Origin of the sequence: Sulfitobacter sp. HI0027 (assembly GCF_001634775.1) — a bacterium.
Lineage (GTDB): Bacteria > Pseudomonadota > Alphaproteobacteria > Rhodobacterales > Rhodobacteraceae > Sulfitobacter.
The window spans coordinates 1-52,811 of the sequence record NZ_LWER01000068.1; the positions used below are offsets into that span (position 1 = coordinate 1).

47 protein-coding genes and 2 pseudogenes are annotated in these 52,811 nt (G+C 61.1%); 16 read left to right on the top strand and 33 right to left on the bottom strand.

Annotation, left to right across the window (positions count from 1 at the left end; all coding sequences use genetic code 11):
- The 6 genes and pseudogenes from A3722_RS04030 to A3722_RS04055 form a co-directional block, all read right to left on the bottom strand.
- Nucleotides 1–216: pseudogene (locus tag A3722_RS04030) on the bottom strand (keto-deoxy-phosphogluconate aldolase); the annotation flags it as partial.
- A 3-nt stretch (nucleotides 217–219) separates the two neighbouring features.
- Nucleotides 220–2,028: a phosphogluconate dehydratase gene (gene edd, locus A3722_RS04035; RefSeq protein WP_067915926.1), complete on the bottom strand. Its 1,809-nt coding sequence runs from the start codon at nucleotides 2,026–2,028 to the stop codon at nucleotides 220–222.
- Nucleotides 2,025–3,488, bottom strand: coding sequence for a glucose-6-phosphate dehydrogenase (gene zwf, locus A3722_RS04040; RefSeq protein WP_067627024.1), 1,464 nt, complete (start codon nucleotides 3,486–3,488; stop codon nucleotides 2,025–2,027). The genes edd and zwf overlap by 4 nt, the downstream gene beginning before the upstream one ends.
- A 149-nt stretch (nucleotides 3,489–3,637) precedes the next feature.
- Complete coding sequence (locus A3722_RS04045) at nucleotides 3,638–4,564, bottom strand: carbohydrate kinase family protein (RefSeq protein WP_067627022.1); 927 nt, start codon at nucleotides 4,562–4,564, stop codon at nucleotides 3,638–3,640.
- A gap of 3 nt (nucleotides 4,565–4,567) precedes the next feature.
- Nucleotides 4,568–5,695, bottom strand: a complete 1,128-nt coding sequence (locus tag A3722_RS04050) for an ROK family transcriptional regulator (RefSeq protein ID WP_082849349.1) — start codon at nucleotides 5,693–5,695, stop codon at nucleotides 4,568–4,570.
- Nucleotides 5,696–5,893: 198 nt separating this feature from the next.
- Nucleotides 5,894–6,964 (bottom strand): alcohol dehydrogenase family protein, encoded by a 1,071-nt coding sequence (locus A3722_RS04055; RefSeq protein WP_067625078.1) that lies wholly within the window; start codon nucleotides 6,962–6,964, stop codon nucleotides 5,894–5,896.
- A gap of 73 nt (nucleotides 6,965–7,037) precedes the next feature.
- Here A3722_RS04055 and A3722_RS04060 point away from each other — a divergent pair, with 73 nt between their 5' ends.
- The gene (locus A3722_RS04060; RefSeq protein ID WP_067625081.1) at nucleotides 7,038–7,574 is read left to right on the top strand and encodes a TetR/AcrR family transcriptional regulator; all 537 of its coding nucleotides are present in this window, start codon (nucleotides 7,038–7,040) and stop codon (nucleotides 7,572–7,574) included.
- Nucleotides 7,571–8,506, top strand: a complete 936-nt coding sequence (locus tag A3722_RS04065; RefSeq protein ID WP_067625084.1) for a DMT family transporter — start codon at nucleotides 7,571–7,573, stop codon at nucleotides 8,504–8,506. The genes A3722_RS04060 and A3722_RS04065 overlap by 4 nt, the downstream gene beginning before the upstream one ends.
- Nucleotides 8,507–8,514: 8 nt before the next feature.
- On the opposite strand, the gene A3722_RS04070 is transcribed toward A3722_RS04065, so the two are convergent.
- From A3722_RS04070 to A3722_RS04095, 7 genes are all read right to left on the bottom strand, one after another.
- Nucleotides 8,515–9,474, bottom strand: coding sequence for a 2-hydroxyacid dehydrogenase (locus A3722_RS04070; protein ID WP_067625087.1), 960 nt, complete (start codon nucleotides 9,472–9,474; stop codon nucleotides 8,515–8,517).
- A 3-nt stretch (nucleotides 9,475–9,477) separates the two neighbouring features.
- Complete coding sequence (locus tag A3722_RS24500; protein WP_162931793.1) at nucleotides 9,478–9,639, bottom strand: hypothetical protein; 162 nt, start codon at nucleotides 9,637–9,639, stop codon at nucleotides 9,478–9,480.
- Nucleotides 9,640–9,649: 10 nt separating this feature from the next.
- The gene (locus A3722_RS04075) at nucleotides 9,650–11,005 is read right to left on the bottom strand and encodes an amidase (RefSeq protein WP_236627340.1); all 1,356 of its coding nucleotides are present in this window, start codon (nucleotides 11,003–11,005) and stop codon (nucleotides 9,650–9,652) included.
- A complete protein-coding gene (locus tag A3722_RS04080; RefSeq protein WP_067625090.1) occupies nucleotides 10,995–12,413 on the bottom strand; it encodes a TRAP transporter large permease in 1,419 nt (472 codons plus the stop codon). The genes A3722_RS04075 and A3722_RS04080 overlap by 11 nt, the downstream gene beginning before the upstream one ends.
- On the bottom strand, nucleotides 12,410–12,994 hold the full coding sequence (locus A3722_RS04085; RefSeq protein WP_067625093.1) for a TRAP transporter small permease subunit: 585 nt from the start codon (nucleotides 12,992–12,994) through the stop codon (nucleotides 12,410–12,412). The genes A3722_RS04080 and A3722_RS04085 overlap by 4 nt, the downstream gene beginning before the upstream one ends.
- A 74-nt stretch (nucleotides 12,995–13,068) precedes the next feature.
- Nucleotides 13,069–14,199 carry a TRAP transporter substrate-binding protein gene (locus tag A3722_RS04090; protein WP_067625096.1) on the bottom strand — a complete coding sequence of 377 codons (1,131 nt, stop codon included), beginning with the start codon at nucleotides 14,197–14,199 and terminating at the stop codon, nucleotides 13,069–13,071.
- A 231-nt stretch (nucleotides 14,200–14,430) separates the two neighbouring features.
- On the bottom strand, nucleotides 14,431–15,378 hold the full coding sequence (locus tag A3722_RS04095) for an SDR family oxidoreductase (protein WP_067625098.1): 948 nt from the start codon (nucleotides 15,376–15,378) through the stop codon (nucleotides 14,431–14,433).
- 154 nt (nucleotides 15,379–15,532) lie between these two features.
- On the opposite strand from A3722_RS04095, the gene A3722_RS04100 reads away from it, so the two are divergent.
- A complete protein-coding gene (locus tag A3722_RS04100; RefSeq protein WP_067625101.1) occupies nucleotides 15,533–16,426 on the top strand; it encodes an AraC family transcriptional regulator in 894 nt (297 codons plus the stop codon).
- Between the two features lie 39 nt (nucleotides 16,427–16,465).
- Here A3722_RS04100 and A3722_RS04105 read toward each other — a convergent pair whose 3' ends face one another.
- From A3722_RS04105 to A3722_RS04135, 7 genes are all read right to left on the bottom strand, one after another.
- Nucleotides 16,466–17,605, bottom strand: a complete 1,140-nt coding sequence (locus A3722_RS04105; RefSeq protein WP_067625104.1) for a M20/M25/M40 family metallo-hydrolase — start codon at nucleotides 17,603–17,605, stop codon at nucleotides 16,466–16,468.
- Nucleotides 17,606–17,676: 71 nt separating this feature from the next.
- Nucleotides 17,677–18,849 carry a M20 aminoacylase family protein gene (locus tag A3722_RS04110; RefSeq protein ID WP_067625107.1) on the bottom strand — a complete coding sequence of 391 codons (1,173 nt, stop codon included), beginning with the start codon at nucleotides 18,847–18,849 and terminating at the stop codon, nucleotides 17,677–17,679.
- Nucleotides 18,846–20,531 (bottom strand): ABC transporter ATP-binding protein, encoded by a 1,686-nt coding sequence (locus tag A3722_RS04115; RefSeq protein WP_067625110.1) that lies wholly within the window; start codon nucleotides 20,529–20,531, stop codon nucleotides 18,846–18,848. Before A3722_RS04115 ends, A3722_RS04110 begins: the two co-directional genes overlap by 4 nt.
- A gap of 3 nt (nucleotides 20,532–20,534) precedes the next feature.
- Nucleotides 20,535–21,422 carry an ABC transporter permease gene (locus A3722_RS04120; protein WP_067625113.1) on the bottom strand — a complete coding sequence of 296 codons (888 nt, stop codon included), beginning with the start codon at nucleotides 21,420–21,422 and terminating at the stop codon, nucleotides 20,535–20,537.
- A 1-nt stretch (nucleotide 21,423) separates the two neighbouring features.
- On the bottom strand, nucleotides 21,424–22,365 hold the full coding sequence (locus tag A3722_RS04125) for an ABC transporter permease (protein ID WP_067625115.1): 942 nt from the start codon (nucleotides 22,363–22,365) through the stop codon (nucleotides 21,424–21,426).
- 109 nt (nucleotides 22,366–22,474) lie between these two features.
- Complete coding sequence (locus A3722_RS04130; protein ID WP_067625118.1) at nucleotides 22,475–24,085, bottom strand: ABC transporter substrate-binding protein; 1,611 nt, start codon at nucleotides 24,083–24,085, stop codon at nucleotides 22,475–22,477.
- Between the two features lie 34 nt (nucleotides 24,086–24,119).
- The gene (locus tag A3722_RS04135; RefSeq protein ID WP_067625120.1) at nucleotides 24,120–25,676 is read right to left on the bottom strand and encodes a M81 family metallopeptidase; all 1,557 of its coding nucleotides are present in this window, start codon (nucleotides 25,674–25,676) and stop codon (nucleotides 24,120–24,122) included.
- A 148-nt stretch (nucleotides 25,677–25,824) separates the two neighbouring features.
- Between A3722_RS04135 and A3722_RS04140 the strand changes: the two genes are divergently transcribed.
- Together A3722_RS04140 and A3722_RS04145 are read left to right on the top strand one after the other, a co-directional pair.
- Complete coding sequence (locus A3722_RS04140; RefSeq protein WP_067628406.1) at nucleotides 25,825–26,631, top strand: IclR family transcriptional regulator; 807 nt, start codon at nucleotides 25,825–25,827, stop codon at nucleotides 26,629–26,631.
- Between the two features lie 210 nt (nucleotides 26,632–26,841).
- Nucleotides 26,842–28,260: an amidase gene (locus A3722_RS04145; RefSeq protein WP_067915930.1), complete on the top strand. Its 1,419-nt coding sequence runs from the start codon at nucleotides 26,842–26,844 to the stop codon at nucleotides 28,258–28,260.
- Between the two features lie 1,117 nt (nucleotides 28,261–29,377).
- On the opposite strand, the gene A3722_RS04150 is transcribed toward A3722_RS04145, so the two are convergent.
- The 5 genes from A3722_RS04150 to A3722_RS04170 are packed head-to-tail and all read right to left on the bottom strand — an operon-like array spanning nucleotide 29,378 to nucleotide 36,332.
- Nucleotides 29,378–29,917 carry a ricin-type beta-trefoil lectin domain protein gene (locus A3722_RS04150; RefSeq protein ID WP_067626972.1) on the bottom strand — a complete coding sequence of 180 codons (540 nt, stop codon included), beginning with the start codon at nucleotides 29,915–29,917 and terminating at the stop codon, nucleotides 29,378–29,380.
- Nucleotides 29,918–29,920: 3 nt separating this feature from the next.
- Complete coding sequence (locus A3722_RS04155) at nucleotides 29,921–30,649, bottom strand: DUF1499 domain-containing protein (protein WP_067626973.1); 729 nt, start codon at nucleotides 30,647–30,649, stop codon at nucleotides 29,921–29,923.
- A gap of 35 nt (nucleotides 30,650–30,684) precedes the next feature.
- Nucleotides 30,685–32,043 (bottom strand): efflux transporter outer membrane subunit, encoded by a 1,359-nt coding sequence (locus tag A3722_RS04160; RefSeq protein WP_067915933.1) that lies wholly within the window; start codon nucleotides 32,041–32,043, stop codon nucleotides 30,685–30,687.
- A complete protein-coding gene (locus A3722_RS04165) occupies nucleotides 32,040–35,147 on the bottom strand; it encodes an efflux RND transporter permease subunit (RefSeq protein WP_067623644.1) in 3,108 nt (1,035 codons plus the stop codon). Before A3722_RS04165 ends, A3722_RS04160 begins: the two co-directional genes overlap by 4 nt.
- Nucleotides 35,148–35,150: 3 nt before the next feature.
- Nucleotides 35,151–36,332 carry an efflux RND transporter periplasmic adaptor subunit gene (locus A3722_RS04170; RefSeq protein WP_067623641.1) on the bottom strand — a complete coding sequence of 394 codons (1,182 nt, stop codon included), beginning with the start codon at nucleotides 36,330–36,332 and terminating at the stop codon, nucleotides 35,151–35,153.
- Nucleotides 36,333–36,410: 78 nt separating this feature from the next.
- Between A3722_RS04170 and A3722_RS04175 the strand changes: the two genes are divergently transcribed.
- The gene (locus tag A3722_RS04175; RefSeq protein WP_067623638.1) at nucleotides 36,411–36,995 is read left to right on the top strand and encodes a TetR/AcrR family transcriptional regulator; all 585 of its coding nucleotides are present in this window, start codon (nucleotides 36,411–36,413) and stop codon (nucleotides 36,993–36,995) included.
- 83 nt (nucleotides 36,996–37,078) lie between these two features.
- Here A3722_RS04175 and A3722_RS04180 read toward each other — a convergent pair whose 3' ends face one another.
- Nucleotides 37,079–37,651, bottom strand: a complete 573-nt coding sequence (locus A3722_RS04180) for a TetR/AcrR family transcriptional regulator (protein WP_067623635.1) — start codon at nucleotides 37,649–37,651, stop codon at nucleotides 37,079–37,081.
- Between the two features lie 104 nt (nucleotides 37,652–37,755).
- Between A3722_RS04180 and A3722_RS04185 the strand changes: the two genes are divergently transcribed.
- The gene (locus A3722_RS04185) at nucleotides 37,756–38,973 is read left to right on the top strand and encodes a multidrug effflux MFS transporter (protein WP_067623632.1); all 1,218 of its coding nucleotides are present in this window, start codon (nucleotides 37,756–37,758) and stop codon (nucleotides 38,971–38,973) included.
- A gap of 361 nt (nucleotides 38,974–39,334) precedes the next feature.
- Here A3722_RS04185 and A3722_RS04190 read toward each other — a convergent pair whose 3' ends face one another.
- Both A3722_RS04190 and A3722_RS04195 read right to left on the bottom strand, forming a co-directional pair.
- Nucleotides 39,335–39,736: a VOC family protein gene (locus A3722_RS04190; RefSeq protein WP_067623629.1), complete on the bottom strand. Its 402-nt coding sequence runs from the start codon at nucleotides 39,734–39,736 to the stop codon at nucleotides 39,335–39,337.
- A gap of 222 nt (nucleotides 39,737–39,958) precedes the next feature.
- The gene (locus A3722_RS04195) at nucleotides 39,959–40,873 is read right to left on the bottom strand and encodes a LysR family transcriptional regulator (RefSeq protein ID WP_067623627.1); all 915 of its coding nucleotides are present in this window, start codon (nucleotides 40,871–40,873) and stop codon (nucleotides 39,959–39,961) included.
- Between the two features lie 108 nt (nucleotides 40,874–40,981).
- Here A3722_RS04195 and A3722_RS04200 point away from each other — a divergent pair, with 108 nt between their 5' ends.
- Nucleotides 40,982–41,761 carry a HalD/BesD family halogenase gene (locus A3722_RS04200; protein ID WP_067623624.1) on the top strand — a complete coding sequence of 260 codons (780 nt, stop codon included), beginning with the start codon at nucleotides 40,982–40,984 and terminating at the stop codon, nucleotides 41,759–41,761.
- Nucleotides 41,762–42,209: 448 nt separating this feature from the next.
- Here A3722_RS04200 and A3722_RS04205 read toward each other — a convergent pair whose 3' ends face one another.
- Nucleotides 42,210–43,571, bottom strand: a complete 1,362-nt coding sequence (locus tag A3722_RS04205; protein ID WP_067623614.1) for an ATP-binding protein — start codon at nucleotides 43,569–43,571, stop codon at nucleotides 42,210–42,212.
- Nucleotides 43,568–44,233 carry a response regulator transcription factor gene (locus tag A3722_RS04210; protein WP_067623611.1) on the bottom strand — a complete coding sequence of 222 codons (666 nt, stop codon included), beginning with the start codon at nucleotides 44,231–44,233 and terminating at the stop codon, nucleotides 43,568–43,570. Before A3722_RS04210 ends, A3722_RS04205 begins: the two co-directional genes overlap by 4 nt.
- A gap of 79 nt (nucleotides 44,234–44,312) precedes the next feature.
- Here A3722_RS04210 and dsbD point away from each other — a divergent pair, with 79 nt between their 5' ends.
- Genes dsbD through A3722_RS04235 form a run of 5 tightly spaced genes read left to right on the top strand, consistent with a single transcriptional unit; the run spans nucleotide 44,313 to nucleotide 48,872 of the window.
- Complete coding sequence (gene dsbD / locus A3722_RS04215) at nucleotides 44,313–46,118, top strand: protein-disulfide reductase DsbD (protein ID WP_067623608.1); 1,806 nt, start codon at nucleotides 44,313–44,315, stop codon at nucleotides 46,116–46,118.
- Nucleotides 46,115–46,930, top strand: a complete 816-nt coding sequence (locus A3722_RS04220; protein ID WP_067623605.1) for a TlpA family protein disulfide reductase — start codon at nucleotides 46,115–46,117, stop codon at nucleotides 46,928–46,930. Before dsbD ends, A3722_RS04220 begins: the two co-directional genes overlap by 4 nt.
- Nucleotides 46,927–47,652, top strand: coding sequence for a L,D-transpeptidase (locus A3722_RS04225; RefSeq protein ID WP_067623602.1), 726 nt, complete (start codon nucleotides 46,927–46,929; stop codon nucleotides 47,650–47,652). Before A3722_RS04220 ends, A3722_RS04225 begins: the two co-directional genes overlap by 4 nt.
- 9 nt (nucleotides 47,653–47,661) lie before the next feature.
- Nucleotides 47,662–48,288, top strand: a complete 627-nt coding sequence (locus A3722_RS04230; protein WP_067623598.1) for a DsbA family protein — start codon at nucleotides 47,662–47,664, stop codon at nucleotides 48,286–48,288.
- 32 nt (nucleotides 48,289–48,320) lie between these two features.
- Nucleotides 48,321–48,872, top strand: a complete 552-nt coding sequence (locus A3722_RS04235) for a L,D-transpeptidase (protein WP_067623595.1) — start codon at nucleotides 48,321–48,323, stop codon at nucleotides 48,870–48,872.
- A gap of 87 nt (nucleotides 48,873–48,959) precedes the next feature.
- On the opposite strand, the gene A3722_RS04240 is transcribed toward A3722_RS04235, so the two are convergent.
- Both A3722_RS04240 and A3722_RS04245 read right to left on the bottom strand, forming a co-directional pair.
- The gene (locus A3722_RS04240) at nucleotides 48,960–50,282 is read right to left on the bottom strand and encodes an MFS transporter (protein ID WP_067623592.1); all 1,323 of its coding nucleotides are present in this window, start codon (nucleotides 50,280–50,282) and stop codon (nucleotides 48,960–48,962) included.
- Nucleotides 50,283–50,292: 10 nt separating this feature from the next.
- Nucleotides 50,293–50,553 (bottom strand): metal-sensing transcriptional repressor, encoded by a 261-nt coding sequence (locus tag A3722_RS04245; protein WP_067623590.1) that lies wholly within the window; start codon nucleotides 50,551–50,553, stop codon nucleotides 50,293–50,295.
- Nucleotides 50,554–50,686: 133 nt separating this feature from the next.
- Between A3722_RS04245 and A3722_RS24250 the strand changes: the two genes are divergently transcribed.
- The 3 genes from A3722_RS24250 to A3722_RS04260 are packed head-to-tail and all read left to right on the top strand — an operon-like array spanning nucleotide 50,687 to nucleotide 52,412.
- The gene (locus tag A3722_RS24250) at nucleotides 50,687–50,965 is read left to right on the top strand and encodes a hypothetical protein (protein ID WP_161487422.1); all 279 of its coding nucleotides are present in this window, start codon (nucleotides 50,687–50,689) and stop codon (nucleotides 50,963–50,965) included.
- A 57-nt stretch (nucleotides 50,966–51,022) separates the two neighbouring features.
- Entirely contained in the window at nucleotides 51,023–51,751 is a 729-nt protein-coding gene (locus A3722_RS04255; RefSeq protein WP_150119990.1) for a HupE/UreJ family protein, read from the top strand.
- A gap of 19 nt (nucleotides 51,752–51,770) precedes the next feature.
- On the top strand, nucleotides 51,771–52,412 hold the full coding sequence (locus A3722_RS04260) for a transmembrane anchor protein (protein ID WP_067623584.1): 642 nt from the start codon (nucleotides 51,771–51,773) through the stop codon (nucleotides 52,410–52,412).
- Between the two features lie 280 nt (nucleotides 52,413–52,692).
- Here A3722_RS04260 and A3722_RS23835 read toward each other — a convergent pair.
- Nucleotides 52,693–52,811 (bottom strand): annotated as a pseudogene (locus A3722_RS23835) (IS110 family transposase); the annotation flags it as partial.

Consider the following 52,811-nt stretch of genomic DNA (forward strand, 5'->3'; position numbering starts at 1 on the left):
CACATGCCCGCCCGTGACTTCGGCCATGGCCGCAATCGCGTCGAGTGCGGCAGGCGTGCGCAGGGTCACTTCCAACGCGGGCAGCCCCCCGGCGACCAGCGCCTCAGCCAATGGCCGGGCCTGTGCGACGTCTTCGATCACCAGAACAGGCACGATTGGGGCGAGCGCGCAGATGTCGCGGGTGCGACGGCTGGCGTCTTTTGCAGTAAGGGTCATGGATCAGCCTCCAAAAATGGTTGCGCCGGTGGTAGCAGAACCGACTGTGTCGCGGAACATAGCGAACAACTCGCGCCCCGTCCCGGCATGGTAAGCAGAAAGATCAGCGGTGACGTTGGGACGGGCATCGAACCCTTCGGCCAGCACGTCAAGCGTCCCTGCAACTGCGTCAACCCGCAGCATATCGCCATCCTGCACCCGCGCAATGGGGCCGCCATCGACCGCTTCGGGGCTGACGTGGATCGCTGCGGGCACCTTGCCCGATGCCCCCGACATGCGCCCATCAGTAACCAAAGCCACTTTCTGCCCGCGCCCTTGAAGGATCGACAGAAGCGGCGTCAGGCTGTGCAACTCAGGCATGCCATTGGCCTTTGGCCCTTGGAAACGGACGACAACGATCACATCGTCGGTCAACTCGCCCGCTTTAAACGCTGCCTTCACCTCATTCTGATCCGCAAAGACCCGCGCGGGGGCTTCGATGATGTGGTGTTCGGGCGCGACGGCAGAGACTTTCATGCAAGCGGTGCCAAGCGATCCGGCCATGCGGCGCAGCCCGCCGGTGGGCTGGAAGGGATCGCTGGCGGGGCGAAGGATCTTCTCGTTCAGGCTTTCGCCCGCGCCCTTTTCCCAAACCAAACCATCGGCCTTTAGCTTTGGCTCGGAGGTGTAATGCTCCAACCCCTGCCCGGCGACGGTATGGGTGTCGGGGTGCAGATGACCGGACTTCAGCAATTCACCGATCATATAGCCAAGACCACCCGCCGCGTGGAAATGGTTCACATCGGCCAGACCGTTGGGATAGACCCGCGCCAGCAGCGGCGTGATGTCGGAGATGTCCGAGAAATCCTCCCAATCCAAAATGATCCCCCCGGCCCGCGCCATGGCGATAAGGTGGATCAGCAGATTGGTCGACCCGCCCGTGGCATTGAGCCCGACGATCCCATTCACGAACGCTTTTTCATCAAGGATCGAAGCCACGGGCGTGTAGTCATTGCCCAGAGCGCTCAGCGCCAGTGCCCGTTTCGCCCCCTCTTGGGTCAGCGCATCACGCAGCATTCCGTTCGGCGGCACGAAACTCGCCCCCGGCAGGTGCAGCCCCATGAACTCCATCAGCATCTGGTTGGTGTTGGCGGTGCCATAGAAGGTGCAGGTGCCCGGCCCGTGATAGGCGGCCATCTCGGCAGCCATAAGCGCATCGCGCCCCACCTCTCCAGCCGCAAACTGCTGGCGCACCTTGGCTTTTTCGTCATTCGACAGCCCGCTCTCCATCGGCCCGGCGGGCAGGAAGACGGCAGGCAGATGCCCAAAGGCCTGCGCCGCGATCACCAGCCCCGGCACGATCTTGTCGCAGACCCCAAGGTAGACGGCGGCGTCAAAGGTGTTGTGGCTGAGTGCCACCGACGCCGCCAAAGCAATCACATCGCGTGAGAAAAGCGACAGCTCCATCCCCGCCTCGCCTTGGGTCACCCCGTCGCACATGGCAGGCACACCGCCCGCCACCTGCGCGGTGCCGCCCGCCGCACGTACCGCGTCGCGGATCAGTTCGGGGTAACGCTCAAACGGCTGATGCGCCGAGAGCATGTCGTTATAGGTCGTCACGATCCCGAGGTTGCCTGCGCTGGTGGTCGCCAGCCGGTCCTTGTCTGCGCCAGAGGCGGCATAGGCATGGGCTTGCCCACTACAGGACAGATGCGCGCGGGCCGGCCCCTTGGCGCGGGCGGCTTCCATTCGGTCGAGGTAGGGCCGCCGGGTCGCCTCACTGCGGGCGATAATACGGTCGGTGACGCGGTCAATCGTGGAATGCAGGGTCATTGGTCGTCCTTTCGTGTGATCTCGCGCCAGCGGCGGCCGTCGCGGTGCATCAGCATCAGCGCCTCTTCGGGGCCTGAGCTGCCGGGGTCATAGGGGTACGGGGGTTGCCGGGTCTCTTCCCAGCCGTGAATGATCGGATCGGCCCAAGCCCAGGCGGCTTCGACCTCGTCCCCGCGCATGAACAGGGTCTGATCGCCACGGATCACATCCATGATCAGCCGTTCATAGGCGTCTTGCGGAGTGGCCTGTTCGCCCAAGGCGTCGGCAAAGGTCATATCCAGCGACACTTCGGCCAGACGCATGCCACCGGGGCCGGGGTCTTTGATCGTGTTGCGCAGGGTGATGCCTTCGTCAGGCTGCAGGCGGATGATCAGGGCGTTGCCCTTATGGCCCTCCATCGCCGGGAAGATCATATGCGGCGGGTCGCGGAAGATCACCGCGATCTCGGAGCTACGCCCGCGCAGCTTTTTGCCCGTGCGCAGATAGAAGGGCGTGCCCGCCCACCGCCAATTGGCGATTTTGACCTTCATGGCGATGAAGCTTTCGGTGCGGCTGTCGGGGTCGCCCGCATGATCGCGGTAGCTGCCCTCGCCCTGCGCGGCGCGGTATTGGCCGCGGGCGATGTCCTTCTGCGCCACAGGCTCCAGCGCCTCGATCACCTTAACCTTTTCATCACGCACCGCGTTGGGGTCAAAACGCGAGGGCGGCTCCATCGCCGTCAGGCACAAAAGCTGCATCAGGTGGTTCTGCACCATGTCGCGCATGGCACCCGATTTATCGTAGTACTCCCCCCGCCCTTCGACGCCGAGGCTCTCGGAAACCGTAATCTGCACATGGTCGATATGGGTGGAATTCCACAGCGGCTCCCATAGCGCATTGGCGAAACGCAGCGCCATGAGGGTCTGCACCGTCTCTTTGCCGAGGTAATGGTCGATCCGGTAAATTTGGCTCTCATCGAAATTGGCGCGCAGATCGGCGTTCAGCGCCTGCGCGGTTGCCAGATCATGGCCAAAGGGCTTTTCAACGACGATGCGGCTGTCGCGGGTGGCGATGCCGTGATCATGCAGCTTGCCGCCGATCGTCCCGAACAGCGACGGCGAGACCGAGAGATAGAAGGCCCGCACGACATCGTCGCGCATCAGGTCTTTGAGGTCCGCCCAGCCCGCATCGCCCGAGGCATCCACACGCATGTAGTGCACCATGGCAAGGAACCGCTCCAAGGCGGCGCTCTCTTGCGCCAGCTTCGGGGCAAACTCCAAAAGGCTGTCGCGGATCATCTTGCGGAAACCGTCGGCATCAAGCTCGGAGCGGGCCGCACCGACGATCCGTGCGCCTTCGGGCATCTGGCCGACGGTGAAACGGTGGAATAGACCGGGCAGGATCTTGCGCCGGGCAAGATCGCCGGTCGCACCGAAAATGACGAGGTCGAAAGGGTCAACGGGGATTACGCGCGATACCATGGGGTCAGCCCTCCTGCCTGCGTTGGTGCGCGGCGGCACCATGTTTTCGATTGCTCAAAGCCATCGCCATCCCTCCTGCGCCCTCCTCAGGGCGGCCACTGGTAGCGCTAACATATCTGAGCGAAAAAGATAGGCGGTTCTTCAACATTTCATATTTCCTCTACCCAAGGCGCGTTCGCCCCGGCGCGCGAGACGGTCACGGCGGCGACGCGCGCGCCATAGGCCAGCGCCTCGGTCAACACTTCGGGCGAAAGGGTGGCGAGCGCGGATTTATGGAGCTGACCCAGCTCAGACATCTTTGCCAAAACGCCTGCGTTGAAGGTATCGCCCGCGCCGACCGTATCGACGATTTCGGCTTTCACGGCAGGGACTTGCACCTCTTCACCATTGGCCAGATAGCCCGTTGCCCCCTCGCCTCCACGTGTCAGGATTACAACCGACGGCCCCTTGGCCAACAACTCGGCCACCTTATCGCGCAGCGACAGGGGCGCGGGGTTGATCCAGTTCAGATCCTCATCCGATACCTTCACGATGTCCGACAGCGCCAGCATCCGGTCGAGCCTTTGACGATAACGCTCGATATCCTTGATGAAACCGGGGCGAATGTTGGGGTCGATCATCACCGCACGGCCTTCGGCGTTGCGCGCCAGCAGGTCTGCATAGGCATCCGCGCCCGGCTCGCAAGCCAAACTGATCCCGCCGAAATACAGCGCCGAGACCTCAGCCGAGAGCGCAGGCATATCCCCCGGCGTGATCATGCGCCCGGCCGAATTTTCGTCATAGAAATCATAGGTTGCATGGCCACCGACCAGCCGAACAAAGGCCAGCGTCGTCGGACGGTCGGACACCACCAGATGCGAGACATCCACATGGCTGGCCTTCAGCCCATCGACCAACTGCCGCCCGAACATGTCAGACGACAGGCCCGACAGCATCCCCACCTGCGCCCCGAGCCGCCCCAAGGCGATGGCCGTGTTAAAGACCGCCCCGCCCGCATGGGGCACAAAGCCGTCGGGGCCTGCGGTGGTTGGGGTTGGGATCATATCGATCAGGGCTTCTCCGCAGCAAAGGATCATCTGTCAGCCTTTCAAAAATGCGTCGCGGTCGACGAGGAAACGGTCAGAAAGCGGCAGGCTTGCCGCGCCAAGCGCGCGGGCGTCGCTGCCGACGGTCCCTTCGCGCAGGTCAGGAAGGGTAACGCCCGGCATGGGCTGGGCGGCAAGATAGCGGCGGGTGCGTGCCACCACATCCGCGCGAATTGTCTCAGGAAATGATCCATCGATCATCACCGTGTCAAAATCGATCAAGCATGTTGCGGCGCGGACCGCCTGCGCCAGCGCCTCGGCAGTACTGTCGAGCCATGGGTCCAGAATGCCGGCGGAAAGTTCCCAAGCTGCCAGATCACTCCATGGGGCGCGGCGGGTCTCTCCGGCCTCCTGCAACGCCGCCTCCAAGACCGCCAAAGATGCCACATCGACCAATTGCCCAGCCGCGCCCCGCGTCAACGGCATGGAGCCGAGCGCCCCCGCATTGCCGCTTTTGCCGGTGTAGAGCTTGCTATCCAGCACCAGCCCACCGCCCACGAAATAGCCGATGTAGAAATACAGAAAATCGCGCGGCTTGTCCTGCGCGCCAAAAACCAGTTCGGCCCCGCAAGCGGCGGAAGTGTCATTGCAAATGGAGATCGGCAGATCGACCACCTCCGCCAAAGCGGCTTCGATATCAAAGTCCTGCCACAAGCTCAGATCGCCGCCCGCAACCTCCCATTCCCACATGCCAAACGGCAGGGCGACGCCCAGTCCCGCCACCCGCGCCTGCTGGTCGGCGGTCAAAGAGGCGAGCGTATCTTGCAAAGCGCGCCGCGCGAATTCCATTACCGCAGCGGGGGTGGGATGGGCATAGACCTCGCTGCTGCGGCGCGTCACCTGGCCTTCGAAGTCAGTCAGGATCAACGCGACACTGCGCCGGCCAACCTTTAGCCCCAGAAAGAAGGCCCCCTCCGCGTTCAGGCTGATCGGCACCGAAGGCTGCCCCACCCGGCCCCGCACCCGCGCGCCTTTTTTCAGCAGTCCATCCGCTTCGAGGGCGCGCATAATGACGGATACAGTCTGCGCCGACAGGCCGGTGAGCCGGGCAATCTCAGCCTTGGACGTAGGGCCGCTGCGCCGGATAAGCGACAGGACGAGCCGTTCGTTATAGGCCCGCATCCCGCTCTGGTTCGAGCCGCGCGCGGTCCGGTCGGCGAATGTCTGTAGCTGCTGCAAACTGGCCTCCCCTCCGGTTCATGCGGCGTCTCGAAGGACAAATCCCAAATGGGAGGGGGTGAGTCAACGATTAAATAAATCTAATTTACTTATTGGCAGCAAAGAGCGCCTGCCCTTGTGGCAAGCGGCCCATTTTCGCGCTTAACCGGCCACCGTGATGCCGATCTTCCCCATGTGGAATTTCTCAAGAAAGGCTTCCTGCGCCTGCTTAAGGTCTCGCAGCGCATAGCTTTCCGCAACGACAGGCCGGATTTCTCCGCGTTCGATATACCCCACAAGGTCGGCAAAAACGCTCGGTTCCTGCCGCGTGCTGCCCATGAGGGTCAGATCTTTGAGGTAGAGCGTGCGCAGGTCCAACTCGACGATCGGCCCGGCAATCGCGCCCGAGGTCACATAGCGCCCGCACGTCACCAGCGCATCAAGCAGCTTGGGCCAACGCGCCCCGCCAACAAGGTCGAGCACCACATCAAAGGCATCCTCCGGCAGCGCCGCATCCCGGTCGAGCGTCTCATCCGCGCCGAGCGCCTTCAGCGCCTCCATCTTGCCGGGGCTGGTCACCGCCGTCACATGCGCCCCGCGCCGTTTGGCCAGTTGCACCGCAGCCGAGCCGACGCCGCCAGAGGCGCCGGTGATCAACACACGCTCCGCCCCCAATGCCGCGCGCTGGATCATCCCTTCGGCAGTCGAAAAGGCGCATGGAAAAGAAGCGAGCTCAACGTCCGTGAGTGCGCTGTCGATCCGCAGCGCATTGCTGGCCTCGGCGGTGGCATATTCAGCAAAACCGCCATCCCGTTCCGATCCGAAGGTGACCAGATCATCCGGCCCCGCCCCCGCAGGGCTATACATGGGCCGGATCAGAACTCGCTCGCCAATCCGCCCCTCATCGATCCCCTCACCCACGGCCACGATCTCTCCGCAGCAATCGGCGCCTTGGATGCGCGGAAAGCTCAAGGCGCCGGACCAGCCGCCATCGGCGTCCGAGGCGCCGTCGTAGCCCTCGCTCGCCGCCGACCCGGTGTCGCCTCGCACCGCTTTGGAATACCAGCCCGTGCGCGTGTTCACATCCGTGTTGTTCACCGCCGCCGCGCCGACGCGGACCAAAACCTCTCCGCCTGCGGGCTTTGGCACCGCAACGTCTTCGCGCCACTCCAGTTTGTCCAAACCGCCGTGGCCGGTCAGCAGCATGGCTTTCATCGTCTCTGGTAGGGTCATCGCTTCGGCTCCTTCGGGTGTAGAATGATTACTCTACTTGCGTAGGTAGAGGGAGCCCTCTACATCGTCAAGCATGACAGATACCCAAAGCAAAATCGCCGCCGGGCTTGAGCGTGCCTTTGCCGCCCGCGGCTTCGCCGAACCCAGCGTCGAAGACCTGCGCGATGCGGCGGGGGTAAGCCTGCGCACCCTTTATAAATACACCCCTTCCCGCGCTGAAATGGTGCTGGCGGCATTGGAAAATCGCCAACAGCGGTACCTCGCGCTGGTCTTCGATGACCTACCGCAGGCACCCACCGACGCGCTGGAGGCGATCTTGGCGCGTGTCGGGCAGTGGATGGAAACCGAAACCTCTCACGGCTGCCTGTTCCATGCCGCCGTCGCCGCCGACCCCGGCAGCGACATCCTGCGCGCCCTGCTAACGCGGCACAAGGCCGAGGTGGCGGCCAAGGCCGCCGCGGCCACCAATCTGGCGGGGGCCGAGACGGCGCTATTGCTCATCATCGAAGGGCTCACGCAGACTTGGCCGCTTCGGGGGGCGGAGGCCGTAACCGCCGCGCAGCGTTTGGCGCGCGCGATGGCCGAAGATATGCTAAGGACGCTCGCATGATGCAGAGCCACCGCTGGGGCGTGATTGCCATCCTTTTCGCCGCCGTAGTCTGGGGCACCACCGGCACCGCCGCCACCTTTGCCCCCGACGTGAGCGCCGCTGCCATTGGTGCTGCGGCCATGGGTCTGGGCGGGATCGCGCAGGCCCTTTGGGCCGGGCGGGGCATCCTGAACCAGCGTGCGCGGCTCTGGCAGCAGCGCCGTCTGCTGGTCATCGGCGCAGTGGCGGTGGCGGTCTATCCGCTGGCCTTTTACGGCGCGATGCGGCTGGCGGGGGTGACGGTGGGCACGGTCATCACCATCGGCTCTGCGCCGCTGATTTCGGCGCTGATCGAATACGTGCTGGATGGCCGACGCCTCACCCTGCGCTGGTCTCTCGGCGCGGCGGTGGGGCTGATCGGCATGGGGCTGATCTGTTTGGCCGAAAACGCCGCCCATGGGGAGACGCTGCGCGCGCCATCGGTTCCCTTGGGCGTCTTGCTGGGCCTGATCGGGGGCTTCACCTACGCGCTTTATTCGTGGAGCGCGCGCAAGATGATGCTGCAAGGCACCGGCTCTACCGTGGCCATGGGAGCGACCTTCGGGCTGGGTGGGCTGCTGCTGATGCCGGTGCTGCTGGTCTCGGGCGGGGCGTTTCTGGCATCATGGAGCAACGCTGCCGTGGGGCTTTATATGGCCGCCGTGCCGATGTTTCTGGGCTATGTCGCCTTTGGCTACGGCCTTGCCCGGGTGGAGGCGAGCACGGCGACTGTGATCACCCTTTTCGAACCGGTCGTCGCAGCGGTGCTTGCTGTTTTAATCGTGGGCGAACGCCTGCCTCCTCTTGGCTGGATTGGTGTGGCGCTGGTGATCGGCTGTCTTGCCATCATCACCCTGCCCTTGCCGTCACGGCTGCGTCGCGCCGCGCCCGCACCGCCGCCGGGTGTCACTTAAAAGGATGCCTACAACTGGTCCGGCGGGGTTTCCCCTCGGAAAAAGTGATCAAGGTTATCAAGCGCCTTGGACCCCATCGCATCGCGGGTCGCCACGGTGGCACTGCCTACATGCGGCATCATCATCACGTTGTCATGCGCGGCAAAGGCCGGGTTGCCGCCCGGCTCAGTCACGAAACAATCCAGCCCCGCCGCACCGACATGGCCCGAGGTGAGCGCGTCGAGCAGCGCCGCCTCATCCACCAGATTGCCGCGCGCGGTGTTGACGATCACGCAGCCCTTGGGCAGACGCGCCAGCCGCGCTGCGTTCAAAAGACCCACGGTTTCGGGTGTGGCCGGGCAGTGCAGCGTTAGGAAGTCCGACACTGCCAGCAGGTCATCCAACTCGGCGTGATAGGTCGCGCCCGCCTCCTCCTCCGGGTTCAGAGGGCGGCGGTTGTGGTAATGAATCTCCATATCCAGCCCGCGCGCCTTGCGGGCAAAGGCGCGGCCCACGCCGCCCATACCGATGATCCCGAGCCGCGCACCGGAGAGCTGTTTGCCGACCAGCATCGCGGGCGACCACGACTGCCACTGCCCGCTGCGCACAAGCTGGTCCCCCGCCACCGCATGCCGCGCAGCCCCCAGCATCAGCATCAGCGCCAGTTCCGCCGTGGCATCCGATAGAACGCCGGGCGTGTTCGTCACGACAATTCCCCGCGCCTTGAGGCTGGGCAGGTCGCAGTGATCCACCCCGACGGAGTGGTTGGCGATGATCTTGAGCCGGGGGTCAAGCTGGGCCACCACATCTGCGCTGAAATGCTCGGAGTGACAGGGGATCATGCCATCGACCCGCGCGCTCATCGCGATGATGTTTTCGGCACTGCCGGGTTCGTCGGCGGGATCCCAGATCACCTCATAATCACGGCACGCCCGTTCAAGCGTGGCGTCCGAAAGCTGTCGGGTGATCCAGATGACGGGTTTGGCCATGGATCAGTCCCGATCCTTCCGACTGGAGGTGAAGAAATCATAGGCCACGAAGGCCAGCGTCACCGCGACGATTATGATCAGATCAATGCTGGGCACCTCAACAGCAAGGATCAGCAAAAAGACCGCAATCGCGGCAAATGCGAAAAGAGCAAGTAAACGGTTCATGTTTCAATCCTCATTGGGTCGCGCCATCGGCCCAGTCGAAAAGCCATTGTGCGCTGCGCATCAGGCGCCCGTCTTGACCGTGACCGCCGACCAGTTGCACGCCCATCGGCAGACCGTCTTCCGATGTCATCAAAGGCACGTTCACACAGGGGCTGCCGCAGAGCGTCCACAGACCGTTGAAAATCGGATCGCCGGTTGTCTCCAGCCCGCGCGGTGCGGGGCCGGTGGCGGAGGGACACAAAAGCACGTCACAGCGGGTCAGCAATTCTTCCAGCGCGGCGGTCAGCACTTTGGGCAGGTCGCGGGCCGATTGGTAATCGCGGGCCAGCACCTTGTTGCCCGCCTCCATCGCCTCGCGCGTCGCGGGTGACAGCAGGTCGGCCCCATCGCGCAGATAGGGGTAATAGTGATAGGCCATCTCGGCAAAGTTGATGCGTTTGCGCGCCTCTGCCGCCCCGTCGAAGACCGACGGCAGGGGCAGCTCAAACGCCTGATCGCCAAGCGCTGCGACCAATTCTTCGAAAGCCGCGTGAAGCTGCGGATCGGCATCCTCCCACCCCGGCGGGCGAACGAAACCAAAGACCGGCGGGATCGGCGGCGCGGTGGTGGTCTGCGTCAAAAGCGCGGGCGTGGGGGCAAGGATGGTGGCGCTGTCTTCGGGATCATGGCCAAATAGCACCTCGGCCAGCAGCGCCGCACCGGCGGGATCGCTGGCAAAGACGCCGATGGTGTCGAGCGAGGGTGACTGCGTCAGCACCCCCCGGCGCGGGATCGCGCCGAAGGTCGGTTTGAACCCGGTGACCCCACAATAGGACGCAGGCCGGATCACCGAGCCGCCCGTCTGCGTGCCGATGGCCAGCGGCACCATGCCATCCGCCACAGCCGCCGCCGAACCTTGGGACGAGCCGCCGGGGCTATGTGCCGGATTATGCGGATTGGAGGTCTTGCCCGGATGCATGAAGGCAAGCTCGGTCGTGACCGTCTTGCCCATGATGATCGCGCCCTCGGCCTTGAGCCGCTCCACAATGAAAGCATCGCGCAGCGGCACGCGCCCCTTGTCTTGGGCCGCGCCGTTCTCAGTCGGGATGCTGCGGGTGTCGATCACGTCTTTCAGCCCCACTGGCAGCCCGTGCAACCGCCCAAGCGGTCGGCCCGCCCGACGATAACTGTCGAGCGTCCGGGCCTGCGCGCGGGCGAACTCGGGATCGAACCACGCCCAAGCGCCCACGACTTCCTCGCGCGCTTCGATCCGCGCGATGTAGCTTTCGACCAGCGCCAGCGCGTCCAGCGCGCCGCTCGCCAAGCGGTCCCGCAGTTCGGTCACGCCAAGTGCTGCCGCTGCGGTCATCCTTGGCTCAGCGCCCATAGAACACCTCCGGCAGGTAGAAGACGATCTGCGGGAAGACATACATCAGCACCATCGACAGGATCACGCAGAAGAGGAACGGCATCACGCCCGCGAAAATCTGCGTCAGACGCAACTCGGGCGGGGCGATCCCCTTGAGGTAATAGGCCGACATGGCCATCGGTGGTGTTAAGAAACTGGTCTGTAGGTTCAGCGCCACGAGGATGCCGAAAAACAGCGGATCAATCTCGAACACCGCCAGCAGGGGCAAGAAGATCGGCACGAAGATAATAATGATCTCGGACCATTCCAGCGGCCAGCCGAGCAGGAAGATGATCAGCTGCGCGAGGATCAGGAACATGATTGGCGAGAGGTTCAGCGATTGGACGAACTCCGAAATTACATGCTCGCCGCCGAGGTAGGAAAACACCGCCGAGAAGGTGTAGGAACCGACGAAAAGCCAGCAGACCATCGCCGTGGTGCGCACCGTGAGGTAGACACTCTCGCGCATCCGTTGCCATGTCATCGCGCGGTAGATGAAGGCAAGGAAGATGCCGCCGAGCGCGCCGATCGACGCCGCCTCTGTCGGGGTTGCAAGGCCGAAAAGGATCGACCCCAGCACCGCGAAGATCAGGAAGGCGAGTGGCAGGAAGGACGTGGCGATCATTAACAAGAGCTTGCCCATCGGCATGTCCGGCACTTCATCCGCTGTGGGACGTGGGGCCGAAGACGGCTGCAGCAGCGACCGCCCGATGATGTAGACCAGATAGAGCCCGACCAGCGTCAGCCCCGGCAGCAGCGCCGCCGCGTAAAGCCGCACGATAGAGACGTTCGTCGCCGCCGCATAGACGATAAGCATGATCGAGGGCGGGATCAGAATGCCCAACGTGCCACCCGCACAGATGATGCCCGCCGCAAAGGACGGATCATAGCGCGCCTTGAGCATGGCGGGCAGCGCAAGCAGGCCCATCAGCGTCACCACAGCACCAACGATCCCAGTGGCCGTGGCAAAAAGCGCGCAGGTGATCAGCGCCGCGACCCCCATGGAACCGGGGATGTTCTTCGACGCGATGTTGAGCGTGGTGAACAGCCGGTCGACGATGTTCGACCGCTCCACGATGTAGCCCATGAACAGGAACAGCGGCACCGCGGTCAGCACTTCGTTCGACATCACCGTAAAGGTCTGGTTCACGAAAAGGTCGAATATTCGGTTGTTGAAAAACCCCTCGAACCAGGTCGACCATTGCTCCCACTGGCCGGCCCCCTCATCCAGCCGGTCAAAGCCACGCCACATCCGGCGGGCGTCAAAATAGGCGTAGTAGCCAAAGCCGATGCCCATCGCCATCAGCGTGAAAGCAATCGGGAAACCCAGAAAGACGAAGACGATGAAGAGCCCAAGCATCATCAGGGCAATTTGCGGATCGGTCATGTGATATGGTCTTTCTCGGCCTTGTTGGCTTCGCGCATCATGAGGTCTTCGGTTTCAAAGACATCTTCCTCTGCTTCGAGCCAGTAATTTGAGCGGATTGCGATAAGGCAGCGGCAAACCTGTGCAATGCCTTGGATAAACAGCAGTATTCCGGCCGCTACGATGACCGCCTTGAATTGGTAGATCGGCACGCCCGCCGGGCTGTTGACCGAAACTTCGCCGTATGACCAAGATCGGGCGGCGTATTTCCACCCCGCAAGGATCAGCGCCGTGACCCCGGGAAAAAAGAAGATGATGTAGAGCACGAGGTCGATCATGCCTTGGGTGCGCGGCTGGAACAGCCGGTAGAGGAAGTCCCCCCGCACATGGCCGCCCCGCGACAGCGTATAGGCCCCGCCCATCATAAAGAGCGTGCCATACATGATGAAGGACACGTCCAGCGCCCAAGCGGTGGGATTGTTCAGCACATAGCGCACAAAAACTTCGTAGCCCGTGCCGATAGACATCAGCAAAATGAGCCAAGCGAAAGCCTTGCCGAACCATGCGGAAAGGTTATCGGCGAACCGAATGAAAGATATCATGATGTCCCCAATGTCTCGTAGAGCCCCCGGCGCATGGTGGCGCCGGGGGCCTCATTACTTGCGGGTATGCGTGATCACATTTTGATCTTGCCGGGGAAGTAATGCTCATAAGCAAGACCGTAATCCGGCGAGTTCATCAACTCGTAATAGGCAACGCGGTCGACCCATTCGCGTTGGCTGTCGAGGGTCTTTTTCATGAAGGGATCGGATTCCAACTCGGGGATCAGTTCATCCCATGCCTTAAGCTGCGCATCCAAGATATCTTTGGAGGTGCGCCGCACGGTCACGCCAGCCTCGTTCTGCAAGAACTGAAGGTCCGCCGAATAGCGGTCCATCGCCTTGGCCGTGTTCGCGGTCGAAACCGCTTCCACAGCGTATTTGAGGATCGCTTGAAGATCAGGGTCTAGGTCTTCGAGGAACATCTTGGAGAACAGGAACTCAAAGCTCTCAGACGCTTGGTGATAGGACGACAGATAGTAGTTCTTGGCAACGTCCTGTGCACCGAAATCCTTGTCCGACGACGGATTGTTGAACTCAAAGGCGTCGATCACGCCCCGCTCCATCGCGGGTACGATTTCACCGCCCGGCAACTGTGCAACAGACATGCCCAGCTTGGCCATCAGATCGGCGGCCAGACCCACGGTGCGGTATTTGAAGCCTTGCAGGTCATCGACCGTATTGACCTCTTCTTTGAACCAACCAAAGGGCTGCGCGAACATCGGGAAGCCCATATAGCCCACAACGTCGAGGCCCATGATATCTTGGGTCAGCTCGTTATAAAGCTCCTGACCGCCGCCCTGGTAGAACCACGACAGCATGGTGGTGGCAGAGCCGCCAAAAACCGGCCCTGTGCCAAAGAGCGATGCGGCTTTGTTCTTGCCGTACCAATAGACGGGCACCGAATGCGCCGCGTCGATCAGACCGTCGTTCACGGCATCAAGCACCTGAAACGCCGCCACGACCGCGCCCGCAGGCAGCACGTCGACCTTGAGACGCCCTCCCGACATCTCCTCCACCCGTGTCGCGTAATCGCGGGCAAAGTCTTGCCAGATGTTGGCGTCATTCCACGACGTCTGCATCTTGATGACGATCGGCGCTTGGGCCAACACCGCCGGTGCGGCCAGCATGCTCCCGGTAGCCGCCCCCCCAGCAAGTGCGGACTTCGTCAGGAACGAACGTCGATTGAACTTTTTAGTCTCAGTCATGTTTCCTCCTCCCAGAGTGGCCGCCCCTTTGCTTACTTGAAATACGCTATTGGTCGGGCGACCCGAGATCAGAGACTAACCGAATGATCTCATTTGGCAAGAATTGTCCGCTGACGGCTCATCAACTGCAACTTTATTGTGCAACTGACACACGAAACGACACTCTGCGCCGAGACAGAGTGTGCCTGATTTCGCAGGGTTTGGCGGGGCTATTACATGCCCCGCCCCACCTCACACGGCCCAGTGAAAACCGGTTTCTTCCTCGGACCGCTGCCAGAGTTTGACCATCGTGGCTTTGTCGTAGGCATAGGGTTCCAGCGATCCGCGCCCGACCGGGCCGACCATCTCCATTCGGCCTGTGGGCCCGTAAAGCGCGCGCTGCGCCAGCCCGTCTTCGGTGGCGCACATGACCTCTGGATAGGCGCCGCGCTCCGCCGTTTGAACGATCGGCAGTTTCGACATGAGCCACCACGTGAACCGTGTCATCAGGCCACCGCTGGTGCTGATCAAAGAGGTGGCCGAGGCACCGGGGTGGCAGACATAGACCTCAACGTTCTTTCCCGCCTGCGTGACGCGGTCCTGCAATTCATAGGCAAACATCATCTGCGCCAGCTTGCTCTGACTATAGGCGGAGTTGGCGCGGTAGTTCTTGTCCCAATTCATGTCGTCGAACTGGATGGTGCGCAGGCCCATCTTGTAGCCAAGGCTCGCCACCACCACGATCCGGCCCGCGGTCTCTTCGATCCGGTCGAACAACAACCCGCAGAGCAGGAAGTGGCCATAGTGATTGGTGCCCAACTGGCTTTCATGTCCCGCCTTGGTCAACTGGCGGCTTGGCACCTGCGCAATGGCGGCGTTGCAGATCAGCGCGTCGATCCGGGGAACATCGCTCAGAACCTCTGCCGCAGCGCTGCGCACCGTGTCCAGATCGGCCAAATCCATCCGAATAAAGCTAACCTGCGCCGCCGCGCCATATTCGTCTTTCAGCTTTGCCACGGCCTCCGCCGACCGCTCTGCACTGCGGTTCAGCATCACGACCGCGGCACCTTTGCTCAGCAAGGTCCGCGCTGCCTGAAAACCGGCCCCCGCATTGGCCCCGGTGATCACAAAGGTCTTCCCCTCCAGCCTGCCAATCCGCTCAGGGGTCCAGCCGTGCGCGCCGAAAGTCTTGTCTGCCATGGTCTTGCTCCTTACCGTTAAAGAGGCATCGCGCCCCGTTGACCTTGCAGATAACTCTCACCACCCGATGGAAACAGGCCAGATCGTCGCGATTACTTGCCTGATCCTCTCACTCCTATTGCTTTAATCAAACATGCGGCCCTAGGTTGGCACCATGAGCAAACAGCAAATCCGACATATCATCGAACAGCACAGCCAGCGCGACGGCTTGACCGAGACCGGCATCAAGGGCGTTCAGCTTTTTCAAGCGACCAGCGCGATCCCCTGTGTGCCAGCGGTCTATGAGCCCTGTGCCATCGCCATCGTCAGCGGCGCCAAGGAGGCCGTTTTGGACGGCAAGCGCTATGTCTATGACGACAGCCGCTATATGTGCTGCCCGATGTCGATGCCGGTCAAAGCGGGCACGCCAAGCGCGTCACCCCAAACCCCGCTTTATGGCGTCTTGATCGCCCTTGATGCGCGTTTGATGGCCGAACTATCGCTGGAAATGGAAAGCGCGGGAAACCTCATCCCCCCTGCCCCCGGCGACCTGCGGGCGGAGGGCATCAAGCTTGCCGCATGGGATGATGCCTTCTCTGACGCGCTGCTGCGTCTGTTGCAATTGGGTCAGAGCGAGACCGACCGCGCCGTGCTCTCCGATGCGCGCCTGCGTGAGCTTTACTATGCTATTCTCAAAGGGGAGGCAGGGGACTTTGCGCGGCGCGCCTTTGGGGCGGGCAATGCCGTTGCACGGGCGATTTCGCATGTCGCTGCCCATTTGGACGCGCCCATCTCTATCGACGATATGGCCCAACGCGCCGGGATGAGCCGCGCGGTATTTCACCGCAAGTTCAAAAAGGTAACGACGATGTCGCCGATTCAATTCGTCAAATCCATGCGGCTGAACAATGCCGCCATGAAAATCGCAGGCGGGACCACGGTCAGCGAGGCGGCGGTGGGTGTGGGCTATGTTAGCGCCTCGCAATTCAGCCGGGAATTCAAGCGCATGTATGGCCAATCCCCCCGCGAATGGAGCGACGCGCAGCAGGTGGCCGCCGGGCTGGCGTAGAGAGAACCGACCGCCCCCCTCTGGGGCCTTGATCCCTCTCTAAGGTGTCAGCCGACAGAACAGACCCGCCGCCAGCTTGGCCCGCTCGGTCAGGCTGTCGATATAGATATGCTCTTGCAACGTATGCAGCCCCTTGCCGCGGACGCCGATGGAATCCAGCGTCGGCAGGCCCAGAAAACCGGTAAAGTTGCCGTCCGATCCGCCCCCGGCAGAGCTTCCGGTGATCTCGATCCCCAGTTCGCCCCCGATGTCTTGGGCAAGTTTCAGCATGGCCATCGTGCCGGGCTGGTCGGGCTCCCAAACCGGGCGGGTGACACCGCGGCGGATTTCCATGATCACGTCGCCCTCGTCCGAGTTCAGCGCCATCATCTTTTCCACCCCGGCGTCGAGTTGTTCTTGCGTTTTGGCCATGCTCAGCACTTCGGCATCGCAGACCGAGGACACGCAGTTGACCCATTGGCCCGCGTGAAAGACCCCAAGCGAAAAGGTGCAGTCCTCGGTCGTCATGCCTTCGATCGTGCCCACGGCCTTTGCCATCTCCGCGATGGCCGAGCGGCCTTCGGACAGCGCCCAGCCCGCGTGACTGGGGCGGCCCCGCGTCTGAAGATTGAACCGCGCGATGGCATAGCGCCCGATCACCGCGCCGCCGTCGGGGCGCGCGGGTTCGGGGACGAGGATGTATCTGTGGCGCTTGGCCTCTTCTTCAATCAGCCGACGGGTGGCGGGGGTGCCGATTTCCTCATCAGGGGTGAACAGCATAGTCACCGGCAGCGGCGTCTCAATCCCGGCGGCCAGCAGTTTGCGCAGCGCATCAAGATAGACGTAATTGCCGCCCTTCATGTCCATCAGGCCGGGCCCATAACAAATCTCGCCTTCGCGTTTGTAGGGCAGTTTGGCCAATGTGCCGATGGGGTGAACCGTGTCCATATGGCCCAGAAGCAGAATGCCCCCCTCGCCCGCCTTCGGATGAGGCATCTCCGCCCGCAGGCTGTCGCCCAGCCCCATCGGGCTTGGGATACGCTCGGTCCGCGCGCCCAAGATCGCCAGTTCGTGCTGCACCACATCCATCATGCGGTTCACCGCCGCCCCGTCGAATGTGGGGCTTTCGGTTTCGATCCAAGGGCGCAGCCCGGTGAGCATCTCGTCGGTATCAAAGGGCAAATCGAGCGGGTTGGTCATATTCAGACTCCTTTTCTCCGCCGCGCGACAGCAGGGCGAATGGCTTAAATTAAGCGGTTGAGTGCAATGGCTTAGCTGCCGACCTTCGGCAGGCGCGTCTCAACGATCCGCGCATAGATCGAGGCACCGATGGGCAGAATGGCGTCATCCAGTACGAAACCGGGGTTGTGCAACGGCACGCTGCCCGCATGACCCACCCGGCAATAGGCGCCCGGCACGACTTTCAGCATATCGGCAAAATCCTCCGACCCGCTGGCCTGTTCGGTCGAGACATGGGCGTTCTCGCCGCCCACCACGCTGGCGGCTGCTTCGACATAAGCGGTGGTGAGTTCCGGATCGTTCATTAACACGTCAAAGACGTTGCGGATATCAACTGCGATCTCGATCCCATAAGCACTGGCCATGCCTGCGCAAAGTTCGCGCATCCGCGCCTCGGCCATTTCGATCACGTCTTCATGGAAATAACGGATCGTGCCCGCGATGGTGGCGGTGTCGGGCACCACGTTATAGGCCGAACCTGCGTTGAATTTAGTAACCGACAGCACGATCGGCTTGGTCGGCGGGGTGTTGCGGCTGACCACGGATTGCAATTGCTGCACCAGCGCTGTGCCGATAACGATGGGGTCACGCGATTGATGCGGCATCGCCGCGTGGCTGCCGGTGCCTTTGACGGTGATGTCAAAGAAGGCCGCCCCGGCCATCGCCGCGCCGGGGGTGACATTGACCACACCCGGCTCCGAGTTTGGATCGTTGTGCATCCCATAGATCTCGTCACAGGGGAACTTCTCGAACAGCCCTTCCTCCAGCATCCGGCGCGCGCCGCCCAAGCCCTCTTCGGCGGGTTGAAAGATCAGCACCACGGTGCCGTCGAAATCCCGTGTCTCCGCCAAATAGCGCGCGGCCCCCAAGAGCATGGTGGTATGGCCATCGTGGCCGCAGGCATGCATCCGCCCGGGGTTGGTCGAAGTGTAGGGCACGCCGGAATCCTCCACAATCGGGAGGGCGTCCATATCCGCACGCAACCCCACACGGCGGTTGCCGCCGCCCGCGCCCTTAATGAAGCCCACAACCCCGGTGCCACCCAGCCCCTCGTGCACCTCATCCACGCCGTAGGCGCGCAGCTTTTCGGCCACGATGCCCGCGGTACGGACCTCTTCGAACCCCAATTCGGGATGGGCGTGGAAGTCTTGGCGGATGGCGGTGAGATCGGCGGCGAAGGCTTCGATCTTGGGAAGGACGGTCATGCGGTGGCTCCTGTCGTCATGGTAGCGCTGCCGAGCGCGCGATAGTTGGCAAAATCCCAATGGCGGCCGGGCGCCGCTTCGATCAGGTTGCGGGTGTAGTTGTGGTGCGGATTGGCCAACACATCGCCCGCGGGGCCATATTCAACGACTTGCCCGCGCTGCATGACCAACACCTCATCACAAATCTGCGCCGCGACGCGCAGATCGTGGGTGATGAACAGCATGGCCACGCCGAACTTCTCTTGGATATCATCCAAAAGGTCGAGCACCTGTGCCTGCACACTCACATCAAGGGCCGAGACGGCCTCATCCGCGACCAGCAGATCGGGCTTCATCGCCACCGCCCGCGCGATGGCGATACGCTGACGCTGCCCGCCCGAAAACTGATGCGGATAGCGATCCAGCGCATCGCGCGGCAGGTCCACCAGTTCCATAAGCTCAGCCGCATGGCGCATCGCTTCGGCACGCGGGGTGCCAAAATTGATCGGCCCTTCGCAAAGACTGCGCGCCACGGTCCAGCGCGGGTTGAGCGAGCGGTAGGGATCCTGAAACACGATTTGCAGATGTTTGCGGTGGTCGCGCAGTTGGCGGCGCGAGAGTTTGGCAATCTCGGTCCCCGCGACATTCACGCTGCCCGCAGTCGGATCAATCAGCCGCATGATGGCCCGTGCCACGGTGGATTTGCCAGAGCCGGATTCCCCCACGATGCCCAGCGTCCGCCCCGGCTTGATGGTAAAGCTGACATCCTGCGCGGCCTTCACGCCCTCGCTGCGGCGCAGGAAACCGCCGCCGCCATAGGTCATATCGAGCCCGGCGACACGCACCACCTCGCTCTGCGCTGCCGCCGCCCTTGCGGGCCGCGGGGTGAGGTTGGGCACGGCGGTCAGCAGGGTGCGGGTATATTCCTTTTCCGGCTTGGTGAGCAGCTTTTCAATCGGCGCGCGTTCGACGATCTTGCCTTGCTGCATCACCGTCACGGTATCCGCGATCTCGGCCACCACGCCCATGTCATGGGTGATGAAGAGCACGGCGGTGCCGTGGCGTTCTTGCATCTCGGCGATGAGCTTGAGGATCTGCAACTGTGTGGTCACGTCCAGCGCCGTTGTCGGCTCATCCGCGATCAGCAGATCAGGGTCGAGGATCAGCGCCATGGCGATCATGATGCGCTGGCGCTGCCCCCCGGAGAGCTGGTGCGGGAAGGCCGAGAAAATGCGGTTCACATCCGGCAAATGCACCTGATCCATCATGTCGAGCGTGCGTTTCTTGGCCTCGGACTGGCTGAGATCACTGTGCATGTTGAGCACTTCCATGATCTGCTCGCCCACCCGCAGCACCGGGTTCAGCGCGGTCATCGGCTCTTGGAAAATCATCGCGATGCGCCGCGCACGCAACTGGCGCATCTGGGCGTGGCTGGCGCTGGTGATCTCGAAATCATCCAGCGTGATGCTGCCGCCCTGTACCTCTAGGGCCGATTTCGGCAGCAGCCCCATGGCCGCGAGCGAGGTCACGGATTTGCCCGAACCGGATTCACCCACCAAGCAATGCGTTTCGCCCGCCCGGATCGTCAGGTCGATGCCGTCAATCACCGGTTTGGCCTGTGGACGCCCGCTCAACCCAATGCGCAGATCGCGCACTTTGAGCACCTCACGCGCCTCCGAGAAGTCTTTGTTCTTGAACTGCATCTCTCAGCCCTCCCGTTTCTTCATGCGCGGATCGAGCAGATCGCGTGCGGTGTCGCCCAACAGGTTGATCGACAGGATGCAGAGCGACAGCAGCAGACCCGGCCAAAAGATCAGCCCCGGCTTGATCTGAAAGTAGGTCCGCCCCTCGGCCATGATGTTGCCCCATGTGGGGATCTCGGTGCTGACGCCCGCGCCAAGGAAGCTCAGGATCGCCTCGATCAGGATCGCCGAGGCACAGATATAGGTGCCCTGCACGATCAGCGGTGCCATGGTGTTGGGCATCAGGTGCTGGATCAGGATTTTGGGCATGGAGGAGCCAAGCGCGATGGCCGCCTCGACATAGGGTTCCTCGCGCGCTGAGAGCACGACAGAGCGGACCAGCCGCACCACGCGCGGCACCTCTGGCACGGTGATCGCGATGATCACCGACCCAAGGCTCGGCCCATTCAGCGCCACCAAGGCAATTGCCAGCAGGATCGCAGGGATCGCCATCAGGCTGTCCATGATCCGCATGATGATGCTGTCGGCCATCCGAAAGAACCCAGCCACAAGGCCGATGGCCAAGCCGATGGCGACGCTGACCAGCGCCGCGCCGACGCCAATGAGCAGCGATACGCGCCCGCCCACCATCACGCGGGAGAATGTGTCCCGCCCGTAAGGGTCGGTGCCCAGCAGAAACTCCTCGGACGGTGGTTTGAGCCGCGCGGCTGAGTTCATCGCCAGCGGATCATAGGGCACGTAGAGCGGTGCCAAAATGGAAGCCAGCACGATGGTTACAAGGGTCAGTGCCGCCAGCATGGGGCCGATACCGACCCTTGCGCCCGCAGGCAGGGAAAGCAGTCCGGTCAGCACCTGAAAGGCGCTGTGACGGGATTGGGGTTGCTCGATCATGTCAGTACCGGATCCTTGGGTCGAAGAATGAATAGGAGACGTCAACCAAGAGGTTCACGAAGACATAGATGCCCGCGGTCAGCAGGATCATTGCCTGAATGACGGGGTAGTCGCGCGCGAGGATCGCATCGACCGTCAGACGCCCGATGCCGGGGATGTTAAAGACGCTTTCCGTTACCACCACGCCCGAGATCAGCAGCGCGAAACCGGTGCCGATGATGGTCAGGATCGGCACCGCGGCATTGCGCAGCGCATGGCGAAACAGCACGACATTCTCGCGCACGCCCTTGGCCCGCGCGGTGCGGATGTAGTCCTCACCCAAAACTTCGAGCATGGAGGCCCGCGTCATCCGCGCGATGAGCGCGACATAGATCGTGGCCAGCGTCAGCGACGGCAGAATGGCCCGCGAGAAGAACGGCCCAATGCCGTCCGACGGGGCCTTGTAGCCCTGCACCGGCACCCAACGCAGTTCAATCGCGAAGATCTGGATCAGGATATAGCCGATCACGAAGACCGGCACCGAAAAGCCCAGCACCGAGAAGGACATCACCAGAAAGTCGACCCATGTCCGGTGACGCCATGCGGCAATCACCCCCATCGGCACCGCCAGCAGGACAGAGATCGTGATGGTCATCAGCGCGATGTTAATGGTTGGCCCCAGCCGGTCGCCCAACATTCCTGCAACGGAGGTGTTTGACAGCAGCGACACGCCCAAATCCCCACGTACCAATTGGCCTATCCACGTAAAGAACTGCGTCAGCAGCGGATCATTCAGACCTAGACGATCGCGAATGCGCTCAAGTTGCGCGGGGGTGGCGGCGTCGCCAGCGAGGATCGCGGCGGGGTCACCGGGGGTTAGACGCAGCAGCAAGAACACGAAGACGGCGACGATTAGCATCACCGGGATCGTGGCCAGCACGCGCTTCAGGATATAGACGAGCATGTTCCGGAGAGTCCCTTTCGGCGGAAGGAAAGCAGGCCGCGCAGGTCAAGCTGCGCGTGGAATTAATGAGAGGTGAAGAGCGCGGCGGGCGCGCTCTCCGAGGGCTGGATTACTCCGCCTCTTTGGTCATGTTCCAAAACACCGGCACGGGCGATGGCAGCATGTTCTGGATCGTGTTGCGGCGCGCCTGCGGGATCAGATATTCGCCCATCATGATGTAGTTGACGTTATCCATGACGTGTTTCTGGATCTCGACAGCCACTTCTTTTTGCGCCTCGGGCCCTTCGGCTTTCATGAACTTGGCGCGCAGCTCTTCGATCTCGGGGTCATCGGGCCAGCCGAACCATGCCTCGTCACCACGGCCACTGACCATCACGTTGGTCAGCGGGTCCGAAATCTCGGGCACCATCCAGTTGGTGAAGAACATGTTCCAGCCGCCTTCAGAGACTGGGCTTTGCTGGGCACGGCGCTGCACGACCGATTGCCAGTCCATCGACTGCATGTCGACTTCGAAACCGGCTTCGCGCAGGGCTTGAGCGGCCACGACCGGCTGGTTGATCAAGCTGATCACATCCGTCGGCGCCATCAACACGATCGGCGTGCCGTCATAGCCCGCTTCTTCGAGCAGCGCCTTGGCCTTTTCAGGGTCCGCGCCACCGGTCACGATCTCTGCATCTGCTTCGTCGCCCAAGGGTGTCGAACAGCCAAAGATCGCGCCGCAGACGTTATAATAGGCCGGGTCGCCTTGCATCGTTTGCAGCATCGACTCCTGATCCAACGCCGCCATGGCCGCCTGACGGACCAACTTGTTGTCAAAGGGTGGGTGCAGGTGGTTGGGCCGACCGATAGTCACATAGCCAAGATCATCGCGGGTCTCGACGGTGACCTCGGGGCTGCTTTCGAGGATCGGCAGCAGGTCGATCTGTACCTGTTCAAGGTAGTCGATCTCACCCGCCGAGATTGCGTTGATCGCGGTCAGCGCGTCGGGCATCGTGGTCCAGACCACACGGTCGACATTGACCACCTTGCCGCCCGCCATCCACGAGGCTTCCTCGTCCCGTGGGACGTAGTCGTCGAACTTCTCATAGGTGACATTCACGCCGGGCTCGTATTCGTCTTGGTTAAAGACGAAAGGACCGGAGCCGATGTATTCCGTGATCGTCTCATCCGCCGAGGTTTCGGCCACGCGCTTGGGCATGATGAAAGGCGGCACCGCGGATTGTTTGGAGATCACCGACAAGAGCGGTCCGAAAGGCTCTGTCAGGGTCCAAACGACGGTCTTCTCGTCGCTGGCCTCAAGGCTTTCGGTCACGTCAAAGATCAGCTGGCCACCGCCATCACGTTTGCCCCAGCGTTTGAGAGAGGCCACGACATCTTCGCCGGTGACCGGCGCATCGTCATGGAACATCAGCCCATCGCGCAGGGTGAAAGTATAGACCAACCCGTCTTCGGAGACTTCCCAGCTGGCCATCTGCGGCTGCGGCTCAAAGTTCTCGTCCACGGCGGTCAGCACGTCATAGATCATATAGCCGTGGTTGCGGGTGATATGCGCGGTGGTGATGACCGGATCAAGAACCCGCAGGCCCGAGTGCATGACCGCCGTGATGGTCGTTTCGCCATCCTGCGCCGCCAGTGAGCCGGGCGCCAAAAGCGCCGTGGTGGCGGCGAAGGCGGCGGCAAGTCCGCGCGACTGTTTCAGTGCGGATCGTAGAGGTATCATGTGGTTTTCCCTTGTTGAGTGATCTTTTGATTTTTTATTGGGCCATGGCAGTTTTGCCGCCATGATCAGGTGGTGCAGAAGGTGCACCGTCGGCCCCGAACCGGGGACCATCTGGGGACAGCCGAAGCCCAGCGCGCAGACGCGTGAAGGGCAAGTCGGCAGGATTGAGGGGCATCGGCCCCGGCGCGCAGGCGACAAGGATGTCGCGCGCGATGGGGGCAAAGTCTGCCCGGAAATGGGTGGAGCTTTTGACCACCAGCAGGCCCATCTCTTCGGGTGGGATGCCGACAAAGCGAAACATCTCGCGGTCGGCCATCTGGGCAATGCGGCTGGTCACGACGACATGAACCCCGCCGATGCGCAGACAGGCGGAAGGGCCGAGGTTCAGCGCCGTGCCGCCGTAATAGGGGCCCGTTGCGCGCAGCGTCCCGTCAGACAGATGCACCACGGTGGCCGTCGTCTGAAACGGCGCGTCGTCCGTCACGCTGGCATGGCCGCCAAGGGCGACGTTAACTTTGGCCCCGACCCCGGCCAGATGGGCCGCTTCGGCGGCGGCGGGGTCGACGATCAAACCGATGGCTGCATTCTGCGCCTCTGCCTTGATTAAGGCGCGCAACATGCCGGTGGTTGCTGAAACGCCCCCCGCGCCGGGATTGTCTTGTGTGTCGGCGATGACGACAGGCCCCCGGCCCGGCCCGGCGGCGCGTGAGAGCGCCTCTGCCACCGCTGCGTCGGGGTCATAGGCTTCGTTCTTTAGAAAAGCGGGCGCTGCCGCTTCATAGGACGCCGCAAGCTTGTCGGCGGCGGCATCTGCGTCGGCCTGAGTTTCGCCATAGGCCACGGCCACTGGGCCACAGTCCGGTATATCCGCGGCTGGAAAGCCCATGAACAGGCTGGCCGATAGCGCCCCGGCAGCCTCGCAGGCAGCAACACCTTCATAGATCTCGCGCCCCGGCGACATTTCGGTCGATTGGAACGGGATCGGCACCAGATATGACATCTGGCGAAAGGCCTTGGCCGGGCGCAGGCCTGTGGTCATGATCCGGTCAAGATGGCGTGCCGCGGCGGCGCCGGTTTCGGCCATATCCACATGCGGATAGGTGCGAAAACCGACCAGCACATCGACATTCGAAACAAAATCTTCAGAGATATTGCCATGAAGATCAAGCGCCGTGGCGATGGGCAAATCCGGCCCGACGACCTCGCGCAGACGGCGGAGCAGCTCCCCTTCCCCGTCGTCGAGATGTTCAGCCACCATGGCGCCGTGCAGGTCCAAAAAGACCCCGTCGAGCGGCCCGGCATTTCGGATGCCTTCGATGATCTCACCGGCGATCGTCTCATAGGCGTCGCGGCTCACATGGGCTGAGGGGATTGCCCCTGCCCAGAGGATCGGAACGATATCCCAACCTTGAGCCCGTCCAACCCGCAGCGCGCCCGCCATGCCAAGATTGACCTCTTGGAAAGCGGGCAACATCGCCGCGCCGCGCACCATGGGGACATAGCCGCCGCCGCGTTGGAAAGCCTCCATATCCGCTGGATTGGGGGCGAATGTGTTCGTCTCGTGCAGAAAGCCCGCAACAGCAACGCGCATTCCAGAACCACTTCCCAAACCTGTCTCCTTCGCCTTACCAGCCCCTTTATTTGCGGGACTGCACCTCTTGAGTATCGCATAGCAATACATCTATAGTGCAGAGCAAGCGTAAGCGGCGCATTAACGATTCGTCAACTACAGGCCATTCATGAGCAGATTTTTCCGAGAAGACGCCCCGCAGGCGGCGCAGAATCAGGCAGATGACGACCGATTGTTCGTCCGGGCAGCAGATCGCGCAATGCAGGTGCTGGGGGCCTTCCACCACGCGACCGGACCGATGACGCTTTCCGACATCGCCAAGACCGCCGGGATCGACCGATCCGCGGCCCAACGGCTGGTGCATACGCTCACAAAGAGTGGCTATATCCGGCGCAGCGGGGACGACCGTGGATATCTACCGGGCATCCGCCTGCTGGATCACACGCTTGATCTGCTGCGGCTCGACCCCGTGGTGCAAAAAGCCACCCCGGTCTTGTTGGAGCTGCGCAAATCCCTGCGCGAGCGGGTCGACCTGAGCCTCTATGACGAGACGCGCCTGATCTATGCCCTGCGGATGCAAAGCAAACGCGAGACCTTTTTCGCGACTCTTGTGGGCCACAGCGTGCCAACCTTTTGCACCGCAGGCGGGCGCGCGGCGCTTTCGCAGCTTCCCGAAGACGAGGCGCGCGAAATTCTTACCCGCGCACCGCTGCATCCCTTCACCTCCAGCACCAAGACCGACCCCGAAGCGATCATGGCCGAACTCAGCCTCGCCCGCGAAAACCGCTTTGCCGTGGTATGCGATGAATATGCACTGGGCGAAGTGGCGGTGGGCGTTGCCATCACCGACCGCAACGGCGCCCCTCTCAGCGCGATCCACCTTGCCGGTTCCCTCTCGGAATACACGCCGGAAGAGTTTGTCGCCAAAGCAGCGCCCTTGGCCATCGAAGCCGCCAACGCCATCATGGCCGGATGATCGTGTTTTTGGCCGCCCATTCGGGACCGCTCTGCCCCAAAACTCTGGCCAGCCGCGCGAGGCCTGCGAAAAGCCTGCAATATAACCAGCCCCGTCGACGCCCGCGCAATTCGCCCCGAATTTACTTGCGTTGCTAAATTCTTTCTCCGAAGTTCGCGACATCGGGGCGCGGATGCCGCTTTGAAAAATGACTGAACGAAAGGAACCGGAATGACCGACAGTAAACCGCTTTGGCAATGGGACGCGCAGGAAATCGCAAGCGCGACCCGCGCAGGAAAACTTTCGGCGATCGAAGCAACCGAGGCGGCGATTGCGCGCATGGAAGAGGTCAATCCGGCGTTGAACGCGGTGGTCGAAAACCTCGCCGCCGAGGCCCGCGCCGAAGCGGCGGCGCTCGACAAAAGCGGCGCGCCCAAGGGGCCGCTGCACGGTGTTCCGGTGACCATCAAAATCAACGTAGATCAAAAGGGCCACGCCACCAGCAACGGCGTCCCTGCCTTTAAAGATGTCATCGCGCCCGAAGACGCGCCGGTGGTGCGCAACCTCAAACAAGCGGGCGCAATCGTGATCGGGCGCACCAACACGCCGGAATTTTCCTTTCGCGCCGATACCGACAACCCGCTTTATGGGCGCACCTACAACCCTTGGGGGCGGCACCTGTCGGCGGGCGGCTCCTCCGGCGGGGCTGGGGCGGCTGTCATGGCGGGGATTGGCGCGCTGGCGCACGGCAATGACATCGGCGGCTCCCTGCGCTTCCCGGCCTCGGCCAATGGGGCGGTGACGGTAAAGCCGGGTCTGAGCCGGGTGGCCGCATTCAACCCTAGCCAGAAGGCCGAGCGGGGCTTTTTGGCGCAATCGATGTCGGTGCAGGGGCTGATTGCGCGCAGGGCAGCGGACCTGCATCTGTCGATGCCCAGCCTGATCGCCGCGGATGCGCGTGATCCGTTTCACGTGCCCCTGCCATGGCGCGGCGAAGTGATCAAAGGCCCGATCCGCGTCGCCTTCACCCGCGATGATTTCGGATTTGGCCTGCACCCGGACGTGGCCACCGCCCTCGACAAGGCGGCATCTGCGCTTTCCAACGCGGGCTATGCCGTCGAAGAGGTGGAGCCGCCGCTCGCCTATGAAACCGGGAAGAATGGGTATCGCGCCCTCATGGGCGAAGTCGAGGCCCTGATGGGCGAGGATATCCGGACCCATGGGTCTGACGATCTGAAGGCGATCTTTGAAAATTACTACACCGAATACCCGCCCTTTAAAGGCACCGAGCAGCTTGCCATGGTCGCCAAACGCACCCATTACGCGCGCGAATGGTCGATGTTCCTAGAGGATTACCCCCTCGTGTTGACCCCCTTCATGTTTGCCCCGTTCTTCACAGCCGGGCGCGACACCGAAGGTCTGGAAGGCGTTCGTGAGGTTTTGGGCAAGGGGCTTTGGTCTTTCGTCATGAACTTTACCGGCCTGCCCGCGGGCAACATCCCCACGCATATCGCAGAGCTGCCCAGCGGACCACAGCCCATCGGCGTGCAAATCGCAGGCCGCCGCTGGCGCGAGGATCTTATCGTCGACGCCATGGCGGCGATCGAAGGCGAGATTCCTCCGGTCTGCACCAGATTGTGGGGCAATTGAGGCGATCATCGGGGTTGTAGCGTTCCGCAGAAACGGAGCGGCAGCAGCCCCGGTCGGGACCTGATTTAGCGGAACGAAATGAATGTCGCTGGCGCTTAAACGGCGCCAGTTTTCGCCATTGTGACAGTTGTCAGCGGCATCGGTTCATATTCACGCAAGCCCTCCGCAAGCGGGGCCAGCAGCGATGTTGATCAGGTGAAGTGCAGAGCCGTCTGACTGTAAATCGGGATAGGGTCATCTCGGACAAGCTCGAAAAAATGAACGAATACTAAGCGCTATTTCAGCGCCTCATGAAGTCGGAGCCAAGATGCCTCGGAAATCGGGGTAAGATCCCGCGAACCCCAAAACAATAGCTATAAACAAGCCCGCCGAGGCGGGCTTGTTGAACGCAGATTTCTTTAAAGGTCAGGCGGATTTCTTCATCAACACCATGGAGTGGACGTCAACGTAGATCGCGCCGATACCAATCTTCCCAGTATGGCGTAAGGCCGGAATCCGATTCTCAAGAATGCCGGAAAGGGCTTCCTCGAAGTGCCCAGCGCCACGCTGGCAAGCATAGGAAATTGGGTGAAATTCCCTAGCCACCCTCTCTCTAAATTCGGGTAATTCAGAGATCCGCTGTAGGAGGCTGTCGAGGTGTTCCTGGGCAAAAACGACCTGGCGAACCGATCCGCGACCGTTTCTGGGGGAATAGAGGACGAATGATCCCCTTGCGGTAAAGGGATTCTACCTGACGCTTACTGGCGCCAATGTACTCCGCGACATCATGTAGGGAGACGGCAGTTTTGACTGCCCGAACTAATGGAACAGTCTTTTCAGCCTCGAACACCATGTTCCCGCTTTCGATTTCGCTTGCGCCCGCTGGGATCTCGCCAAGTTTTTTCAAAAGGCGAGACAGGCGCGGGCGCGCGATACCCACAATGGCAGAGAGACTGTGAAAGGTAACGCCCGCGACGGATTGCACCCACCTGCCTAATACCAATTGGACTTTCCCGATAGATAACGTGAGACGGAAGAAAGGTTCTACCATTACGATTTTGACCGATTGATACGCTTTCTTCTCGATATGCGTTGCCGTCACCGCATGATGTACGGTGACGGCAAATATTCATACCTCTTACTCATGGATGACCCATTGTTTGAAGCTGGCCTCCAATGCGCCACATGGCGCGAGGATCAAGTCGCGGGACTGGTATGGGCCCGCATCGTCAATTTGCTCCGCAACGGTGACGCACTGCGCGGGATCAGACCCCAAACGCATCTCCATACTCGCGTCGTCATAAACAAACTGCTGTGCGGGATCGGCCTTGTCGCAGGAGATCAGACCAAATGGGTTTTCGGCATTCTCCGGATCACTATACGCCATGCACAGACCATCATAGGTCGCCGACGCGATCATGCCCGTCTCTGCCGCATAGGTGAACAACACGTCGTCCCCCTCCGGTTTGCATGAATGGGCATGAAGCTGATCGCTCAGACCGCGCCCTTCAGTATCGATGCACCAGCCGAGCGACGCTTCCTCGTCAAGGTTATCGGCAAGATGAATGACGGGCCCGTCGCTCTGGAGGCTTGGTGCCTCCGCATGGGCTGAGAATGGGATGCTCTGGCCCAATACGATCAGCGCGGCAGAGGCAAAGTTTGAGTTCGGAAACCTCATTGCTCACTCCCTATGGAACTGTTGTTGAAAGGTACGAATGCGCGCTGCATTGACGCCTTGGTCACTGCGCCCCACCCGTGAAACGCCGCGCATGTCCACGCGGCTCCCATTCTCGGCAGGGGTAACTGCAACGACAATATCGTCGGCGAAATAGAAAACAGAGGTGCGCGCCGTGGCCTCGAACCGATGGCGGGTTGGATCGGTCGCAACGATCTCCCACCCCATTTCGCCTGCCACCTGTAATGCCCGCTCAAAGGCTGCATCCGTACTCAGGCGGGTCTCAAGTGGCGCAATATCGGGGTAGGCCGTCGCTTGCTGATCTGCCACTTCTGCACCGCCGTATTTCAGCGTGTTGCTCGCACCCGCGCGGGTGTCATCCAGCACCTCAAAGGCCGGGGGATTGGCGGTATCAGTCGTGATGTCATGAATTGGCGCGGAACGCGGTTGGGGGTTCACGGTGCTTGAAATGAGGGGAAACAGGACCCCCAGCCCAAGCAACGCGACCACGCCGCCGATCGCAGCCCAACCCTTTTCGCCCCGCCCAAGGTGGATGGCCAAAGCGATCAAACCCGCGCTGAAGATGCCCGCCCCTATTGCGTTGAAGTAGCTCCGGTAAAGCCCGAACCCTATGATCGGCTCCCAAAGCCCCAAGCGTGCTCCGAACAAGATCAGTGTAACGCAAATTAACCCAGCAACGGCGATCAGGGCAGCAATTTTTCCAGTATGTTTCATGTGTTCGGCCTTTCACGACCAGCGTTAATATGTGCTCAATTATTCGGCTGACCAGTCACAGCCGCCCCCGCTCCTGTCGCGATCTTCAGCGTGGCCCAAGCCTGCGCCGCTTCATTCGTGGCCGAAGCCGCAGAGATCCTTGAGGCATTGGTGTTTCGGTCGGTTTCCAGCAGGTTCAACAGCGTGATGGCACCGTTTCGATAATTCTCCTGTGCCAATGTCAGCGCCCGGCTGTAGTCACTGGCAGCAGTTCTCAACAGCTGCGCCCTCTGCCGCGCCCGCGACAGGTTGGACTGTGCCACCTGAACATCCTCGACCGCTTCGTTGATCGAGGCCCGCCATGCGATCTCGGCCTGCCGTGCGACAGAGAGTTGCGCGTCACGGCTGGCTTTCAAGAGGCCCTGATTGAATACTGGAAGGGACAATTGCGGCCCGAAACTCCACGCATCTGTGGCGTCCGTACGGCCCACCGTTCCGGACAGGGACAAGGCCGGGTAAAGCGCGGCCTCGGCGACGCCCACGTTGGCCACGGCAGCGGCCAAATCGGCTTCGGCGCTGCGCACATCGGGTCGGTTGCGAAGCAGGTCCGCCGGTACGCCGGTGCGCGCATCCCCGGGGCTGGAGAGTTGAGGCGCGCCTTTTTGCATCTGTGCCTTGATCGGTCCCGCAGGTTCGTTCAGCAGTGTCGCGATGGCGTAGACATTTGCGTCAAACAGGGCGGCAAACTGCGGCAGATCGGCCCGCGCCGTCGACAGCAAGGCCCGCGCTTCGGCCACTTCGTATTCCGTCGCCGCGCCCGCATTGAACTGGCTTTGGGTGATGCTCACCGTCTCTTCGCGCGTGGCGATGGCGGTGCGCGTCAAGGCCATCGCCTCTTGGTAATAGCGCGCGTCGGAATAGGCGGCGATCAGTTCGGCCAGCCATGCAAGACGAACGGTCTCTTCCTCCGCGCGGGCGGCGGTGAGAGAGGCGACAGCGGCCTCGCGCTCACGCCGGATACCACCGAACAGATCGATCACCAGCGAGGCACCTAATGTCCCGCTTTCGACGGTGCTTGTACCGTTGGTGCCGTCGCCACCGGATGTGGTCACTGATCCGGTTAGCGATCCGTCCGCTGCGGCGTTTACGCCGGTTGTGCGCAACTCCGCTTGCGCTTGGCGTATGCGCTCATCCGCAGCGATCACATCAAGGTTCTGGGCAAGGCCCCGCGTAACAAGACTTGTGAGGTTCGAATCTTTGTAGTTCAGCCACCACTGCTGAGTGGCTACCGCGCCGATCTGCTCTGCATTGCCTCCGACAAACCGGGTCTCCATGGCCACTTCGGGGCGCTGGTAATCAGTGCCGACAGCACAGCCCGCAACGAGCAGACCCAGTACGAGATAGTAAGGTTTCACTGAGCTTTCTCCACTCGCTTACGGAAAATTTCTGTTGTTCGGATTACGGCGACGTAGAAGACCGGCACCATCACGATCCCGATGACCGCCGAAAAGATGATCCCGCCGAGCATCCCCGTCCCGATGGATTTTTGCGCATTGGCCCCTGCCCCGGAGGCGAGCACCAGCGGCATGATGCCAAAACCAAAGGCAAGAGAGGTCATCAGGATGGGACGCAGACGCTGGCGCGCGGCCAGGACGGTGGCTTCCAGCAGTGCTTTGCCTTCCGCCCGTAGGGATTCCGCGAACTCTACGATCAGAATGGCATTTCGCGCCGCAAGGCCGATCGTGGTCAGCAGGCCTACCTTGAAATAGACGTCGTTCGACTGTCCGAAATACCACGTTGTCACCAGCGCCCCCAGAATGCCCACGGGCACCGAAAGCATCACCGCAAAGGGCACGGCCCAGCTTTCGTAGAGGGCGGCGAGGCAGAGGAAGACGACCAGCGCCGAGATCGTATAGAGAATGGCTTCCTGATCGCCGGACAACCGTTCTTGATAGCTCAATCCTGTCCAGGCCGAGGCGTAAGAGCCGTCCAAATCAGCGGTAAGCTGTTCCATCACCTCCATCGCATCGCCCGAACTGATCCCCGCTGCCGCTTCGCCAGAAAGCTCCAGTGCGCGGGTGCCGCCATAGCGCGACAGTTTGGGCGTGATGGTTTCCCATTCACGGCTGACAAAGGCCGACAGTGGCACCATCTCCGAACTTTCGTTACGCACATACCAGTGGTCGATATCATCAGGCTGCATGCGCCAGTCTGCACCGCCCTGTACAATGACCTCACGCAGGTTGTTGCCCAGAGGGAAGTCGTTGACATAGGTGCCAGAGAACACGGTCGCGAGCATGGTGTTCACGCTCGACAATGACACGCCCAGAGCCTCGGCCTTCTGCTGGTCGATACGCAGTTTCAACGAAGGTTCTGTCGCCGCGTCGTTGCCGCGCAGGTTGGTCACGCGACCGTCAGCAAGCCCTGCCGCGACCAGTTGATCGGCGGCATCGCTCAATGCCTCCTGCCCAGCGCCCGACTGATCGACGAGGTACATCGCAAAGCCCGAAGACGTGCCCAGCCCCGGAATGGCAGGCGGTTGAAGCACAAAGATGCTGCCCAGACGAGATTGAAAGAACTTGCCATTGGCCCGCATCATCAGATCAGCCGCATCAAGCCCGGGACGCTCTTCGTAGTCTTTGAGTCTGATGAACATCATCCCGTAGTTCTGACCGGATCCCCCGAAACTGTATCCGACATTGGCAAAGACGCCATCGACCATTTCGGTCTCTTCGGTCAGCAAATATTGCTCGATCTGTTCAATCGTGTTGGCCGTTTGCTGGACTGTCGAGCCCTGTGGCAGTTCGATCATGGTCATAAGCACGCCCTGATCTTCCGTAGGCAGGAACGACGACGGCAGACGGTCGTAGACCCAATACGCGCCAAATCCGACAAGAACCAATACCACCACCATACGGAAAGGCCGCATGGACAACCGCCCGACAACCGAACCATAGCCACCCGTCAGACGGTCAAGGCCGCCATTGAACCAGCGCAGCGGCAGCAGAGTTTTCTTGTCATGGTTCGGTTTGAGAAGCTGCGCGCACATCGCAGGCGTCAGGATCAGGGCGACGAAAAGCGATAGCACCATCGCCGAAATGATCGTGACCGAGAACTGTTTGTAGATGACCCCCGTCGACCCATCCATGAAGGCCATCGGCAGGAACACAGCAGAAAGCACCATCACGATCCCGATGAGCGCCGAGGAGATCTCTCCCATGCTCTTTTCCGTGGCGGTGACGGCGTCCAGCCCTTCTTCTTCCATCACCCGTTCGACGTTCTCGACGACGACAATCGCGTCATCGACCAACAGACCAATGGCCAAGACCAATGCGAACATGGAAAGGGTGTTGATTGACATGCCGAAGGCGGACAGAACGCCAAAGGTTCCCAACAACACCACCGGCACGGCGATGGTCGGGATGATCGTGGCCCGCCAGCTTTGCAAGAAAAGGAAGATGACAAGAAAGACGAGGACAATCGCCTCGATCAACGTCTCATAGACTTGGTCGATGGATTCCTCGACGAAGGGCGAGGTGTCATAGGGATATTCGACCGCAACGCCCTCGGGCAACGCGGAGGAAAGATTGCCCACCACGTCCCGCACCGCTTCGGCGGTATCCACCGCATTGGCACCGGTGGAAAGGTTCACCGCAAAGCCCGCCGCCGGATGACCGTTGAAGCGGCTGATGCTGCCGTAGTCCTCTTCGGCGAGTTCGATCGTGGCGACATCGGCAAGGTAGATGGCCGACCCGTCCGTATTAGTTTTCAGCAAGATGTTCCGGAAATCCTCAACCGATTCAAGCTGGGACTGCGCCGAAAGGGAAACCGTGAACTGCTGGCCCTTTACCACCGGCTGCTCACCCAGACTGCCGACCGTCACGTTCGTGTTCTGCTCGGATACGGCTGAGGTCACGTCAGCGGAGGTCAGTTGATATTGAAACAGCTTTTCGGGGTTCAACCAAATGCGCATTGCGTATTCGGTGCCGAAAACATTGATCGACCCTACCCCCGCCGTGCGCTGCACCGCGTCTTCAATCGTGCTGCTCAGCAGGTCGCCCAGTTCAAGCGAGGTATAGCTGCCGTTTTCACTGACCAGCGCTCCGACCATCAGGATCGAGCTGGTCGATCGGGAGACGGAAACGCCCCGGCTCGTCACGGCGTCAGGCAGTTGGGATTCGACCAGTTGCAGTTTGTTCTGGACCTGCACCTGTGCCATGTCAGGATCAATACTGTCATCAAAGGTCAGCGATACACTCGCCGCACCTTCGCTGGAGGACGAAGTCATATAGGTGAGCCCGTCCAACCCCGTCAGCCCGTCCTCGATGACAGTGGTGACAGAATTCTCCACCGTCGCGGCTGAGGCCCCGGTATAGGTGGCAGAAATTCGAACGGTGGTGGGCGCGATATCAGGATACTGCGAGATCGGCAGACCCGTCATACTGAAAGCGCCCAGCAACATGGTTGCAATCGCCAGAACCCAAGCAAAAACAGGGCGGTGGATGAAGAAACGCGCCATCAATCAATCCTCCGCCGCGGGGGCAGCGATATCGCGAGAAACGCCATCCTCGTCGATCGTCACGGTCACGGGGCTGACCTCTTGCCCTGCGCGGACGGATGAAAGGCCGTGCACGACAAGCCGGTCCCCATCGTGCAGCCCCTCACGCACGATCCATGCGTTCTGATAGGTACCGTCATCTTCGAGCGTCACCTGTTCGGCCTTGCCGTCTTCACCGATAACATAAGCCGTCAGTTTACCTGAGTTGCCACGCGTCGCTGCACGCTGCGGAACAAGGTAGGCTTGCATCGTGCCCAGCACGATTTCCCCCCGCACGAACATGCCGGGAAGGATGATGTGGTCAGGGTTGTCAAAGGTGAAACGGATGGTCACGGTTCCGGTGGAGGTCGAGACATTGTTGCCCGGTGTGACCAACTGCCCGGTACCACGATAGATGTCGCCGTTCTCTAAGGTCAATGTCGCTTGGAGGGTGTCGTTTTGTTGCAGATCACCCTCGGCAATGGCGCTGCGCACCGACAAGATACGCGCACTTGCCTCCATCATATCCACATAGATCGGATCGGAGGTAACGATGCTCGTCAAGGCGTCGGCCTGCCCAGCCGTAACCAAATCCCCAACCGAAACGGTTGATACATCTGCACGCCCGGCGATCGGGCTGGTCATCGTCGTCCACGACAGCTCGGTCTCGGCATAATCAACCGCCGCTTTGTTTGCATCAAGCGTGGCCTTTGCTTCGGCCAGACTGGCACGCGCCGCCTCGACCTCCGCCTCGGTGTAGCCGCGTCCGGCGAGTTGTTCGGCGCGGTCATAGGCCGCCTGCTTCACCGGCAAGTTGGCTTCGGCAGTGGCCAGATTGGCACGGGCTGTCGCGACAGCCGCGAGATAAGAGGCATCGTCGATCCGGAAAAGCGGATCCCCGACCTCAAGCAATTGTCCGGGCGTGTAGAGGATTTCTTCGACCACACCGCCGACACGCGGGCGCACTTCAACGTCTTGAAACGCAACGGCCCGGCCCGGCGTGGTCACAATGCGTGGGATTTCCTGCATCTGCATGTCGATCACACCCACCTCAAGCGGCCCCGCGGGGGGCATGCCACCGGGAGGGCCGCTCTGCGCGCTCGCCATCGTGGCAGCCCCCGCCAACGCAAGCGCTGCGCCAAACATCTTCCAAACGCCGATCTTCATGTGCTTCTCGATCCTTGACTATCCAGCTGGTTTGGTGCCTTGTAGGCATAAATTGCACAGTACGCAAGGATTTCAGACATGACAGTTTCGTTACGAGAGCGAAGACGACAGCAGACGGCGCGGGACATTCAGCTGGCGACGCTGGATCTGGCCGTTCAAAAAGGGTTAGAGAATGTGACGACCGAGGAGATCGCTGCTGCAACTGGCATCAGCACGCGTACTTTCTTTAACTACTATACCAACAAGGAAACGGCTGCGGTTGGGGCTCCGCCCCCCTTTTCGGAGGCTGCGAAAGAAGCGTTACGCAGCGGAAACGGACCGCTCGCGGACGATCTCAAGATGTTCTTGGATCAACACTTCGCAGCGCTGACCAATGATGAACCTATTCTCAAGATGATCGGCACGGTTCTGCGTTCAAACGAAAGAGCGAGAGGTATTCTGCAAGGGTTCCTCATGATGGAGCGCAGAGAGCTTACAGAATGCCTGAGCCAGCGCGTTAAGAACCCTCAAGCCGCCGCAGCACTTGCAAATTACACGACCGACGCCGTGGGCAGGGCAATCTTCCTCTGGGAACACGGAGAAGGACTGTCACTGGGTGCCGCGTTGGACATAGTTTGGGAAGGAACAATCGCCGCGGCGGCCCTGTTGACGCCGCCGTCCTGATTTTTCCGAGCATTGCCTCGGGCACTTCGGGCAAAGCATTCACTTCTGCGCCAACCCTAGACCGAGTGCAGAGTGCCGAACGATCAGGCGAAGGTTTCCGCCACTATTTCCTTTGCGAACCCAGCGTCCAACACCCCGCGGTTCAGCAAGCGATACCAGAATGCGCCATGTATCAAGGTCGACAGTATCTCCACGTTCCGCCCCGGCGAAAGCTCTCCGCGGTCCTGCGCCCGGCGGAGCAAAGCGGTGATCATCTGCTCTCGAGGTAGAACGAAATTTGCATGAAACGAGCTGTGGAACTTTGCATCCTGCTGAGAGGCCGCGATTAACGCGCGCAGGGTGTCCCCGTCGATGCGCAAGTGTTCGAAAATACGGATCAGGAAACCTTCGAGCAAGGTCCGACAATCCTCTGCCCCGTCCCAAGAAGGTTCGGCGGCATAGGTGTTGGTCTGCTCAAAAACGGCTTCGAGGACAAGGTCAGCCTTCGTATTCCAGCGGTTGTAGAGCGTTTGACGCGCCACGCCAGCCTGCTCAATGATTGCCGAAACCGAGACTTTCTCATAGCCCAGTTCACGAACCAGACGTAGAGCCACAGCCTTCAATGCCGTGCTGGCGTCTTGATTTGCGGGCCGTCCGATTGGCTTTTTTCCTGACATGCACAGTTCCTGTTCACAGATGCAGAATAGTCCGTGATTGATCATTAGACTGCCGTCCACTAACTGCAAATAGACCGCAGTCTAATATTGTCGCCGGAGCCGAGATGTCACAGATTTCCCTTACCCCGAAACGGGCCTTTGCCGTTACCGCCACCTTGGGCCTCTTGTCCCTCTTCCCCCCGTTGGCCACGGATATGTACCTCGCCGCTCTCGGTGATCTCGCGGCCTCGATGAACGCCACCCATACGGCGGCTGAACTTTCGCTTTCGATTTTTTTTCTCGGCCTCTGTTTTGGACAGATTCTCATTGGCCCATTGACCGATACCTACGGACGCAAGCGCCCGCTTCTTGTAGGGACCGTTCTGTTCACCGTCACTTCGGTTGCACTGCCGCTGATGAATGACATTGCATGGTTCAATGCCCTACGGTTCCTACAGGCAATCGGCGCGAGTGCGGGAATGGTCGTCGGCCGCGCCATGGTGAAAGATCTTTATGAGGGGCAAAAGGCCGCGAAGGTTATGACCGTGCTGGTCATGTTGCTGACACTCGGGCCCATCGCGTCACCGACGATGGGCAGCCTGCTTCTCGAAGCGTTTGGCTGGCGGTCGATCTTTGCAACGATGGCGCTTATCAGCCTCGTGGCCTTGACCCTCTCCGTGGTCACCCTGCCCGAAACCCTACCCGCTCAGGATCGACAGCCCGCGCCCATTCACAATGGCGTAAAAGCCGCGAAACGCCTGCTTTCGCAACGCGGGTTTGTCACGATGGCCTTGGTGGCGGGCTTTATCCAAAGCGGTATGTTTGCCTTTATCACAGGCTCATCGGGGGTATTCCAAGGGATTTTTGGGCTAAGCTCCATTGGCTTTGGCATCATGTTCGCGATCATCGCGACCGCGTTAATTATCTTTGGCCGGATCAATGGGATATTGCTCAATCGTTTCAAACCAGAACAAATACTCAAGACCGCTTTGCCGCTCTTTGCCGCATCTACCATCCTACTCACCTTTCTGTCTCAGACAGACTCCTTGTTGGTTTTTGTCGTGCCCCTGTGGGTATCGATCGGCTTGGTGGGCCTGCTTTCGGCAAATGCGATGTCCCTTGCGATGGAATGGACCAAGGCCGCGGCGGGAATGGGATCGGCGCTTCTGGGTGCCATCCAGTTCGCCCTCGCCTTCACCGTTTCCAGCTTTGTGGCCGTAGGCGGGGCGTCCTCCGCCTTGCCAATGGCTCTCGGGATCGCAATTCCAGCCTGCGCGGCGTCCCTGCTGTATTTCGTTACGAGACGCTCCAGTGAGTCTGAGAATTCAATTGTGGAGCTATAGGGGCTTTGCTTGTTGGAAAAAGCAGTTCGGAGACATCCTTCACACCTAACTTAACTCCCGTTTCAGCCGCGCACAGGAAGATGCCGGATGCGGAAGGAACGGTAGAAAAATATTTGTTAAGCTCGGATCGTTCCGTCCTATAGCGGACCTTGGCCCCGACCGCAGCGAAGGTCCGCTCGCCGCCGTCATGAAGGCTTCCGTAATCGGCCAACAGTCGCCGTCCAACGGCGATCTGAACGCTACGTCGCAGCTTTCGCATTCCGGTCATTCGTGCATTGCGCAGCATTGCTTTTGAGTGAGCGGCAGCAGCGCGGACGAAGCCGTCGTTCGGCGCGGCAATGCGAGTGTCCCCTTTGCGAAGTCAGTTTTGCGGCTCGTCCTTCATCTCGATGATCTGGATCAAATTTCCGCAGGTATCATCGAATACGGCCATGCGAACTGATCCGGCATCCACTGGTTCCTGTGCAAATTTGACGTCAAGGTCGTGAAGCCTTTTGCACTCCGCATCGAGATCGTCGACTTTGAATGAGTGGGCAGGAATCCCGTCAGCAACGAGAGCGTTCTTATAAGGCGGTATTGCTGCGTGGGAACTGGGTTCCAGCAAGAGCTCAGGCCCATCTGGTTGCTCGCTCGATACGACCGTCAGCCAACGATCCTCCCCCAGAGGAATATCATTCCGCACCTTGAAGCCAAGAACATCGACGTAGAATTTCTCTGCCTTGTCCTGGTCGTCCACAAAGACACTTGTTACGTAGATTTTCATCGGCTGATCCAGACTTTATCTGTTCGGCATGATTATAGCAGACATTCATGTGCGGCCCAGCATCGGGGAACACGGGCTCAAACCGGGCTACTACTGCGCGCGCGAGCATCGTCAGTAGTGAAGGATGAGTTGGTGTCCGATGTGCGGACAAAGCCGGCATTCTTCTTCTAAAATTTTCCCAACGACCACTCTTACCATTACAGGCACCTCCCTCTTAACGCTCTAAGGGTTCTTCTGTCTCGCAAACAGGTTCCGACAAGTGGTCGCGAAGCGTTCAGCGAGCAGGTTTTCCGGAGCTTTAAGATGTGAAGCGATGACGATTTGCATCGGCGGCGTTGCGTCGTTGAGCTTGATCGATACAGTCCGGCCGCCATCGTATGTCATGTCGTCTGCAGGTTTCATTGACAAAAGCGAAACACCAAGCCCGTTTGCTACGTAGCATCGCACCGTTTCAATCGACGATGACCGGTACGCAATCTGCGGTTTGATATCGAACTTGCTGAACAGATTTAGAAAATAGTCCCGGCTTTGTGGGGCATCAAAAAGAACAAATTCCTCATCGTCGATTTCGCAGATCGACACGGACTCTCTTGTGGCCAGCCGGTGATCAGGGGGGACGATCAGATAGAGGGGTGCCGCGGCAAGGGGGCGTAATTTAAACCGGGTTTCATCAAGACCAAGATCATAAAGGATCGCCAGGTCGATCTCATTTCGGCCCAAAGACAGGGTCAATTCTTCTTGCAACAGTTCCTGCACATCCAGAACAACGCCCGGCATATACTGCGACATACCGCAGACAATCTTTGCCAGGTAAAACGGGGCAATCGACTGAAAACACCCGATACGCAAGCGTCCAACTCTGTGCGCCGCAATGTCTGCTGCGGCGACATTCATTTGCTCTGCATAGACCAGCATCTGCTCCGCGTAGCGAAGGAATTCAACACCTTGCGCGGTTAATTCCATTCCGCGCGCATGCAGGCGCCGAAACAGCACAAGACCTGTTTGATCTTCCAGTTTCGCAACGGCCTGGGCAACAGCGGGTTGCGAGACGCCAACAACTTGCGCCGCAGATGCGATTCCGCCTGTCTGAGCCACGGCCCGGAAGTAACGGCATTGTTTGAGTGTAATATCTGCCATGACGCTTGATGAAGTTTTTCCATTCTAAAGGCAACAAAAAACAGTTTTATTTGTTCTTTGCGTCCCTGTACCAAACACGCAATAGCAGTTGAATCGCGGGAGATACGCATGGAACTGAATGAAATTATCGACCTGGAAGCCTTTCCGATAGACGATGCGGAATTCCGTGCCGCCTGTAAGAAACAGTTCGAGGACGCGGGTGTCTTTGTGATGCCGGGGTTTGTCCGGAAGAACGCAATCGACACGGTTCGTGACGAGGGCATTGCCAACAAAGACAAGGTCTTCAAATCGACAAAGCAGCACAATGTCTACCTGACCCCGAAAGACGACAGATTCGCCGATGACCATGCGCGCAACCGCTTTGTGACCTCATCCAAGGGATGCATCACCGACGATCTGATGCCGCAGCTATCGCCTTTGCGCCAACTCTATGACGCCCCGGTTTTCCGGAGCTTCCTGTGTGATGTTCTTGGCGAGAAGGAAATACACGAATATGCAGACCCGCTATCTTCCATCAATCTGCATTTTGCCGAAAAGGGAGAAGAGCTTGGCTGGCACTTTGACAACTCGTCATTTGCCATCACCCTGATGGTGCAAGCCCCTGAAAAGGGAGGAACATTCGAATATGTCAACGATGTGCGCGATGCCGATTCAGGCGAGATGGGTTTCACACAAGTTGATGAAATTCTGGATGGAAAAGCACCTGTTGAAGTTGTCGAGGCTGAAGCTGGTACACTGGTTTTTTTCCGGGGTCGCAACTCTATTCACCGTGTGTCACCGAACGAAGGCGACCTAACGCGTATTCTGGCTGTTCTTGCGTACAATTCCGAACCCGACGTCGAGCTTTCTGAAGCCGCCAGAATGACATTTTATGGGCGGCTGAACTAAGAAAATCTGAAGCGGTCACTTGGCAATGAATAAGCTGCGCGCGACTCTAAAGCCGACATTCGCGTGGCGCGCAGCATCTTGGTCTGGGCTCGCTCCAGATCTTCGCTGCGCGGCGGACCAAGCGCCTGGTCGCCTCAGGTGCGGCGCCGCTCACGGCCCAAAGCCGCCGTTCCTGCTTTGCACAGCGAAGGTCAGCTTATGGATGATCGCCTGACTGGTATCCACCACGTCGGGTTCTCGATCTGTTTCCGCAGACAGATCTATTAACAAAATTGAAGTGTGGGGGAGCGGGGCGCGCGCCCTTGAGCGGTCAACATAGGCAGGGTGACAGCGAAGATCGTGATCTGAGCAAGTCTGGTATACTGGCGGATTTCGCCGTCAAACCCCATGCCTTTAACGACCTGGCGAGAAAAACCGCTTGTTCGAAAAGAAAGTTCTCACCTGTCGCTCAGCGAACACCTGCGTTCATTAGCGTGAACGTCAAGGTGACGTTTTCTCCACCACCCTTCCGCGTGCAGAACTTTAGGGTTCCGTCGATACGCTCCATAGCCGCTTGCGCAATGGACAAACCCAGACCGCTGCCACCCCCTTGAGCGTTTTGACCGCGGAAAAAGCGCTCCGTTATGCGAGTACGGTCTTCCGCTGAGATACCCGGCCCCCTGTCGGATACGGTAATTTCCGCCAAATCCTGGCAAACAGCCACGCAAAGTTCGACGACGCCCCCCATTGAACTGGCCGCAATGGCGTTTTCAGTGACATTTCTCAGCGCCAGGGTCGCCAGCACGGGGTCGCCGGCTACGACAGGCAGAGATTCGGGAAGATCAACATGAAGATCGATTCCCTTCGCATCGGCAGGGGGCCGCATCTCAGAGACAACGCCGGAGATCACCTCCATCAGGTCAAACTTACCGCCGCCACCACCTGTCGCACCATCCACGGCCGCCAATTCCAATAGCTGGCGCACCATGCGATCAGTGCGGGCCACCCCTTTTTCGATCTGTGCCAGCGCGTGCCGGCGGGTTTCCTCGTCCGGGGCCATGGCGGCGATCTGAGCCTGCGTTTTGATGCCGGAAAGCGGGGTCTTCAGTTCATGCGCCGCATAGGCAGAGAAGCTGCGTTCGCGCTCCCGCGCCGCGGCAACCCTCCCGAACAGAGAGTTCAACGCAGCGCCCATAGGGTGCAATTCGCGCGGCAGCGGGCCTTCCTCGACCGGCTCGAGGTTGTCGGCCGAACGCGCAGACAAGGCCCGCGCCATGCGTGAAAGCGGTGCGAGACCGCGGCCCACGCTAAGCCAGATCAGCCCGGCAAGAAACGGAAGAATGGTGAGCGCCGGCACAAGCAATCCCCGGGTCACATCACTGACGAGACGGTCCCGAACGGCGAGGCGATCGCCTACCATAACCCTAAGGCCGAGGCGTTCGTTTACTTCTGTGAATACGCGCCAGCGTTCCCCGTCCACGAGAGTTTCCGAGAAGCCTGAATCGGCTTCGGTAAGCCGCCCCTCAGGGGCACTGCCCGAGGCGCCTACCATGGTTCCGTCGAGCGACCAAATCTGACAGGAAAGCTGCCGCGAATACCCCTGGTCGGCCCGCGTGGTCAGGGCTTCCATCGCCCCCGCGGCGCTCGAGAGTTCGACACGGCCGTCGGAAAGCAGCGAAGACACCATCCCGGCGGCTTCCGCGAGGCGGGCATCCAGCACCTGCTCTACCTCGACCCGAGTGGAGTGCTGAATCCACCATGCCGCCGAAAACCAGACAGCGCCGGTGGCAAGCAATAGAATGGCAAAGAGCCGCGTGCGGATAGAGGTCATGCGCCTTCCTCCGCCAGTCGATAGCCGACCCCGCGCACGGTTTCGATAAACGCCGCCCCCAGCTTGGCGCGGAGCTTGTGGACATGCACCTCAACGGTGTTGCTCTCCACACCGTCTTGCCAACCGTAGAGCCGCTCTTCGAGCCGATCCTTAGGAACGATTACGCCGGGCCGTTCCAATAACGCCTGTAGGATGGCGAATTCCCTGCGAGAAAAGCGCACCTCGCCGCTCCGGGTGCGCCCGGCCATGCGGGCGGGGTCGAACTCCAATCCGTTCCAACAGGTCGTGCCGCTTGCCTCGCCCTTTGCCCGCCGGGTGATGGCCCGCAGCCGCGCCCCGAGCTCGCCAAGATCGAAAGGCTTTGCCAGATAGTCGTCGGCCCCGGCATCCAGCCCGGCGATCCGATCGCCCGTCTGATCAAGCGCCGTCAGCAGCAGCACGGGGGTCCGATTGCCTTCGGCCCGCATAGATCGCAGCAACTCTACGCCGGAGCCATCGGGCAGCATGATGTCGAGCACCACGGCGGAAAAGCCATTCTGCTCCCATGCCTCCTGCGCGTCCGCGCAGGTGCCCACCACCTCGGGGACGAAGCCGTGCAACCGCAGACCGGTGCATAACCCGTCCGCCAGTGAGGCATCGTCTTCCACCACCAATATCCGCATTCTCGTTTCCTTCTGACTGCGCTCGGTTTCGGCCTTCAACATTAAGCCAGCGTTAAGGTTGGGGGTCGAGGAGCGCAGCATGAAAGCACATCTTATCGAATCCCTCCGGCCTTTCGCGCTCCTTTGCACCGCTCTTCGGGCCTTTCTGCTCATCGCGGCTTTTGCCGGACCTGTGACGGCTCAGGACAGCCTGTTCTCTTCGGAGGCGCCGCTCGATCCGCGCGCGGCGTTTGCTCTATCGGTATCCCCACAGCCCGATGGTAGCCGCGTGCTGCGTTGGAAGATCGCCGATGGGTATTACCTATACCGCGACTACCTCTCCGTCGAGACGGCCAGCGGGGTGTCAATCCCGCTGGAAAGTGAGCCCGGCAAGCAAAAGAACGACCCGACCTTTGGCACTGTAGAGGTTTACTACGACGAGGCGAGTGCGCGAATTAGCCCCGTATCCGGCGCGCTGAGCATCACCTACCAAGGCTGTCAGGAAGATGGGATCTGCTACCCGCCGATCACCGATAGCCTGCCTGCACTACCGGCGTCGGCTGCGACGGAAGCAGAAGAGCAGGCTTCCGCACCCACGGCCGGCATTACGCTGGCCGACGACTCCGGTCTGGTGGATGGGTTGGTGCGACGCGGCGGCCTGGGCCTCTTATTGCTGGGTTTCTTCGGCTTCGGCCTGCTTTTGGCTTTTACCCCCTGCGTTCTGCCGATGATCCCGATCCTCGGCGGGCTTCTTGCAGGTCAAGGCGAAAGCCTGACCGCACGGCGCGGGCTCGCCCTCAGCGCGGCTTACGTGTTTGCCATGTCCTCGGCGCTGGCACTTCTGGGGGTGGCGGCTGCATGGTCGGGGCAGAACCTTCAGATCGTCCTGCAATCGCCATGGGCGGTCGGTGCCGTGGCTTTGCTCTTCGTCGCTCTCGCAATGTCCATGTTCGGCGTATTCCAGTTGCGCCTGCCGCAGGCTTGGAACGACCGCATGGCCGCGGCAGGCATCGGACGTCGGGGCACTTTTGCCGGGGCTGCCGGGCTTGGCTTCACCTCGGCCCTGATCATGGGGCCTTGCGTGACCGCGCCACTGGCCGGAGCGCTGCTCTATATTGCCCAGACCGGCGATACCGCGCTCGGCGCTGCTGCCTTGTTCTCTCTCGGCCTCGGCCAGGGGGTGCCTCTCTTGCTCCTCGGTGCCTTCGGCAGCCGTGCCCTGCCGCGCGCAGGCCGCTGGATGCGACTGGTGAACCGCCTCTTCGGCTTCATCTTTCTCGCCATGGCCGCCTGGCTGGCGGGACGGGTGGTGCCTCCTGCCGCCGGATTGGCAATCTGGGCCGGGGCCTTGGTCCTGACGGGCGTCTTCCTTGGCGCGCTTGACCGACAGGACGCCGATGCCGCGCCGATCCAGCGACTGCGGCAGGCGGCAGGAATGCTGGCGCTTCTTGCTGGTGGCCTCATGGGAATCGGCGCAGCCAGCGGCGGAGACGATCCGCTGCGTCCGCTCGCGAGATTGACTGGCGGGTCGCAGAATGTGGTCAGTGACAAGGCGATCGACTTCACCACGATCCGATCGGTGCCGGAACTGGAGGCTGCGCTGGCGCAATCGGATCGGCCCGCGATGATCTACTTCACCGCCGAATGGTGCGTCAGCTGCCGCACTATCGAGCGCCGCGTCTGGCCGGATGCCGAGGTGCAGGCAGCGCTTTCGGAAATGCAGGTCATTGCCGCGGACCTCACCACGTTCGACGCAGAAAGCCAGGGTTTGCTTGACCATTTGCGCTCGGTCGGACCGCCGACGATGGTTTTCCTTGACGCGGAGGGGCAGGAGCGAAAGGGCACGCGGCTTATCGGCGAACCCAGGCCTGCCGAGGTGGTGGCTTCGGCGAGGGCGGTGCAATGAACGCGACCTCCATCGGTCCCTTGGTATTCGCGAACGACCGACTGCACGCGGTGATCGCCCTTGCCGTCGTTCTGCTGGTGCTGGAGGTGGTGGGTCGCCGCCGCCCGGCGCTCGCCGGCCCCCTTCACCGCTGGGGCTGGCATTTGTTGGCGTCATGGATCGTCGCGGCCCGGCTTGGCTTTGTCCTGGTCAACCGCGAGGCTTTCGCCGACGCCCCGCTGTCGGCTCTGGCCGTCTGGCAAGGGGGTTTCGAACCGATTGCGGGACTTTTCGGAATTGCGCTCGTGGGCCTCGCCGCGATCGTGAGATGCCCCGCAGTGCTGCGCCCGCTGGCCCTTGTGGTGGTTTTAGCCGGCTCGGCCCAGGCGGCCGCTGGCTGGATCTTCCCGACCGAAGCGCAGGGCAGCCTGCCAAATTTTGCCCTCTCGGACCTCGGCGGCACTCCGGTTCGCCTGTCCGAGACCGATGGACGGCCGATGATCGTGAACCTCTGGGCAAGCTGGTGCCCGCCCTGTCGGCGCGAAATGCCGATGATGATGGAACTGGCCGAGGCCCAGGATGACGTGGTGCTGCGTTTTGCCAATCAGGGCGAACCGGCCTCGGCCGTTGGCCGCTACCTCGATCAGGAAGGGTTGAGTGACACGCATGTGGTGCTGGACGACACCCAACGTCTGATGGAGCACTTCGATCTGCTCGGCCTGCCCAGCACGTTGTTTTTCGACGCCGAGGGAAACCTCATCGCGGCCCACACCGGCGAGATATCACGCGCCGAACTCATCAACCGCATGCAAGAACTTCAGGAGACGGAATGACTTTGAAACCAATGACCTTCGGGGGGCTCGTAGCGATCGCATTTCTGGCGGCCTGCGCCACGCCGCCCGGCGAAGCGCCGCAAGAAACCGCGGCGCCCATGGTTCCCGCCGCCGCAGAGCCCGACCCGCTCTACGGCGCAATGCAGGACAGCGGGCGGACCATCCCCGCAGTCCCCGAAGCGGCGCTGAGCGAACGCAACCGCCGGCAGGAGGTCGACTATTGGACCGATGAGCCCCCCGGCACCATCATCGTAGACCCTTATGCTCGCTTCCTCTACCTTGTGCTCGAGGACGACCGCGCTCTGCGCTATGGCGTGGCCGTGGGCGAACAGGGTCGCGGCTTCGCCGGCGAGGGGGTGATCCCCTTCAAGCGGGAATGGCCGCGCTGGACGCCGACACAGAACATGCTGCGCCGCGACCCCGAACTCTACGGCCCGGTGCGCAACGGCATGGAGGGCGGGCTCGACAACCCCCTCGGCGCCCGCGCGCTCTACCTCTTCAAGGGCGGGCGCGACACGCTCTACCGCATCCATGGCACCAACAACCCCTTCTCGATCGGCAAGGCCGTCTCATCCGGCTGCATCCGTCTGTTCAATCAGGACATCCTCGACCTGCACGAGCGCGTGAAGGACGGCGCCCATGTGGTCGTGCTGAGCGAGAGCGAAAGCGGCAAGGGCACGACGCCACCGGGCCGCACCCCCACAGGCAACAAAACGCAATAGGAGAAATACATGCCCATGATCAAACGCAGAACCTTTCTGACCGGCAGCGCCATCGCAGCCACCGGCGGCGCCAGTCTCTTCTCGCTGTTCCGCACGCCGGCCTTCGCCAAGGAACTGACCGTCGATGACGTGCTCTTCGACCCGGACAACCCGGTGCTCGGCAACCCCGAAGGGGATGTCACCATCGTGGAGTTCTTCGACTACCAATGCCCCTACTGCAAAGCCAACCACCCGCCGCTGACGGAGGTGGTCGAGGCGGACGGCAACATCCGTCTGGTGATGAAAGACTGGCCGATTTTCGGCGCACCCTCGATCCGGGCTGCCCAGCTTGCCCTCGGGGCGGCGTCCCTTGGCCAATACGAAAAGGCGAATACCGCCTTGATGGAGACCGAGGGTAAACTCAGCGATCAGCTGATCGAGGAGACTCTGGAAATGGCAGGGTTCGACCTCGCGGCGCTTGACCAGTCCTATCGCGACGACCGCGGCAAATGGGACGGGCTGATGCGCCGCAACAGCGAACAGGCCAGCCTGATCGGATTGCAGGGCACACCGGCCTTTATCATCGGCACCACGCTCTACCCGGGCAGCATGGATGCGGCGGCGCTGAAAGAGGCTGTCGAATTGGCGCGCAGCTAAACAATGAAACAAGCACTTCAACAGAAAGGAGAATGCAATTGACCATCAGACTTTCCCGCCGGGCCGCAATCCTGACTGGGCTGGCCGGCCTTGCCGCCCCAGCACTGGCACGGGCCGCAGAGCCAGCCCGCCGCAATGCCTCGAGCTTCATGATCCAGCGGTGGCAAGACCACTTCGATGATCTGGGTGTCGGCACGATTGTCGCCGATACCGCCTCGCGCGCCTTGCACTACTGGAATGCCGACGGGTCTGATTATCGCATCTACCCGACCTCGGTGCCGATCTCCGAGGAGCTTACCAAACGCGGCTATACCCGGATCGTGCGCAAGAAGATCGGCCCGGACTGGACCCCCACGCCCAGCCAGGTCGAACGCTTCGGCTGGACCTACATGCCGCCGGGCCCGGACAACCCGCTTGGCACCCACGCGATGTATCTGTCGTGGCCCGCTTATTTGATCCACGGCACCCACGACACCCGCAAGATCGGGCGCCCCTCCTCGGACGGTTGCATCGGGCTTTACAACGAAAAGATCGCAGAGCTGTTTGAGATCACGCCAGTGGGCACTCAGGTCAGGATCATCTAACCTAAACGCCCTCCATGCGCGGGCTGCCCAGCCGATAGGCGCTCAAAGCCCGCGCAACAGCTTACCTCAGCGCCCTTTCTGAAAAGGTCATCCGGGCCATTTCCGGTGGAGCGCGTCAATTACCGCGGCATGTGCATGAACCCGCCCGCCTCCATGTTCGACAAGATGGGAATGATCCGCAGGCAAGTCGTCATGACGATGCGATATGACTTCCGGGTCATCCGCGGGCCATAGGCAGACAGCTACGGCGATACCGAAAGCGGATAGCAGTGCGAGACTCAGGAGCGCGACCGGCGCACCTGCCATTGTCATCAACACACCTGCCAAGGGGTAGGTTACCAGCCAACAGGCATGGCTCAGCGCGAACTGCGCCGCGAAGATCGCGGGGCGGTCTGCTGGATGTGCCGAGCGCTTCAACAACCGACCCGATGGCGTCAGCACTGCTGAATAGCCCGCACCCGCCGCCAACCACGCGGCCAAAAGTAGCGGCCATGACAGACCAAATCCAAGAATGAGGGCGGCGAGCAACAGCAGCGCCGAGGTGAGTATGATTGCTCCGGTCAACATGACCGGGCGGTCTGGCACCTGGTCGAGCAACTTCGGCAGCACGAGTGCCGCGAACATGGAGCCTGCGCCGAATGCTCCCATTGTCCAAGCCAGCGCGGTTTCTGGCAGCCCCAATTCACCGCGCACGAGAACGACTGTGTTCACCAACACCATCGCTCCCCCGGCAGCGGCCGCGAAGTTCAGCGCCAGCAATCCTCGCAAGCGTGGGGTTGCGAGATAGATGCGGATGCCCCGGGTTGAGCGGTCGTAGATACCGCGCGGCTCAGTCGGCGACGGACTCGGCAATATCACCGACACGACCAGCACAGCAGAGGCGAGGAAGCCGACAACAGTGCCGAGGAACAGCGCGTTGTAGGACATTAAAGCCAGAAACAGACCCGCCAGAACCGGACTGACGATGTTCTCGAGATCGTAAGCCAGGCGCGACAGCGACAGCGCGCGGATGTAGCGAGCCTCTTCCGGCAAGACATCCGGGATCGTGGCCTGGAATGTCGGCGTGAAAGCAGCCGAGGCGGATTGCAGCAGGAAGATCAGGACATAGACCTGCCAAACCTCAGTCACGAACGGCAAGGCCAGCGCTACGCCCGCACGCACGAGGTCGAGCGTGACCAATAGCGTCCGGCGCGGAAGCTTGTCGACGAAAGCCCCGGCGATCGGCGCGATGCCAACGTATGCGACCATCTTGATGGTGAAGATCATGCCGAGCACGAGGCCTGCATCTCCGCCTTCCAAGTCGTAGGCCAGAAGGCCAAGCGCCACCGTGGCAAGCCCGGTGCCAAGCAATGCGACGACCTGGGCGAGGAACAGATGTCGGTAGGTGCGATCAGCGAGAATGGAAAGCATGGAATCCCCGTTAGAGATAGCGGGAAATGGCCTTGAGCTCCGCTTTGTCGGTCTCGGAACCCTCGGCGTCGAGGCAATGGTCCATATGGTCGTGGATCAGGGCGCGCTTGGCATTGGCAATGGCACTTTCTACAGCCTGAAGCTGCTGAGCGACATCGACGCAGGGCTTACCGTTCTCGATCATAGCGATGACCGAGCGGAGATGGCCTTCGGCACGTTTCAGCCGGGCAACCACCTTGCCGTGGCTTGCGTGGGGGTGTTCATTTGTCATAGGGTGACGCTATCCTCCCCTGGGGGATAGGGCAAGGTGGTCCGAAAAGGACCGCGAGCGGACAGCGATGACGAGGGCACACACAACAGGACGAAGCTTGCTTGCAGTGTTTCTCTGCACGGCGCTTTCGCTGATGCCGGCTTTTTCCCACGCGCCACTGATCTTCGAGACAATCCAGGACCACGCGGAGATGATTGCCGAGCATGGGCATTCTCACGGGCTGGAAGAAGACCTCGCTTGGGCGATGCACGGCCATGGCCATGACACAGCCGACCACGACCACAGCCAGGCGATCCTGATCGCAGGCCGCATTTCGCAGCCCTTTCAAGGATACTGGGACCTCAAGCGTCCGGATACATCCGATGCCGGGCCCTGGCCCGTTCAAAGGATAGAGCGACCTCCGCGCATCTGATCTCTGCGCCCATGCGGCGCGCGACAAGAGAACAGACAATTTAACGGAGACGAATCTATGACCACTTCCCGTCGGGATCTGTGGCATCCGGGCCCATCTCGGACTGCCCTCCCGTATCTACTGACTTTCGTGGCGCTCGCGCTCAGCGCGGGTGCTGCTGCGGCCCACAACGTTACCGAGGGTGACGCCGGCTACATTCAGGAAATCTGGGGGGTGAACATCATTCCCTTCATGTATCTCGGGGCCAAGCACATGGTGACGGGCTACGACCACATCCTGTTTTTGCTCGGTGTCGTCTTCTTCCTCTACAAGATGCGCGATGTCGGCATCTACGTCAGCCTCTTTGCCGTGGGGCATTCGGCCACGATGCTGCTTGGCGTCTGGTTCGGCTGGGGCATCAACGCCTACATCATCGACGCCATCATCGGCCTCTCGGTCGTCTACAAGGCGCTCGACAACCTCGGTGCCTACCAGCGCTGGTTCGGTTTCCAGCCGAACACCAAGATCGCGACGCTGATCTTTGGCTTCTTCCACGGCACCGGCCTCGCGACCAAGATCCTGGACTATGACATCGCTTCCGAAGGGCTCTTGGCGAACCTGCTGGCCTTCAACGTTGGCGTGGAACTGGGGCAGATCATGGCGCTGGCCGTGATCCTCATCATCATGGGCTTCTGGCGGAAGTCTCCGAACTTCTTCCGCCAAGCCTACACCGCCAATGTCGTCATGATGGCGCTCGGCTTCATTCTCATGGGCTACCAGCTCACCGGCCTCTTCGTGGCCACCTAATTCGACAGGAGAACTACAGATGTTTAACGCAGAAAAACCCAGCCTCGACGAACTCCCCAGCTCGAAGCAACTCATCCGTTCCACCGTGATCGCCGGGGCGTCTGCCGTGGCGATCCTCGTCACCGTGGTGCTGCCTGCCGAATACGGCATCGACCCCACCGGCCTCGGCCGGGCCATCGGCCTGTCCGAGATGGGCGAGATCCAAACCCAACTTGCCGACGAAGCGGAAGCCGACCGGCAGATGGGCATGGCAGGTGAAGAGCAATCAAACCTGCTGAATGAGGTGCTTGGCCTGTTCGTGGGTGCCGCCCATGCGCAGGAAATGGCCGCCTCCGAAGCAGCCGAAGAATGGCGAGATGAAACCACCTTCACGCTGGCACCCGGCGACTCGGCCGAGTGGAAGCTCGTGATGGACGCCGGACAAACCGCGGAATACCGCATGCTGGTCGAAGGTGGACGCGTCAACTTTGACCAGCACGGCCACGGCGGAGGAAACTCTGTGACCTACGAAAAGGGTCGTGGCTCGACCGGGTCCGAGGGCGAGATCGTCGCTGAATTCGACGGCGAACACGGCTGGTTCTGGCGCAACCGAGACAGCGCGGACGTTACCGTGACGGTCCGGGTCCGTGGCGAATACGCTGAGTTCAAAGACGCCAGCTGAACCACTGCTGCCGTTCGTGCGTTGCGCGGCGAACGGCGTGTGTGGATGGCTCCTGCATAGCAAGACATTTTTGATCTGATTTGTGCATTTGTCAGAAGCAGTCATGTGTCCGGCCTGTTTGCGCGGTTTTGACCGCTGGCCCTGATGGGTTCCGCAAACCAAGTTCCTATCAGCTTTACGGGCTATTATGCCCGCGCCATTCGGCGGAGTGTCTTGGCTTTGGCGGCAGACTTATGCACCATCATCTCGCGGGTCTTGCTAACTCGTTGTTCCTTTCGTCTCAGGCTACAGTGCGTGGGCTGTAGGGTTCGTTGCGGGTAAGCACTGCCCAGACGATCCGGGCGGTCTTGTTGGCCATGGCGACGGTTGCGACACGCGCAGATTTGCGTTCAAGCAAGG

Excerpts from the sequence above, each read along its gene's own strand:
- edd (WP_067915926.1), bottom strand. The coding sequence starts at position 2,028 with ATGACCCTGCATTCCACGATTGACCGCGTCACCGACCGTATTATCGCC.
- zwf (WP_067627024.1), bottom strand. The coding sequence starts at position 3,488 with ATGGTATCGCGCGTAATCCCCGTTGACCCTTTCGACCTCGTCATTTTC.
- A3722_RS04045 (WP_067627022.1), bottom strand. The coding sequence starts at position 4,564 with ATGATCCTTTGCTGCGGAGAAGCCCTGATCGATATGATCCCAACCCCA.
- A3722_RS04050 (WP_082849349.1), bottom strand. The coding sequence starts at position 5,695 with ATGCGGGCCTATAACGAACGGCTCGTCCTGTCGCTTATCCGGCGCAGC.
- A3722_RS04055 (WP_067625078.1), bottom strand. The coding sequence starts at position 6,964 with ATGACCCTACCAGAGACGATGAAAGCCATGCTGCTGACCGGCCACGGC.
- A3722_RS04060 (WP_067625081.1), top strand. The coding sequence starts at position 7,038 with ATGACAGATACCCAAAGCAAAATCGCCGCCGGGCTTGAGCGTGCCTTT.
- A3722_RS04065 (WP_067625084.1), top strand. The coding sequence starts at position 7,571 with ATGATGCAGAGCCACCGCTGGGGCGTGATTGCCATCCTTTTCGCCGCC.
- A3722_RS04070 (WP_067625087.1), bottom strand. The coding sequence starts at position 9,474 with ATGGCCAAACCCGTCATCTGGATCACCCGACAGCTTTCGGACGCCACG.
- A3722_RS24500 (WP_162931793.1), bottom strand. The coding sequence starts at position 9,639 with ATGAACCGTTTACTTGCTCTTTTCGCATTTGCCGCGATTGCGGTCTTT.
- A3722_RS04075 (WP_236627340.1), bottom strand. The coding sequence starts at position 11,005 with ATGGGCGCTGAGCCAAGGATGACCGCAGCGGCAGCACTTGGCGTGACC.
- A3722_RS04080 (WP_067625090.1), bottom strand. The coding sequence starts at position 12,413 with ATGACCGATCCGCAAATTGCCCTGATGATGCTTGGGCTCTTCATCGTC.
- A3722_RS04085 (WP_067625093.1), bottom strand. The coding sequence starts at position 12,994 with ATGATATCTTTCATTCGGTTCGCCGATAACCTTTCCGCATGGTTCGGC.
- A3722_RS04090 (WP_067625096.1), bottom strand. The coding sequence starts at position 14,199 with ATGACTGAGACTAAAAAGTTCAATCGACGTTCGTTCCTGACGAAGTCC.
- A3722_RS04095 (WP_067625098.1), bottom strand. The coding sequence starts at position 15,378 with ATGGCAGACAAGACTTTCGGCGCGCACGGCTGGACCCCTGAGCGGATT.
- A3722_RS04100 (WP_067625101.1), top strand. The coding sequence starts at position 15,533 with ATGAGCAAACAGCAAATCCGACATATCATCGAACAGCACAGCCAGCGC.
- A3722_RS04105 (WP_067625104.1), bottom strand. The coding sequence starts at position 17,605 with ATGACCAACCCGCTCGATTTGCCCTTTGATACCGACGAGATGCTCACC.
- A3722_RS04110 (WP_067625107.1), bottom strand. The coding sequence starts at position 18,849 with ATGACCGTCCTTCCCAAGATCGAAGCCTTCGCCGCCGATCTCACCGCC.
- A3722_RS04115 (WP_067625110.1), bottom strand. The coding sequence starts at position 20,531 with ATGCAGTTCAAGAACAAAGACTTCTCGGAGGCGCGTGAGGTGCTCAAA.
- A3722_RS04120 (WP_067625113.1), bottom strand. The coding sequence starts at position 21,422 with ATGATCGAGCAACCCCAATCCCGTCACAGCGCCTTTCAGGTGCTGACC.
- A3722_RS04125 (WP_067625115.1), bottom strand. The coding sequence starts at position 22,365 with ATGCTCGTCTATATCCTGAAGCGCGTGCTGGCCACGATCCCGGTGATG.
- A3722_RS04130 (WP_067625118.1), bottom strand. The coding sequence starts at position 24,085 with ATGATACCTCTACGATCCGCACTGAAACAGTCGCGCGGACTTGCCGCC.
- A3722_RS04135 (WP_067625120.1), bottom strand. The coding sequence starts at position 25,676 with ATGCGCGTTGCTGTTGCGGGCTTTCTGCACGAGACGAACACATTCGCC.
- A3722_RS04140 (WP_067628406.1), top strand. The coding sequence starts at position 25,825 with ATGAGCAGATTTTTCCGAGAAGACGCCCCGCAGGCGGCGCAGAATCAG.
- A3722_RS04145 (WP_067915930.1), top strand. The coding sequence starts at position 26,842 with ATGACCGACAGTAAACCGCTTTGGCAATGGGACGCGCAGGAAATCGCA.
- A3722_RS04150 (WP_067626972.1), bottom strand. The coding sequence starts at position 29,917 with ATGAGGTTTCCGAACTCAAACTTTGCCTCTGCCGCGCTGATCGTATTG.
- A3722_RS04155 (WP_067626973.1), bottom strand. The coding sequence starts at position 30,649 with ATGAAACATACTGGAAAAATTGCTGCCCTGATCGCCGTTGCTGGGTTA.
- A3722_RS04165 (WP_067623644.1), bottom strand. The coding sequence starts at position 35,147 with ATGGCGCGTTTCTTCATCCACCGCCCTGTTTTTGCTTGGGTTCTGGCG.
- A3722_RS04170 (WP_067623641.1), bottom strand. The coding sequence starts at position 36,332 with ATGAAGATCGGCGTTTGGAAGATGTTTGGCGCAGCGCTTGCGTTGGCG.
- A3722_RS04175 (WP_067623638.1), top strand. The coding sequence starts at position 36,411 with ATGACAGTTTCGTTACGAGAGCGAAGACGACAGCAGACGGCGCGGGAC.
- A3722_RS04180 (WP_067623635.1), bottom strand. The coding sequence starts at position 37,651 with ATGTCAGGAAAAAAGCCAATCGGACGGCCCGCAAATCAAGACGCCAGC.
- A3722_RS04185 (WP_067623632.1), top strand. The coding sequence starts at position 37,756 with ATGTCACAGATTTCCCTTACCCCGAAACGGGCCTTTGCCGTTACCGCC.
- A3722_RS04190 (WP_067623629.1), bottom strand. The coding sequence starts at position 39,736 with ATGAAAATCTACGTAACAAGTGTCTTTGTGGACGACCAGGACAAGGCA.
- A3722_RS04195 (WP_067623627.1), bottom strand. The coding sequence starts at position 40,873 with ATGGCAGATATTACACTCAAACAATGCCGTTACTTCCGGGCCGTGGCT.
- A3722_RS04200 (WP_067623624.1), top strand. The coding sequence starts at position 40,982 with ATGGAACTGAATGAAATTATCGACCTGGAAGCCTTTCCGATAGACGAT.
- A3722_RS04205 (WP_067623614.1), bottom strand. The coding sequence starts at position 43,571 with ATGACCTCTATCCGCACGCGGCTCTTTGCCATTCTATTGCTTGCCACC.
- A3722_RS04210 (WP_067623611.1), bottom strand. The coding sequence starts at position 44,233 with ATGCGGATATTGGTGGTGGAAGACGATGCCTCACTGGCGGACGGGTTA.
- dsbD (WP_067623608.1), top strand. The coding sequence starts at position 44,313 with ATGAAAGCACATCTTATCGAATCCCTCCGGCCTTTCGCGCTCCTTTGC.
- A3722_RS04220 (WP_067623605.1), top strand. The coding sequence starts at position 46,115 with ATGAACGCGACCTCCATCGGTCCCTTGGTATTCGCGAACGACCGACTG.
- A3722_RS04225 (WP_067623602.1), top strand. The coding sequence starts at position 46,927 with ATGACTTTGAAACCAATGACCTTCGGGGGGCTCGTAGCGATCGCATTT.
- A3722_RS04230 (WP_067623598.1), top strand. The coding sequence starts at position 47,662 with ATGCCCATGATCAAACGCAGAACCTTTCTGACCGGCAGCGCCATCGCA.
- A3722_RS04235 (WP_067623595.1), top strand. The coding sequence starts at position 48,321 with ATGCAATTGACCATCAGACTTTCCCGCCGGGCCGCAATCCTGACTGGG.
- A3722_RS04240 (WP_067623592.1), bottom strand. The coding sequence starts at position 50,282 with ATGCTTTCCATTCTCGCTGATCGCACCTACCGACATCTGTTCCTCGCC.
- A3722_RS04245 (WP_067623590.1), bottom strand. The coding sequence starts at position 50,553 with ATGACAAATGAACACCCCCACGCAAGCCACGGCAAGGTGGTTGCCCGG.
- A3722_RS24250 (WP_161487422.1), top strand. The coding sequence starts at position 50,687 with ATGCCGGCTTTTTCCCACGCGCCACTGATCTTCGAGACAATCCAGGAC.
- A3722_RS04255 (WP_150119990.1), top strand. The coding sequence starts at position 51,023 with ATGACCACTTCCCGTCGGGATCTGTGGCATCCGGGCCCATCTCGGACT.
- A3722_RS04260 (WP_067623584.1), top strand. The coding sequence starts at position 51,771 with ATGTTTAACGCAGAAAAACCCAGCCTCGACGAACTCCCCAGCTCGAAG.